This window comes from Mesorhizobium sp. P2_B11 (assembly GCF_056404855.1).
The window spans coordinates 609837-667507 of sequence record NZ_JBFUDF010000006.1 but is presented as its reverse complement, the minus strand read 5'-3'; the positions used below and the strand labels follow the sequence as shown (position 1 = coordinate 667507).

The following is a 57671-nucleotide window of genomic DNA, read 5'->3' as shown; positions in this document are numbered from 1 at the left end:
ATGTCGAACATGATGAAGGCGCTGGTGAAGGCCAAGGCCGAGCCGGGCATCTGGATGGAAGAGGTGCCGGTGCCGGAGATCGGCCCCAACGATGTGCTGATCAAGGTCAAGAAGACCGCGATCTGCGGCACCGACGTGCACATCTACAATTGGGACCAGTGGGCGCAAAAGACCGTACCGGTGCCGATGGTGACCGGCCATGAATTCGTCGGCACGGTCGCCGATTTCGGCACGGCGGTGACCGAATACAAGGTCGGCCAGCGCGTTTCGGGTGAAGGTCACATCGTCTGCGGCCATTGCCGCAACTGCCGCGCGGGCAGGGGGCATCTCTGCCGCAACACGCTCGGCGTCGGCGTCAACCGCCCCGGCGCCTTCGGTGAATATCTGGCGATCCCGCAGCACAATGTCGTGCCGATCCCCGACGATGTGCCCGACGAGATCGCCGCCATCTTCGATCCCCTGGGCAATGCAGTGCACACCGCCCTGTCCTTCGATCTCGTCGGCGAGGACGTGCTGGTCACCGGTGCCGGCCCGATCGGCATCATGGGCGCACTCGTTGCCCAGTGTGTGGGGGCGCGAAAAGTCGTCATCACCGACATCAACCCGGTGCGGCTGGCGCTGGCCAAAAAACTCGGCGTCCAGCATGTCGTCGATGCCTCGAAGGAAAAGCTGCGCGACATCATGCCGGCCCTCGGCATGACCGAAGGCTTTGACGTCGGTCTCGAAATGTCGGGCGCGGCCCCCGCCTTCCGCGACATGATCGACACCATGAACAATGGCGGCAAGATCGCCATTCTGGGCATCGCGCCGACCGGTTTCGAGATCGACTGGAACAAGGTTATCTTCAAGATGCTGCATCTCAAGGGCATTTACGGCCGCGAAATGTTCGAGACCTGGTACAAGATGATCGCGCTGGTACAGGGACCGTTGGATGTATCGGGCCTGATCACGCACCGCATCGGGATCGATGATTTCCAGACCGGGTTCGATGCGATGCGCAGTGGCAGTTCCGGCAAGGTGGTGATGGACTGGTAGTTTGCCGATTGGAGAGGTTGGCGATCCTTCGCGCCCCCTCTGTCCTGCCGGACATCTCCCCCACGAGGGGGGAGATTAGCGGTTCCGGCGCACCGCTCGTCCTGCGACGTTGGCGATTGGCGAAAGCCTGCATGACATCTGATCTCCCCCCTCGTGGGGAGATGTCCGGCAGGACAGAGGGGGGCGCCTCGCGCCAGCCTCTCAGATCACCTTTCTTTCAACGCGCCCTCCAGTGCCGCCACCCCATTCACAATCGCCGCCCGCTCGTCCGCACCAAGCCTCGCCAGCAACTCCCGTTCAAACGCCTTCGCCAGCGGCACCATCTCGCGATAGGCGGCGAGCCCCGCTTTGGTCAGTGCCAGGTGTTCCACACGCCGGTCGTTGTCGTCGGGCGTGCGCGTCAGCCAGCGCCGCCGCTCAAGCTCCGCCACCGCCCGCGAAACCTTGGTCTTGTGCATGGCCGACTGCTCGCCGAGCGCCGTCGCGGTCATCGTGCCGCGCTGCCCGAGTCCTGAAAGCGTGCGCCATTCCGGCCGCGTCAGACCGTGACGGTCGCGGTAGATTTTTGAAAATTCTCGGCTGACAGCGTCGGCCAGCCGGTAAAGCCGGTAGGGCAGGAAGCTTTCGAGTTCCAGGATCTCAGGTTCCATCTGCGCACCGTGGATGCGTTCGCCGTTGATAGTTACATTTTCGATGGTTACAAATGAAACCAGTTTGGTCAACATCACCGGCAGGCCGCGCTTCGCGGGGTCGGGATCAGGGAGGATCGGATGGCCTTTTCCTACATGCCGGGCTTCGGCAATGATTTTGAGACCGAAACCTTGCCCGGCTCACTGCCGCAGGGCCGAAACTCGCCGCAGCGGCCGGCCTATGGTCTCTATGCCGAGCAGCTGTCCGGCTCGCCCTTCACCGCACCGCGCGGCACCAATGAGCGCTCCTGGCTTTATCGGATCCGGCCGAGCGTAAAACACACCGGCCGTTTCAAGGCGGTGAGCTATCCCCTGTGGAAGACCGCACCCAATGTCGGCGACCACGAACTGGCTCTCGGCCAATATCGCTGGAACCCGGTGCCGATGCCGAAGGAGCCGACCGATTTCATTCAGGGCATGCGCACCATCACCACCGCCGGCGACGTGCTGGGACAGAGCGGCATGGCGGCGCATGTCTATGTCGCCAACCGCTCTATGGTCGACGACCATTTCTTCAACGCCGACGGCGAGTTGCTTGTCGTGCCGCAGGTTGGCGCCTTGCGCTTCGTCACCGAGATGGGCGTCATCGAACTTCGGCCCGGCGAGATCGCCGTGCTGCCGCGCGGGCTGGTGTTCAAGGTCGAACTCGTCGATGCCGAAGTGCGCGGCTACGTCTGCGAAAACTATGGCGCCAAGCTCACCTTGCCGGACCGTGGCCCGATCGGCGCCAATTGCCTGGCCAATCCGCGCGACTTCAAGACGCCCTGCGCCTGGTTCGAGGAGAAGGAGACGCCGTGCCGGCTGACAGTAAAATGGTGCGGCAATTTCCATGTCACCGAGATCGGCCATTCGCCGCTCGACGTCGTTGCCTGGCACGGCAACTACGCCCCCTACAAATATGATCTGGCGACGTTTTCGCCGGTCGGCGCCATTCTGTTCGATCACCCGGATCCGTCGATCTTCACCGTGCTGACGGCGCCGAGCGGCGAGGAGGGCACGGCCAACATCGACTTCGTCATCTTCCCGCCGCGCTGGCTGGTGGCGGAGGACACGTTCCGGCCGCCCTGGTACCACCGCAACATCATGAGCGAGTTCATGGGCCTGATCCACGGCCAATACGACGCCAAGGAAGAGGGGTTCGTGCCCGGCGGCATCAGCCTGCACAATCTGATGCTGGCCCACGGCCCCGACGCGCCTGGCTTCGAAAAGGCCTCGCGTGTCGAACTGAAACCGGTCAAGCTCGACAACACGATGGCCTTCATGTTCGAGACCCGATTCCCGCAAATGCTGACCCGCTACGGCGCTGAGCTCGAAACCCGGCAGGACAATTACATCGACTGCTGGTCCGACCTGAAGAAGCGTTTCAACGGCACACCGGAGGGCGACTGGTCTTGAGGCTCGCCCTATGAGCGACCGGCTGGTGTGTCTCGGCTCCAAGGGCGGCCCGGCGCTGCGGCCGGGCGGGCCATGGCCGAGTTCGTCGCTGCTGGAACTCGTCGGGCGGACCATTGTCGTCGATTGCGGGCTGGGCGTCACGCGCGGCCTGGTCGATGCCGGCATCAGCCTGAAGGCGCTCGACCTGATCTTCATCACCCATCTGCATTCCGACCATGTGCTGGAACTGGGGCCGCTGTTGCACACCGCCTGGACGGCTGGTCTCGCCAACCCCGTGGCGCTGTTCGGACCGCCCGGCACCGGCCATTACTGGCGGCGTTTCTGCCAGGCAATGGAGTTCGACATCGAAATCCGCATTGTCGACGAGGGCCGGCCGGACATTCGCGAACTGGTTTCGATCGTCGAATTCGGCGAGGGCGAGATTCTTGCGCAGCGCGGTCTGAAAGTATCGGCGCTGCGCGTCCACCATCCGCCGGTGACCGACTGTTTCGCGCTGCGCTTCGAACATGCCGGCAAAAGCGTCGTTTTCTCCGCCGACACCGCCTTCTTTCCGCCGCTAGCCGGCTTCGCCAAAAATGCAGACATTCTCGTCCATGAAGCCATGCTGGAAGAAGGTATAGAGCGGCTGGTTGCCAGGACCGGCAATGGCGCGCGGCTGAAAGAACATCTGCTCGCCAGCCACAGCTTTGCCGAGGAGGCCGGCCGCATCGCAAGCGATGCCGGCGTCAAAAGATTGGTGCTCAACCACCTCATTCCAGCCGACGATCCGGAGATCGGCGAGGCCGATTGGGAGGCCGCCGTCAGGAAATCGTGGGCCGGTGACTTGACGATTGCCCGCGACGGCCTTGTTGTGGGGTTTCGGGAGTGACGATGGCCGACGACAAGCTTTGGGACGAGGTGGACAAATCCGAGGCCGCATCCTCGGCGCAGCTCACCTTGGCCCTCGATAGCGTGCAGGACTTGCCATCCTTCGTTCGGTTTATCGATGCGCTACGGAAGGACAGGGAGGATGCAGACCGCAAGGAGGCTGCTAGGCCCGGACCATCCGACCCCGGCTGGAATGGCTGGTACAACGGCTCCATAGCCACTTTTCTCGAATCGGCTGTTGCCTGGGCTGTCACCTGGACCGATGACAGTCGGGGCGCCGAAGCGGCGTTTCTAACGGATGAAAATCCCTGGAAAGCGGCAGCTAAAATTCTCTACGCCGGCAAATATTATGAATAACCGCAAAACTACGAATAATCATTGGGAGGACGCATGAAGCTTGCCACATTGAAGGACGGGACGCGCGATGGAAAACTCGTCGTCGTCTCGCGCGACCTGACGCGCTTCACCGACGCCTCGTTCCTGGCGCGAACGCTGCAGGCGGCACTCGACGACTGGCAGCGGGTTTCGCCGCATCTGGCGACGATCGCGGAATCGCTGGAGAACAACGCGGTGCCGTCGGCGCGCTTCCACGAGCATGACGCCCATTCGCCGCTGCCGCGGGCCTATCAATGGGCCGACGGGTCGGCCTATGTGAACCATGTCGAGCTGGTGCGAAAAGCGCGCGGGGTCGATATGCCGGCAAGTTTCTGGACCGATCCGCTGATCTATCAGGGCGGTTCGGATTCCTTCATCGCGCCGCGTGAGCCGATCCGCATGGCCGACGAAGCCTATGGCATCGACATGGAGGCCGAGGTCGCCGTCATCGTCGACGACGTGCCGATGGGCGCCAGCATCGAGGCGGCGCGCGCCGCGATCCGGCTGGTGATGCTGGTCAATGACGTGACGCTGCGCGCGCTGACCGGTCCCGAACTTGCCAAGGGGTTCGGCTTCTTCCAGTCAAAGCCGTCTTCGGCATTCTCGCCGGTGGCGGTGACGCCGGACGAACTCGGCGACGCCTGGGATGGCGGCAAGGTCAGCCTGCCGCTGCTCGCAGACCTCAACGGCAAGCCGTTCGGCCGCGCCAATGCCGGCGTCGACATGACCTTCGATTTCCCGGCGCTGATCGCGCATGCCGCCAAAACAAGGCCGTTGATCGCCGGCACCATCATCGGTTCCGGTACCGTCTCCAACAAGCTGGTTGGCGGGCCGGGCAAGCCAGTGTCGGCGGGCGGCGCAGGCTATTCCTGCATTGCCGAACTGCGCATGATTGAGACCATCGAATCAGGCGAACCCAAAACACCGTTCCTGCGCTTCGGCGACACGGTGCGCATCGAAATGAAGGACAAGACCGGCCATTCGATCTTCGGCGCCATCGAGCAGAAGGTCGAGAAATACCAGGCATAACAGGGGATCATGCAATGACGGGCGAGGCGTTCTATCTGCTGTGCGGCGTCTGGGCGCTTGGCATTCTGGTGGTGTTCATCCAGGCGATCCGGCTGAGCTACCGCATCGAGGCGCGCTCGCCCGATCTGACCAACCGCAGCGGCTACCCGCGAAAGGCGATGATGTTTCACACCATCACGAACATCAATGTCGCGCGCGATGAGGAGACGCAGGCGCTGCGGCGGCGCATGAACCGGCTTTTGCTGATCGTTGTCGCCGGCTTCGCGGTCATGGCGGCAGGCATTGGCCTGGTCAGGCGAATGAACTCGTGACCCTGCCGAACTCATGACCCTGCTCGACCATCTGCGCCGCATGGCCGGCAACAATCTCTGGTCGAACGACCGGCTCTACCGCGCCGTGCTGCAGCTCAAGCCCGGCGAATTCGAAGCCGAACGCACCAGCTTCTTCCCGTCGATCAAAGCGACGCTCAACCACATCCTTGCGGTCGACTACCTCTATCTTGATTTCCTGGAAGAGGGCGGCGTCGGTGCTGCCGCCCATGACGACTACGTGCCGTTCGATGACCCGCAGGCGTTGTTTGCTGCTCAGGTCGCGGCGGACCGGCGCCTGATCGCTTTTTGCGAAAAGCTGTCGGAGGCCGATCTCGACCGTCGCGTCATCACCGACCGCCGCGAGGACGGCATGATCCCTGAAAAGATCGGCGACATCCTCGCCCACGTCTTCCTGCACGACATCCACCATCGCGGCCAGGTGCACGCCATGTTGTCCGGCACCTCGGTCGCACCGCCGCAGCTGGACGAGTTTTTGCTCGATTACGATTTGAAGGTGAGGAAGGAAGAGGTCGAGCGGCTGGGATTGTGATCTGCCAATTCCCAATGTTGGCGCCGCCCCTCATTGCCCGGCCGGCAGGTGAGGGGCAACTCGACGTCGGCAATTCGGCCTACGCCGCCTTGCCGTCCACCTTGATCACGCCGCGCTTGATCTGGTCCTGTTCGATCGATTCGAACAAAGCGCGGAAATTGCCTTCGCCAAAACCTTCGTCGCCCTTCCTCTGGATGAATTCGAAGAAGATCGGGCCGATCACGGTCTTGGAGAAGATCTGCAGCAGGATCTTGGTCATGCCGCCATCGACCACGCCTTCGCCGTCGATCAGGATGCCATGCTTCTTCATCCGCTCGATCGGCTCGTCATGGCCGTTCACGCGGTCATACGACATGTCGTAATAGGTCTCCGGCGGGCCGGGCATGAATTTCAGCCCATTGTCGGCCAGTTTGTCGGTGGCGGCATAGATCTCGTCGGTGCCGACGGCAATGTGCTGGATGCCTTCGCCATTGTACTTCTTCAGATACTCGGCGATCTGACTGGTCTCGTCCTTGGACTCGTTCAGCGGAATGCGGATCTTGCCGCAGGGCGAGGTAATCGCCCGGCTGACCAGGCCGGTGATCTTGCCGTCAATGTCGAAGAAATGGATCTGCTTGAAGCCGAACAGCTCGCGATAAAAATCCCACCATTTGTCCATCTGGCCGCGATAGACATTGTGGGTGAGGTGGTCGAGGAAATAGAAGCCGACGCCTTGCGGCCGCGGGTCGCGCGCGCCCAGCCACTCGAACTCGGCATCATAGGCCGAGCCCTTCTTGCCATAGGCATCGATGAAATAGAGCAGCGAGCCGCCAATGCCGACGATGGCCGGCACATCGAGCGCCTTGTCGTCGCCTTCATAGGGCGTGGCGCCTTTCGACACGGCATGATCGAAGGCATGCTTTGCATCGACCACACGCCAGGCCATGGAGGCGGCGCAGGGGCCGTGCTTGTCGACAAACTTCATCGCATGCGAACCCGGCTCGGCATTGACGACATAGTTTATGTCGCCCTGGCGCCAGACGGTGATGTCCTTCGTGCGGTGCTTGGCCACCGCGACATAGCCCATGCGGGTGAACAGTTCGGCGAGCTTCTGCGGCTCCGCATGCGCGAATTCGACGAACTCGAAACCGTCGGTGCCGGCGGGGTTTTCCTTGCTGATCTTGGCGGGCGGGGCGTCGTGCGGGAAGGGACCCATGGCATTCCTCCAAACGGATGGTGGCCGCATCGGACCACGAGATGACAGATGATAGCGCGAAGCGGCCGCACGGTGCTTGCATTCAAACGCTTGAAATGATTACGTCGTGCGTAATTCATGCATGATTGGAGATAAATCCATGGATAGCACGCGCATCGATCGATTCGACCGCAAGATAATGGCTCTCTTGCAGGGCGACGCGCGGCTTACCAACAACGACCTCTCGGAGCGCGTAAACCTCTCGGCCTCGCAATGCTCGCGCCGCCGCCAGCGGCTGGAGGAAGACGGCTACATCAAGGGCTATCGCGCTGTGCTCGACCGCGACAAGCTCGGCTTCTCGCTGGTCAATGTCATCTCGGTGACATTGGCCACGCACAACCGCGACAACGCTAGGCGCTTCGGCGAACTTTTGGCACGGCTGCCCGAAGTGCAGGAGGCGCACGCACTGACCGGCGAGATGGATTATATATTGAAAGTGGTGACGCCCGATCTCAAATCACTATCGGAGTTCGTCAACGGCGTGCTGCTGCCACATGAATCCGTGCAGCATGTGAAGACGGCGATCGTGCTGGAGACGTTGAAGGAGACGGGTGCGCTGCCGATTTAAGGTGTGAGATGGTATCGGAGCTTCGATACCGTCCATGCGCGTTTGGAATGTTCAGGCTGTGGGGAAAATGGTCAGTTTTCAGCTCGTCGCTATCGTCCTCTTTGGTGTTGGATTGGTGCTGTACACGATAGGTAGTTTTATCTATTTCGCGCGCCACCCCAAGGGCTTCGACGCAATGTTCCAAGCATCCTTTTACATCAATCCCTTGCGTCCACTTCCAGCATCTCCATTTGGAGGTTTCGTACGCGGCATATTCACAGATCCGAAATCCCGCTGGTGGTGCATTATCGGCGTTCCGATCGGTCTTGTGGGCTTTGCCTTGCTCATTGTCAGCAGCGTCCCACTTGCTCAGATCGCCATGACCGCGGCTGTTTTTGCCATCTTCTTTGGCGTGCGCGAACTGATAAGACGCCGCTGATTTCTCAGGTCACCCCTTCGACTGCTGGATCAGCCCATACAGATTGGTGCAGCGCGCACCGGAACGGCAATAGGCGAAGACCGGACCTTCGAGCGCGTCGAGCGCCTCCGCCTGGTCCTCGACATTTTCGGCCGTGATCTGGCCGCTGATCACCGGGATGTAGCGGAAGGCCAGACCGGCGGCTTCGACCGCCGCCTTGACGCTGTCGGCCGAGGGTTGGCCGGGCTGCTCGTCATCCGGCCGGTTGCAGATCACGCTCTTGAAGCCGGCGGCCTTGATGGCGGCGGCATCTTCGGGCTGGATTTGGCCCGAGACCGAGTAGTCGTCGCTGATTTCGCGATATTCCATGGCTTTTGTCCTCGCAATTTGATTTGGCGCAAAGTCTTGCCACTCTCGCACGAGGTCGGCAATCCGCTCAGAAGGAAATCCTTTTGCGCAAATAGCCATTCCCTGAGCAAGATCCAGCTCAGCCCTGTGTCCAGGTCGGGAACGGGTCGGGCAATCCGCGCCATAGTTCGGGCCGGAAATCTTCCGTCTCGATCAGGCAATCGTCCAATTCGCTGCGGATTTTCGCTTCATCCATCGGTTCGCAGCCGATGAACACCATCTCCTGGCGCCGGTCGCCCCAGACCGGGTCGAGATAGGGCCGCATGCTTTCGCGCCATTCGGCATTGTCGGGCCAGCGCTCCTGCGGCACGGCCGCCCACCACAGGCCGCGCTTTTCGGTCCTGACCAGGGCGCCGGCATGGCTCATTTCGCCGACATGATGCGGCCGTGTCGCCAGCCAGAAGAAACCTTTGGCGCGGACCACGCCCGGCCAGGCGCGATCGATGAAGGCCTGGAATTTTGCCGGCTCGAACGGTTTTCGCGCCCGGTAGACGAAGGAGCGGATGCCGTACTCCTCGGTCTCCGGAACATGGTCGCGAAAACCGTTGAGCTCCTTGAACCAGAGCGGATTCTGCTGCGCCTTGTCGAAATCGAAGCGGCCGGTGGCGAGCACCTTGTCGAGCGGCACCTTGCCGAAATCGGCTTCGACGATCTCGGCATCGGGATTGAGCGCCCGCACGATCAGCCGCGCCATGTCGAGCTGATGCGGACTGGCGACGCCGACCTTGTTTAGCACCACAATGTCGGCGAATTCGATCTGCTCGACCAGAAGGTCAACCAGCGCTCGGCTGTCCTGCTCGCCAAGCGATTGGCCGCGCTGCTTCAGGAAATCGGACGATGAATAATCCTTGAGCAGATTGAGCGCATCGACCACCGTCACCATCGTGTCGAGGCGGGCGACGTCGGACAGGCTGGCGCCATGCTCGTCACGGAAATCGAAGGTCGCGGCGACGGGCAGGGGCTCGGAAATCCCGGTGGATTCGATCAGCAGATAATCGAAGCGGCCCTGTTCGGCCAGCGCACGAACCTCCTTCAACAGATCGTCGCGCAGCGTGCAGCAGATGCAGCCATTCGACATTTCCACCAGGCTTTCATCGGTACGCGACAGGTCGGCACCCTCGCGCACCAGTTCGGCATCGATGTTGATCTCGCTCATGTCGTTGACGATGACGGCGACGCGGCGGCCTTCGCGGTTCGACAATATGTGGTTCAAAAGCGTGGTCTTGCCGGCGCCAAGAAAGCCGGAGAGCACCGTGACGGGCAGGCGTTTGGTTGCGGAGGTTTGAAGCATGTCCGTATCCGAAGGTTTGGTGTGGATGCGCGGGATGGCGCGCCGATCCGCGCTTCTGGGGTAGGGGATCAATCTGATATGTTATACTATTACAAACGTCAACAGATTGGCCCACCGAAATAAAGCCGCACGGGTTCAATTCGCCGTGTGTTGGCTCAAGCGGTTTCGGTCAGCCGGCCTTGCCCGAAGCCGGCAGCGCCACTAAACAGGCGCCACCGACCAACCAAGGAACAATCCCATGAGCATTCGTCGCATCGATGTTGGCCCGCGCATGAGCCAGATCGTCATCCACGGCAACACCGTCTACCTCGCCGGACAGGTCGGGACGCCCGGCGCCAGCGTCGGCGAACAGACCAAGTCGATCCTCGCCACCATCGACGAATTGCTGGCCAAGGCCGGCACCGACAAGACCAAGATTCTGCAGGCGATCATCTGGCTGGCCGACATGGGCACCTTCGCCGAGATGAACAAGGAATGGGACAAGTGGGTCCCTCAAGGCAACACGCCCGCCCGCGCGACGGGTGAGGCCAAGCTTGCCGGGCCGGAATATGTGGTCGAGATCATTATTACGGCTGCGATTTAAGGCGGGGCCTTCGACCTCCCCCTTATGGGGAGGTCGGACCGAAGGTCCGGGTGGGGGGCTTGGCGCTGACCCCCACCCCGCTGCTTCGCAGCGACCCTCCCCACAAGGGGGAGGGTAAAAGCGCTATCCCTGCGAAGGCCGGAACCTCGCCACCAGCGTGTGGCTCTCCGCGGCATAGGTGAAGCGCACTTGCGTCACCGGGTGTTCGGCGCTCCAGGTGCGGCGCTCGACCACCAGGCATGGCGCACCGGGGGCAATATCAAGCGCTTCGGCAATGTGCTTGTCCGCCGCCACGGCGCGGATGCGGTGCTCGGCCTCGCTCCACGGCACGCGGCCGATCAGCCAGGGGCCGGGCGCTATGTCGAGAAACTCTTCCTCGCCGGCTTCCCCGACAGCGGCGAGATTGATCAGCCGCTGCTCATGCGCGAATGGCCGCTTGCCGGCGAAATGCCGGCATTCCAGCGCCAGCACCTGTCCGGCGGCGTCCAGTTCGAGCAAGCCACGATCCTCGGCGCTGCTGCGCCTTTTCTGGCGCGCGACGCGCTCGTAGCGATAGGGCAGGCCAAGCGCCTCGACCTCGATCCTGATGTCGTGAATTTCCAGCACCGCCGCCTGCGATTGCGGCTGGCGTACGAAACTTCCCGAACGGCGGCGGCGCTCGATCAGCCCGGCCTTGGCCAGCTGCGACAGCGCCTTGTTCACCGTCATGCGCGAGCAATTGTATTCGGCCGTCAGCTCGTGCTCGAACGGGATGCGAAAGCCCGGCGCCCAGACGCCGGACAGGATCTTTTCGCTGATGTCGGACAGGATGCGCTGGTGCAGCGAACCGCCACCTTCCACCGCCCCTGTCTCCGTCATGCTCATGCCGAAAGCGCCGTCATCACCTGGCGAAAGCGTTCGGCGATCGCCTCGCGCCTGGCATGCCGCCCGCCGCTGACCTGCTTTTTGCCATGCACCCAGACGCAATCGACCCGGCTGCCATTGGCAAAGATCCAGGCGTCGAGAATGGCGTCGCCCTTCTTGCCGGTCAGTGAGGGATGGTTCTGATCGAGCGAGACGAAATCGGCCGCAGCACCTGCCGCGATCCGCGACGGACCGGCACCCAGCGCCACGCTACCGCCGTCGAGCGCCGCATCGAACAGAGCGCGCCCGTTGGAGCCGCCGGCTATCGCCAGCACATTGCGGGCGCGGTGCGCCAGGCGCTGCGAATATTCGAGCTGCCTGAGCTCGTCCGGCAGGCCGATCAGCACATTGGAATCGGAGCCGACGCCAAAACGGCCGCCATGCTCGATGAACAGCGGCGCGGCAAAGGTGCCGTCGCCGAGATTGGCCTCGGTGATCGGGCACAGCCCTGCAATGGCGCCGCTCTTGGCGATGCCGATGGTTTCGGCTTCGGTCATGTGGGTGGCATGGATCAGGCACCAGCGCTTGTCGATCCCGGCATTGGCGAGCAGCCATTCCACCGGCCGCGCGCCCGACCAGGCCAGGCAATCCTCGACCTCTTTCACCTGCTCGGCGACGTGGATGTGGATCGGCCCGTCCGGCGCCATGGCGGCAACGGCGGTGAGTTCCTCAGGCGTCGCGGCGCGCAGGCTGTGCGGGGCGACGCCGACGACAGCCTGATTCAAAGCGCGAACGGATTCGCGGCTTTTCTCAAGCAAGCGTCGGAAGCGATTCACATCGTTGATGAAACGCCGCTGGCCTTCATTGGGGGCAGCGCCGCCGAAGGAGGAATGCGCATAAAACACCGGCAGCAGCGTCAGACCGATGCCGGTCTCGGCGGATGCGGCGGCAATGCGCTCGGCCATCTCGGCGAGGTTGGCATAGGGTTTTCCATCGCGGTCGTGATGGAGATAGTGGAACTCGCCGACGCGCGAAAAACCGGCCTCCAGCATTTCGACATAAAGTTGCGCGGCGACCGCCTCGACCTGGTCCGGCGTCATCGACAGCGCGAAGCGGTACATCACCTCGCGCCAGCTCCAGAAACTGTCGGCGGAGGGGCCGCGCAGTTCGGCAAGGCCAGCCATGCCGCGCTGGAAGGCATGGCTGTGCAGGTTCGGCATGCCGGGCAGCAGAATGGCGTGGCGTTCGTCGCCGGCCTGTGGCGAAGAGCCCGGCTCTACCGTGGCGATCTGACCGCCACTCAGCGAGATCCGCACCTTGTCATGCCAGCCATCGGCCAGCAGCGCCTGTTCCGCAAAGATCGCCGTCACGTTTTTCTCCGCATTCCATGAACAATGCAGTTGCAGTGCGTTTTAATATGTATATACATAATCGCCATCCAATCAACGGAAAAAGATGATGGCGGCACAGAACAAAAGCCGGGCAGGGGGCCTTCACCTTTGGCGCAATGCGCGGCTAGTCACCATGGCCGAGAGCGAAGCCGGACTGGGCATCGTCGAGAAGGGCGCGATCGCCGCCCGCGACGGCGTCATCGTCTATGCCGGGCCGGAAGCGGACATGCCGTCAGCCTTGGCTCAGGGCGGCGGGATCACCAATTGCGAAGGCCGCTGGATCACGTCTGGCCTCATCGACTGCCACACCCATCTCGTCCATGCCGGCAACCGCGCCAATGAATTCGAAATGCGGCTCGCCGGCGCCACATATGAAGAAGTCGCTCGCGCCGGCGGCGGCATCGTTTCCTCCGTCAAATCCTTGCGCGCCGCCAGCGAAGATGAACTGGTTGCGCAGACGCTGCCGCGCCTCGATGCGCTGATGGCCGAGGGCGTCACCACGGTGGAAGTAAAGTCGGGCTACGGGCTCGATCTCGAAAACGAAGGCAAGTCGCTGCGCGCAGCCCGCCGCCTGGACAAAGAGCGTCCGGTGACGGTCCGCACCACCTTCCTCGGCGCGCATGCGCTGCCGCCGGAAGCCAAGGGCGACAAGGACGCTTTCGTCGATCTGGTCGCCAACACGATCCTGCCGGCCATCGCCGCCGAAGGTCTTGCCGATGCTGTCGACGGTTTTTGCGAAGGCATCGCCTTTTCGCCGGACCAGATTGCCCGCGTCTTCGATAAGGCCAAGGCACTTGGCCTGCCTGTCAAACTCCATGCCGACCAGCTGTCCAACCTGAATGGCGCAGCTCTTGCCGCCGGCTATGGCGCGCTGTCGGCCGACCATCTCGAATACACCGACGAGGCCGGCGCCGTGGCGATGGCCAAGGCCGGCACCGTGGCGACGATCCTGCCTGGCGCCTATTACTTCATCCGCGAAACCAAGAAGCCGCCGATCGGCCTGTTTCGCCAGCATGGCGTGAAAATGGCGGTCGCCACCGACAACAATCCCGGGACATCACCGCTGACCTCGCTGCTTTTGACCATGAACATGGCCGCGACGCTGTTCGGCCTGACAGTCGAGGAATGCCTGGCCGGCACCACCCGTGAGGCCGCCCGCGCGCTCGGCCTGCTCGGCCAGACCGGCACGCTGGAAGCAGGTAAATCCGCCGACCTGGCGATCTGGGACATCGAGCGCCCGGCCGAACTCGTCTACCGCATGGGCTTCAACCCGCTTCATGCCCGCATCTGGAGAGGACAATGACCGAACTCAACCTGAAGCCCGGCAACGCAACGCTGGCCGACTGGCGCGCCATCTACCGTGGCGCGGTGCCGAAGCTGGACGCCGCCTGCCGTCCAAAAATCAAGGCCAGCGCCGAGGCGGTCGCCCGCATCGTCGCCAAGGGTGAGCCGGTCTATGGCATCAACACCGGCTTCGGAAAGCTGGCCAGCGTCCGCATCCCAGCGGCCGACCTCGAGACACTCCAGCGCAACATCGTCTTGTCGCACGCCGCCGGTGTCGGCGAGCCGATGCCGGTTGCGGTGGTGCGGCTGATGATGGCGCTCAAGCTTGCCAGCCTGGCGCAGGGCGCCTCCGGCGTGCGGCCGCAAACCATCGAACTGCTGGAAGCCATGCTTGCCAATGACGTCATTCCCGTCGTGCCGGCGCAAGGCTCGGTCGGCGCCTCCGGTGACCTCGCGCCGCTGTCGCATATGACGGCGGTGATGATCGGCGTCGGCGAATGCTTTACCCCGCATGGCCGCTTCCCGGCCAAGGTCGCCTTCGTCTCGCACGGCCTGGAGCCGGTGACGCTCGGTGCCAAGGAAGGCCTTGCGCTGCTCAACGGCACGCAGTTCTCCACCGCCTACGCGCTGGCCGCCCTGTTCGAGGCCGAAGTGCTTTATCAGTCGGCACTGGTTGCCGGCGCGCTGTCGACCGATGCCGCCAAGGGTTCGGATGCCCCGTTCGATCCGCGCATTCATCTCCTGAGAAAGCACCCCGGCCAGATTGAGACGGCGGCAGCTTTGCGCAATCTGATGGCCGGCAGCGCCATCCGTGAATCGCACCGCGTCGGTGACGAACGCGTGCAGGACCCGTACTGCCTGCGCTGCCAGCCGCAGGTGATGGGCGCCGCACTCAGCGTGTTGCGCCAGGCCGCCGACACGCTCGGCACCGAGGCCAATGGCGTCACCGACAATCCGCTGATCTTCGCCGAGGACGATACCGCGCTCTCCGGCGGCAATTTCCACGCCGAGCCGGTGGCCTTCGCCGCCGACATGATCGCGCTTGCCGTCTGCGAGATCGGCTCGCTGTCGGAACGCCGCATCGCCATGCTGGTCGATCCCGCGCTCTCAGGCATGCCGGCCTTCCTGACGCCGAAGCCCGGCCTCAACTCCGGCTTTATGATCCCGCAGGTGACGGCGGCAGCGCTCGTTTCCGAAAACAAGCAAAAGGCCTATCCGGCATCAGTCGATTCCATCCCGACCTCGGCCAACCAGGAAGACCATGTCTCGATGGCCGCGCACGGCGCCCGCCGGCTGATCGGCATGGTGGAAAATGCCACCGCCGTCATCGGCATCGAACTGTTGGCTGCCGCGCAAGGCTGCGATTTCCATGCGCCGCTGGCATCGAGCGCTGCACTTGAAGCTGTGCGCAAGCTGGTCCGGGCCGAGGTGCCGCATCTCGACACCGACCGGCATTTCCATCCCGACATGGAAAAGGCCATCGCCATGGTGCGCAGCGGCGCCACCATCAAGGCTGCCGGCGCGGTGACACTGCCTTCGATCTCGGGAGCCTGAGATGACCGATTGGCTGACAGTAACCGAAGGCACCGCACCGCTTTTGGTGTCGATCCCGCATTGCGGCACCGATCTCGCTGGCATTGACGGCCGTCTGGTTTCGCCCTGGCTCGGCCGCCGCGATTGCGACTGGTGGATCGACAATCTCTATGATTTTGCCGCCGATCTTGGCGCGACTGTCGTGCATACGTCGATCTCTCGCACCGTCATCGACGTCAACCGCGATCCCTCGGGGGCTTCACTCTATCCCGGGCAGACGACGACCACACTTTGCCCGACCGAAACATTCGACGGCGATCCGCTTTATTTGCCCGGCGCGGAACCGATGCCGTCGGAGATCGATCAGCGCCGCATATCCTATTTCGTGCCCTACCATGAAATGCTGGCGGCCCAGGCCATCAGGCTGCGCGGCCTGCACGAAAAGGTGGTCATCTACGATTGCCACTCGATCCGTTCGGTGTTGCCGCGCCTGTTCTATGGCACGCTGCCGGTGTTCAATCTCGGCACCAATGACGGCCAGACTTGCGACCCGACGCTGCAGGCACTGGTCGGCCAGATCATGGTCGAAAGCGGTGAAAGCAATGTCATCAACGGCCGTTTCAAGGGTGGCTGGATCACCCGCTACTTCGGCAACCCGCAAGGCGGCTACCATGCCTTGCAGATGGAACTTGCCGATCGCGGCTATCTGCGCGAGCCCGAAGGCAAGGGTGAACCGGACAATTGGCCGGTGCCTTACGATGCCGCGTTCGCCGCGCCGATGCGCGCCACACTGACGAAAATCCTCCAATCCGCCATTGACTGGGCCGGGCGCTGAGCCGCCGCCTTACTCGAAAGGGACAATGATGAACAATCCTCGCCACAACATCCGCGAAGTGCGTGCGCCCCGCGGCGACAAGCTCAACGCCAAATACTGGACGACCGAAGCGCCGCTGCGCATGCTGATGAACAACCTCGATCCGGACGTCGCCGAAAACCCCAACGAGCTCGTCGTCTATGGCGGCATCGGCCGGGCCGCGCGCACCTGGAACGATTTCGACAGCATCGTCGCCTCATTGAAGTCCCTCAACGAGGACGAAACGCTGCTGGTGCAGTCCGGCAAGCCGGTCGGCGTCTTCCGGACGCACGCCGATGCGCCGCGCGTGCTGATCGCTAACTCCAACATCGTGCCGCACTGGGCGACCTGGGACAAATTCAACGAGCTCGATAAGAAGGGCCTGATGATGTACGGCCAGATGACGGCCGGCTCGTGGATCTATATCGGCACGCAAGGCATCGTGCAGGGTACCTACGAGACCTTCGTCGAGGCAGGCCGCCAGCACTACAACGGCAATCTCAAGGGCAAATGGATCCTGACCGGCGGTCTCGGTGGCATGGGCGGCGCCCAGCCTCTGGCGGCTGTCATGGCCGGCGCCTGCTGCCTTGCCATCGAGTGCAACCCCGACTCCATCGATTTTCGCCTGCGCACCCGCTATGTCGACGAGAAGGCCGAGACGCTCGACGAAGCGATGGAAATGATCGAGCGCTGGACCAAGGCCGGCGAGGCGAAATCGGTCGGCCTGCTCGGCAATGCGGCCGAGATCGTGCCGGAAATGTTCAGGCGCGGCATTCGCCCCGACATGGTCACCGACCAGACCTCGGCGCATGACCCGATCAACGGCTATCTGCCCAAGGGCTGGACGATGGCCGAATGGCGCGAGAAGCGCGTCAGCGACCCCAAGGCGGTCGAGAAGGCGGCCCGCGCGTCGATGCGCGAGCATGTCGAGGCGATGGTGGACTTCTGGAATGCCGGCGTGCCGACGCTCGATTACGGCAACAACATCCGCCAGGTCGCCAAGGAGGAGGGTTTCGAGAACGCCTTCGCGTTCCCGGGCTTCGTGCCGGCCTATATCCGCCCGCTGTTCTGCCGCGGCATAGGTCCGTTCCGCTGGGCAGCGCTCTCGGGCGATCCCGAGGATATCTACAAGACCGACGCCAAGGTGCGCGAACTGACCCCAGGCAACACCCATCTGCACAACTGGCTGGACATGGCGCGCGAACGCATTGCGTTCCAGGGCCTGCCGGCGCGCATCTGCTGGGTCGGTCTCGGCGACCGCCACAGGCTCGGCCTCGCCTTCAACGAGATGGTGGCCAAGGGCGAATTGAAGGCGCCCGTCGTCATCGGCCGCGACCACCTCGATTCCGGCTCGGTCGCTTCGCCGAACCGCGAGACGGAAGCGATGAAGGACGGTTCCGATGCGGTTTCCGATTGGCCGCTGCTCAATGCGCTGCTCAACACCGCGTCGGGCGCCACCTGGGTGTCGCTGCACCATGGCGGCGGCGTCGGCATTGGCTTTTCCCAGCATTCCGGCATGGTCATCGTTGCCGACGGCACGCCGGACGCCGCAAGGCGCCTGGAGCGCGTGTTGTGGAACGATCCGGCGACCGGCGTCATGCGCCACGCCGATGCCGGCTACGACATCGCGATTGCCTGCGCCAAGGAGCACCAGCTCAATCTGCCCGGCATTCTCGGCTGATTGGCTGAAACGATGCGCATCCTTCGTGCCGCCGACTACCGCAGCATGCCGTGGAAGAATGGCGGCGGCACGACGACCGAAATCACAGTCTCACCTGAAGGCGCCGGGCTCGACGATTTCGACTGGCGCGTCTCGATGGCGCGCGTCGAGGGCGGCGGCCCGTTCTCCGGCTTTGCCGGCGTCGACCGCACGCTGGCCGTGCTGGAAGGCGAGGGCATCGTGCTTGATATTGCCGGCCGGCCGCCGGCCGAAGTGACGGCGGCGTCCGCCCCGCTTGCCTTCCCGGCCGATGTGCCGACCACGGCCGCGCTGATTTCCGGCCCGATCACCGACCTCAACGTCATGACCCGCCGTGGGCGAGCCACACACACGGTCGAGCGCCTGCTGGTTTCGGCCCCGATTGATGTCAGGCCAACGACCGGAACGACCCTCATCCTGCCGCTAGACGGCGAGGTCGGCGTGACCGGCCCGGCAACTGCCAGCCTTGGACCTCGTGACACGCTCCTGATCAGCCCGGACGTCGCGGAACTGCACCTGGAACCGGCGCGGCCGACGACCGTGTTCGTGATCCGGATCGCCAGCCTGGCCTAGCCTCGCCACCGACAACGATTAACGCCTGTTGCCAAACATGATCGCACGCCGGAGAAATCTGGCGTAAGCTGTTGCCTGGATCACGAAAAAGCCTGAATCCTTCCGTCGTTCCAAGGCGGACGGGAGGGCAGGGGTGCTCGTCCTTGAGTTGTCGAAAGCCCCTCCTTGAAATGTCGAAGGGATAACGCCCCTGGCGTGGTGCGAAGCAAAACTTTCGGCCAGTGTAATTATGCAACCAATTGCATTTGAATCGGTTTTAGGGACATTGCCGTGGCGGTGACGCCGCATCGCGTCCCCCATGCGGAATTTTCAATGAATATCCAGACAAATCCTGCCCATATCGAAAAGACCAGCGCCAGCTTCCCGGTGATCACCGAAGAGCCGATACGCTCCAATTTCCTGCCCGAAGAGCGGCTGCGCGCGCTGGGCGACAGCCTCGCCAAGGGGGACGTCAAGGACCTGTTCGGCCTGACGCCATTCGAGTTCCAGGCCCGCATCCGCGACAGCGCCAAGAAAATCCTCGAAGTCTACCGCTCGACCAATGCCGCCCAGGCCAGGGGCGAAACCATTACGCCCGCCGCGCAATGGCTGCTCGACAACAATTATCTGGTCGAGGAGACCATTTTTCAGGTCAAGCGCGACCTGCCGCGCCGTTTCTACCGGCAATTGCCGACCCTGAAACTGTCCGACGGCGCCGCCGTGCCGCGCGCGCTGGCCTTGGCCTGGAGCTATGTCGCCCATTCCGACAGTTCCGTCTCGGCGACCATGTTCAAATCCATCGTCGAGGGTTTTCAGTCGATCGAGCCGCTGAAGATCGGCGAACTCTGGGCGCTGCCGTCGCTGCTGCGCTTCGTTTTGATCGAGAACCTGCGCCGCATCGCCGTGCGCGTCGACCGCACCAGGCAGATGCGTCATATCGCCAACGAAGTCGCCGATCGCGTGCTGGCGACCGACGACAATGCCGACCGCCAGAAAATCCTGTCGAGCTACGGCGCGCATGCCCAGGACACGACCTTTGCCACCCAGCTCCTCTACCGCCTGCGCGACGGTTCGCAGAATGCCGGCAGGGCGCTGGAATGGCTGGAGGTCGAGCTCGAGAAGACCGGCTCGGACGCCGAGGAAATCATCATTTCCGAGCATCGCACGCTGTCCAGCGGCAATGTCACCACCGGCAACATCATCCGTGGCCTGCGCCTCATCAACGACGTCGACTGGACGGTGTGGTTTGAAGGCGTCAGCCGCATCGACACGCTGCTGCGCGAGCGCACCGATTTCGCCGCGCTCGATTTCTTTTCGCGCGACCAGTACCGCACCTCGATCGAGCAACTGGCGCGCCGCTCCGACCTTTCCGAATTCCGCGTCGCCGAAAAGGCGATCGAACTGGCTGGTCATGTGCCGGGCGTCACCGATGCCTCCGGCGTGCCGGATGCAGCAGCGGATCCGGCCATGCATACCGATGTCGGCTTCTTCCTGGTCGGACCGCGCCGGCCGGAGCTGGAAAAGGCGATCGGCTACCGGCCGCCTTTCTATGTGACCTTCAAGCGCGCCTTCACCGCCACCGGCTGGCTCGGCATCGTCGTGCCGGTCTTCCTGTTGACGGTTCTGCTACTCGTTCTCTCCGGCAACGCACTGGCCCATCTCGGCCTGTCTGTGGCATCGATCACGCTGATGCTGGCGCTGTTTGCGGTGCCGGCCAGCGAAGGCGCGCTCGCTTTCTTCAACACCGTCGTCTCGCTGTTCCTGAAGCCAACCCGGCTTGTCGGCTATGATTACAAGCACGGCATCCCGGCCGCCTCACGCACGCTGGTCGTGGTTCCCTCGCTGATCGGTTCGCGCGACGATGTCGAGGAAAACATCCGTAACATCGAGGTCCATCATCTCGCCAATACGGCCGAAGAGATCCATTTCGCGCTGCTCTCGGACTGGCCGGATTCCAAGACCGAGATCGATGCCGCCGACATCGAAATCCTGCAATACGCCCGGGACGAGATCGCCAGGCTCAATGCGCGCTACCCCTCGGAAGGCGCGCCGCGTTTTTACATCCTGCATCGCCGCCGGCTCTACAACCAGGCGCAGGGCGCGTGGATGGGCTGGGAGCGCAAGCGCGGCAAGCTGCACGAGCTGAACCTTCTCCTGCGCGGCGACAGCGACACCACCTTCCTGCCGCTCGAAGTGCCGCTGCCGGAAAAGGTCGTCTATGTGATGACGCTCGACGCCGACACGCGCACCACGCGTGACGCGGTATCGTCGCTGGTCGGCAAGCTCTCCCATCCGCTCAACCGTCCGCATTTCGATGTGGCAAAGCGTGTCGTCACCGCCGGCTACACCATTCTGCAGCCGCGCATCACGGCCTCGCTCACCAGCGGCGACGATGCCTCGTTCTTCCAGCGCGTCTTCTCGGCCAACAGCGGTCTTGATCCGTATGTCTTTGCCGTGTCGGATCTCTACCAGGACGTGTTCAGCGACGGTTCCTTCACCGGCAAGGGCCTCTATCACGTCGACGCCTTCGAGGCGGCGCTGAAGGGCCGCATCGAGGAAAACACCATCCTCAGCCACGATCTGCTCGAAGGCGCGCTGGCGCGCGCCGCACTCGTCACCGATGTCGAACTGGTCGAGGACTATCCGACCCGCTATTCGGTTGACGCTTCCCGCCACCATCGCTGGGCGCGCGGCGACTGGCAGCTGCTGCGCTTCATCTTCTCCCCGCGTTCCGGCGTGCCGGCGCTGTCGCGCTGGAAGATGGTCGACAATCTGCGCCGTTCGCTGACCCCGATCTTCTGGGTGATGGCGGCGATCGCCGGCTGGACGCTGCTGCCCTTCACGCAGGCCGCTCAGTGGCAGGCGCTGCTGATCCTCAGCCTGTTCATGGCGCCGACCTTCGATGTGATCAACGCCATCCTGCCCAAGAGCGGCGACCAGACGCCGCGCGGCCATTTCTCCGCTCTGGCGCGCGACACGGTCTTTGGCACGGCGCTGGTGGCGCTGAAAGTGCTGCTGATGGCGCACAATGCCTGGATGATGGGCGACGCCATCGTGCGCACGCTCTACCGCCTGTTCGTCAGCCGCCAGAACCTTTTGGAATGGCGCACCGCCTCGCAGGCGCACAAGGGCGGCGACAACGATCTCGGCTCCTACTACAGCATGATGTATGGCGCCGTGATCATCGGCGTCGTCGGTCTTGCCATTCCTGTGTTGGCCGATTCCACCGGCGCCTTCGTCGCCTTCTTCTTCGCCCTGTTCTGGATCGGTTCGCCGGCCGTCGCCTGCTGGATCAGCCGTTCGGCCGAGACCGAGGATCGCCTGCGCATATCGCAGGCCGACATCCATGCGCTGCGTACCGTGGCACGGCGTACCTGGCACTATTTCGAAACCTTCGTCACGGCCGAACACCACAATCTGCCGCCCGACAATTTCCAGGAAAGCCCGGCGCCGGTGGTGGCGCCGCGGACATCGCCGACCAATATCGGCGTCTACCTCCTGTCGGTGGTTTCGGCGCGCGATTTCGGCTGGATTGCGCTCTCCGACGCCATCACCCGCATCGACGCGACGATGACGACCATCGAGAGCATGCCGCGCAACCGCGGCCACCTCTTCAACTGGTACGACACCACGACGCTGAAGCCGCTCTATCCGCTCTATATCTCGGCGGTCGACAGCGGCAACCTCGCCGGACATCTGGTCGCGGTCGCGGCGGCCTGCGCCGAATGGGCCGAAGCGCCGTCCGTCCACCTGCAGGGCGATTTCGAAGGCGTCCTCGACACGGTGACCATCCTTGACGAGAGCCTCGAGGAATTGCCTGACGACCGCCGGCAGTTGAGACCGCTGCGCCAGCGGCTCGCCGACCGTCTCGACGGCATGCGGCGGGCCGTGATGACCATCAAGGCGCAGCCGGAGATGGCCTCGATCCGCACTATCAATCTGGCCGTGCTTGCCGGCGAGATCCGCAAGCTCGCCACCGCCATCCACACCGAAGCGGCATCGCAGCGCAGCGACGTCATTGCCGATTGGGCAGCGCGGCTGGAAGCGACCTGCGAGGCGCATGTGCACGACTCGCACAGCGACGAGAATGCTATCGAAGCCTTGCGCGCCAAGCTGCTGGCGCTGCGCGAGCGCTGTCGCCGCTATGCCTTCGAAATGGATTTCTCCTTCCTGATGCGCCAGGAGCGCAAGCTGCTGTCGATCGGCTACCGGGTCGAGGAACACCAGCTCGACGAGAGCTGCTACGATCTGCTCGCCTCCGAAGCACGGTTGACCAGCCTGTTTGCCATCGCCAAGGGCGACCTGCCGACCGAGCATTGGTTCCGGCTCGGACGTCCCATCGTCGAGATCGGCTTCCAGGGCGCGCTGATGTCCTGGTCGGGCTCGATGTTCGAGTATCTGATGCCGCCGCTGGTGATGAAGGAGCCGCAGGGCTCGATCCTCAACCAGACCAGCAAGCTGATCATCAAGCGCCAGATCCAGTATGCCCGCTCGAAGAACGTGCCGTGGGGTATTTCGGAAGCGGCCTACAATGCCCGCGACCGCGAACTGACTTACCAGTACACCAATTTCGGTGTGCCCGGCCTTGGCCTGAAGCGCGGCCTTGGCCAGAACACGGTGATCGCACCTTACGCCACGATCCTCGCCGCGCAGTTCACACCGCGCGAATCCGTGCAGAATCTGGTCAGGCTGCGTTCGATCGGCGCGCTGGGACGGCACGGCTTTTATGACGCCGTCGATTTCACGCCGCAGCGCGTGCCGGAAGGCACCGACCATGCAGTGGTGCTGAACTATATGGCCCACCACTCCGGCATGTCGATCGCCGCTGTTGCCGACGCCATCTTCGAAGGCCGGCTGCGCGACCGTTTCCACAGCGATCCGGTGATCGAGTCTGCCGAACTCCTGCTGCAGGAGAGGGCGCCGCGAGACATCCCGACCGCCACCGTCAGGACCGAAGCCGACGAGCGCTCGAAGGACGAGACCGAGGTCGAAAGCCCGGACTCGCGCATCATCCTCGATCCGCTGAAGGCGCTGCGCGCTACCAGCGTCATGTCCAACGGCCGCTACTCCGTCATGGTCTCGGCGACCGGCTCCGGCTACAGCCGCTGGGGCGAACTCGCCGTCACCCGCTGGCAGCCGGACCCGACCGAGGATCGGCTCGGGTCCTATATCTTCCTTAGGGATGCCGGCAGCGGCGACTGGTGGTCGGCCACCGCGGAGCCGAGGCAGGCGACCGGCGAGCGCGTGCAGACGCTGTTTTCCGATGACAAGGCGAGCTTCGTCAAAACGGTGGGCTCGCTGCGTTCCGAAGTCGAGTGCATCGTCATCTCGGAAGGCAATGGCGAGGGACGGCGTGTCACGCTCTACAATGACGGCGCCACTGACCGGCACATCGAGGTGACCTCCTTTGCCGAGCTGGTGCTGGGCAACGAGGCCTCGGACAACGCCCATCCGGCTTTCTCGAAAATGTTCATCGAGACCGAGATATCAGCCAACAACGGCGCCATCTTCGCCACCAGGCGCAAGCGCGACAAGAACGAGCCAGACCTCACCATGGTGCATTTCGTCACCGATCCGTCGGGATCGGCGCGCGATGCCGAGGCCGAAACCGACCGCCGCGCTTTCATCGGCCGTGGCCGCACCATCGCCGAGGCCGCCGCCTTCGATCCCGGCGCCAAGCTTGGCGGCCATCACGGCTTCACGCTCGACCCGGTCGCGGCCCTGCGCCGCCAGGTGCGGGTGCCGGCCAACAAGAAGATATCGCTGACCTTCTGGACCGCTGTCGGCGCCAACCGCACCGAGCTGGACGAAGCCATTGCCAGGCTCGACCATCCCGAAAGCTTCGCCCGCCAGGCAATGCTCGCCTGGACCCGCAGCCAGGTGCAGACCCGCCATCTCGGCCTCAGCCTGACCGATGCCGCCAATGTGCAGAAGCTGGCGCGCTATCTGATCTATCCCGATCCGTTCCTGCGCCTGCCGGCCGAATCCATCGCCTCGGGGCTGGGCAAGCAGTCCAGCCTGTGGCCGACCAGCATTTCGGGCGATTTCCCGATCTTCCTGGTCAGGATCGGCGACGTCGCCGATCTCGAAATCGTCGCCCAAGCGCTGCGCTTCCAGGAGTATATGCGCGCCCGCGGCATGATGATCGACTTCGTCGTCGTCAACGAGCAGGCCTCGTCCTATGTGCAGGACCTGCAGCGCGCGGTTGAGACTTTGTGCGAAAACAGCCGCTTGCGCGGCAAGGAACTCGGGCCGCGCCAGCACATCTTCGCCGTGCGCCGCGATCTGATGGACGAGGCGACCTACAAGACGCTGCTGGCCGTCGCTCGCGTCGTGCTGCACACCCGCAATGGCACCATCTTCGACCAGATCGAGCGCGCTGAGGCGGCAGCCTTGCAGGCCCGCGACGCCTTGCAGCCGGCGGGTGCTGCGACCCTTCGCGAAACGGCTCTGCCAGTGCCAATGGCGCCAGCATACCATGCAGGGTCTGACACCAGTGCCGACGGCAGCGGGCTCAACCAATGGAACGGCTTCGGCGGTTTCGAAGGCGATGGCCGCCACTACGTCACCCGCCTTGCCGGCCGGCGCACGACGCCGCAGCCTTGGATCAACGTCGTCTCCAATGCCTCGTTCGGCTTCCATGTTTCGGCCGAGGGGGCTGCCTTCACCTGGAGCCGCAACAGCCGCGACTACCAGCTGACGCCATGGTCCAACGATCCGGTCACCAACCGGCCAGGCGAGGGCGTCTATATCTACGACCACGCCAGCGGCAAGGCGTTCTCGCCGCTCGCCGCCGTGGTCCGCGACCCCTCGATGACTTACGAGACATGGCACGGTCAGGGCTTTTCGACCTTCCGGTCGAAGCGCGGTCCGCTGTCGATGGATCTGACGCATGTGGTCGATCCGACCGATCCGGTGAAGATCACGCGGCTGCGCATCCAAAATTCGGGCTCGGCGCCGGCGCGGCTGCGCGTCTATGCCTATGCCGAATGGGTTCTCGGCAGCCATCGCTCGAGCACGGCGGCGACCATCATCCCGTCGAGGGACTCAGCAACCGGCGCGCTTCTGGCGCAAAACCCCTACGGGCTCGATTTCGGGGACCGGGTCGCCTTCCTGGCCGCCACCGGTCCGGTGCATTCGGTGACGGCCGATCGCGGCGAGTTCATCGGCAGGCAAGGCACCAGCGCCTTCCCGCACGCCGTCGTCAGCGGCGCCGGCCTGTCGGGCCGCGTCGAAGCCGGCGACGATCCATGCGCCGCTGTCGCCAGCGACATCGACATCCCCGCCGGAGGCGACGTCACGCTCGTCTGGCTGCTCGGCGACGCGGCCACGCCCGCCGAGGCGAGCGCGCTGGTGCAGACCCATTCGGGCAAGGATTTCGACCAGCGGCTGGCCGACAATGAACGCGTCTGGCGCGGCTTCCTCGACACCATTCAGGTCGAGACGCCGGACAAGGCACTCGACGCCATGGTCAACCACTGGCTGCCCTATCAGAGCCTGGCATGCCGCATCCGTGCCCGCTCGGCCTTCTATCAGGCCAGCGGCGCCTTCGGCTTCCGCGACCAGTTGCAGGACACGCTGGCCCTGCTGGCGCATGATCCGAAGCTGGCGCGCGACCAGATCCTCAACGCGGCGCGCCGGCAATTCCCTGAAGGCGACGTCCAGCATTGGTGGCTGCCGCGCACCGACGCCGGCGTCCGTACCTTGATATCGGACGACGTGGTTTGGCTGGCGCACGCCACGAACCGCTACATCGAGGTCACCGGCGACAACTCTATCCTCAAGGAGCAACTGCCTTTCATCGACGGGCAGGTGCTCGAAGAAGGCCAGCACGACGCCTTCTTCACGCCGGAAATCTCCAAGACGCACGCCTCGCTTTACGACCATTGCGCGCGGGCGCTTGACCTCGCCGTCAAGCGCAGCAGCCCGGCCGGGCTGCCGCTGATCCTCGGCGGCGACTGGAACGACGGCATGAACCGCGTCGGCGAAGCCGGCAAGGGCGAGAGCGTATGGCTCGGCTGGTTCCTGCTGAAGACGCTGGGCGACTTTGCTGCTGTCGCCAAGGGGCAAAGCGACACCAAGCGGGCGCAGGCCTGGCTGAAGCACGCCGACGTGCTGAAGCGGGCGCTGGAAAGCACCGCCTGGGACGGCCAGTGGTACCGGCGCGGCAGCTATGATGACGGCACGCCGCTCGGCTCGCACAATTCGGACGAGTGCAAGATCGACTCCATCGCCCAGTCGTGGAGCGTGCTCTCCGGCGAGGGCGACCCGGCGCGCTCGACCACGGCGATGCAGCAGGCGACGAACCTGCTCGTCGACGACAAGCTCAAGATCGTCAAGCTTTTCACCCCGGCCTTCCAGAACACGGAAAAGGACCCCGGATACATCAAGAGTTACCCGCCGGGTGTGCGCGAGAACGGTGGCCAGTACACCCACGCGGCGACCTGGTTCGTCATCGCGCTCGCCGAAATGGGCCGCACCGACGATGCCTATCGCTGCTTCTCGATGCTGAACCCGGTCAACCATGCGCTCGACGATGCGTCGGCCGAGCACTACCGGGTCGAGCCTTACGTCGTCGCCGCCGACATCTATTCAGGTGAAGGCAAGGGCGGTCGCGGCGGCTGGACCTGGTACACGGGCTCGGCCGGATGGCTTTACCGCGCAGCTGTTGAAGGCATTCTGGGCATCGAGCGGCGCGGCAAGCAGATCACGTTCCGGCCGAAACTGCCCAGCCACTGGGACGGTTACTCCGCCACGCTCAAGATGCTGGGGGCCGAGGTCAGGGTTCGCGTCATCCGCGACAAAAAGGCCAAGACCATCTCGCTCGAAGTCAATGGAACCAAGACAAAGTCTTCCGGCTTTGAGCCGAAAGCCGGTGACAAGACCGAGGTGGTCGTCAAGATACCCGCGTAAAATCAAAGGCTTGAACCAATTTGCGCGCGCCTTTCAGGGCGCGCGTTTCTATTTGGTCATGCGCATGGCGCAAAGCAGCCCTGCTTCTTATGTATTGGCGCTGTCGGCTGTGGGTGATTAAAAATGTGGCAGCCTTGGGCACATGCCATGATTTTGCCGCAAGACTGACATTTCACCTTTTATCTCAAACCGTTAGGTGATCACGACAGATTTCGCAACGTCGTCATCTTTTGTTCGCAGAATGGGAACGGAAGAGCTAGACGGGCATTGTTTTGCGACCCGTTAACCGGTACGTGTCAAGAAATGGTGCAGTGCACAATGAATGTTTGGGCGGAGTAGCTGAAGTGTCACTTCTGCAAATCTACTGGAGAGCGCTGGGTTATCTCGCAGCCGACAGGAAACGCGTTGCGTTGATCTGCGGTGCGAATGTCACGCTCGCCATCATCGCCATCCTCGAGCCGATCATGTTCGGCCGGGTGATCGACGCCATCTCCGATAAGGGTTCGGTGTTTTCGACGCTGGCCCTCTGGGCCGGCCTCGGCGCCTTCAACATCGTCGCCTTCGTGCTGGTGGCGCGTGGCGCAGACCGTTTTGCCCACAAGCGCCGCAGCGAAGTGCTGTGCCAGTCGTTCGAACGCGTGATCACCATGCCGCTTGCCTGGCACCATCAGCGCGGCACCTCCAACGCGCTGCACACGCTGCTGCGCGCTGTCGAGACCCTGTTCAGCCTGTGGCTTGAATTCATGCGCCAGCATCTGTCGACGGCCGTTGCGCTGGCGCTGCTTATCCCGACCGCGATCAGCATGGATCTGCGCATGTCGCTGGTGCTGATGGGCCTTGGCGTTCTCTATGTCGGCATCGGCCGCCTGGTGATGAAGCGCACCAAGGCAGGCCAGGCCGCCGTCGAGCGCCACTATCACAAGGTGTTCGCGCATGTGACCGATTCGGTCAGCAACGTCGCCGTGCTGCAGAGCTACAACCGTCTCGGCCACGAAGCCGATACGCTGCGCCGCTACGTCAAGAACCTGCTCGATGCGCAGAACCCTGTGCTCGACTGGTGGGCGATGGCCAATGCGCTGCACCGCCTGTCGTCGACCATTTCGATGATGGTCGTGCTGCTGATCGGCGCCTATCTCGTCACCCATGGCCAGCTCAAGATCGGCGACGTCATTGCCTTCACCGGCTTTGCCACGCTGCTGATCGCTCGCCTCGACCAGATGTCGGCTTTTGCCAACCAGATTTCGGAAGCCCGCGCCAAGCTCGAGGACTTCTATCATCTCGAGGATTCGGCCGCCGACGCTGCCGAGCCGGATGGCTTGCGCGATCTCACCAACGTCACCGGCCATGTCCGCTTCGAGAATGTCGGCTTCGAGTTCGGCAATTCGGGGCAGGGAATCGACGACGTGTCGTTCGAGGTCCAGGCCGGCCAGACCGTTGCCATCGTCGGCCCGACCGGCGCCGGCAAGACGACGCTGATCAATCTTCTGCAGCGCGTCTTCTCGCCGTCCCACGGCCGTATCCTGATTGACGGCCTCGACACCCGCACCGTGACCCGCAAGTCGCTGCGCCACTCGATCGCCACCGTCTTCCAGGATGCCGGCCTGCTCAACCGCTCGATCGAGGACAACATCCGCGTTGGCCGCGCCGAGGCGACCTATGACGAAGTCCATGCCGCAGCCGACGCTGCCGCTGCCCAGGATTTCATCCTGGCCAAGAGCGAAGGCTACGACACGGTCGTTGGCGAGCGGGGCGGCCAGCTTTCGGGCGGCGAGCGTCAGCGTATCGCCATTGCCCGCGCCGTACTCAAGGACGCGCCGATCCTGGTGCTCGACGAAGCGACCAGCGCGCTCGACGTCGAGACCGAGGACCGCGTCAAGGAAGCCATCGACGAATTGAGGCGCAACCGCACCACCTTCATCATCGCCCACCGCCTGACCACCGTTCGCGACGCCGATCTGGTCGTGTTCATGGACAAGGGCAAGGTGATCGAGATGGGCGGCTTTGCCGAACTGTCGCTGCGCAACGGCCGTTTCGCCAGCCTGCTGCGCGCCGGCGGCCTGCTCAACGACGAGGAAGTCCGCCGCCTCAGCCGCACGGTGAATATCGAAGCGGCGTAAGCGCGACGCTTTCCCTTCTCCCCCTGTGGGGTGAGCAGCCGGTTCGCGAAGCGAATTCATCGTGCCGGTGGCACGATGAAAGGCCGGCGAACGCCGGGACGCTGCGAAGCAGCGGGGACCCGGCAGGGGTGGATCGGCCGGCACCCGGCCCTTCGCATGGCTCAGGGCGTTCGAAGCTTGAAAAGCCAAGCAATTGGCTTTTCGTCCGCTACGCGGACCGCTTCTCACCCTGCGACATCCGCTCGATTGCCCCAAAGCCGCCGGCGGTCTATTTAGGTCGGCATGAGCGACACCTCTTCACGCCTCACCGGCTGGACCGACCTCGCCAACCCGACACGCTTTGTCGGGCTGGCCGACAGGCTGGTGCCTTGGCTGGCGTCGATTGCGGCGATCCTGCTCGCCGTCGGCCTCTATATGAGCTTTGCCGCGCCTGAGGATTTCCAGCAGGGCATGACGGTACGCATCATGTACATCCACGTGCCTTTCGCCTGGCTCGCCATGATGTGCTACACGGTGATGGCGGTCGCCGCGCTCGGCACCCTGGTCTGGCGGCATCCGCTGGCGGACGTTGCGCTCAAATCGGCCGCCCCGATCGGCGCCACTTTCACCGCGCTTGCATTGGTCACCGGCTCCATCTGGGGCAAGCCGATGTGGGGCACCTGGTGGGTGTGGGATGCGCGCCTGACCTCCGTCTTCGTGCTCTTCCTGATGTATCTCGGCATCATCGCGCTGACGCGTGCGCTGGATGATGCCAGCCGCGCCGCCTTGGCTGCCGCCATCATCACGCTGGTCGGCTTCATCAACATCCCGATCATCAAATTCTCGGTCGACTGGTGGAACACGCTGCACCAGCCGGCTTCGGTGTTCCGGCTCGGTGGGCCGACCATCGATCCCAGCTTGCTCTGGCCGCTGCTGGTTATGGCGCTCGGCTTCACCGTGCTGTTCTTCGCCCTGCATTTGACGGCGATGCGCACGGAGATCTATCGCCGCCGGGTGATCGCCATGCGCAGGGTAGCGGCACGGCAGGCTAACTGACGGCCCAAGGCCTCACCCCATCCGCCCGCGCGCTACCACCGGCAGCGTCTCCAACACCTTGTCGCCATCGATCAGATGCACCTGGTCGAACAGGTTCGTCACCACACAGCAATGATCCGGCACCACGCGCACGCGCTCGCCGATGCGCAGGCTCGCGCCGTCCGACAGTGTCACCGTGCCGTGCTCTTCGCTCAAGCCGGTGACGCGGGCGCCGGGCATACCGAGCAACTCGCCAAACTCGGGCAATCCCAGCGTGTCGCTGGACAGCGCCTTGCTGCCGCTGTCCAGAATGGCGCGGGCCGGCGTCGGGTGGCTCACCACGGTTGCGAGCACCGTCAGCGCGCAATCGTCGAGCGTGCCGACGCCTTTGGCGACCTGGTAGCGGTCGAGATAGATGTAGGTGCCGGGGCGGTATTCGGTAACGACGCTGTCCTCGCCGGAGCGCCACATGTCCGGTGTGCCGCCGCTGGAGATGCGTTCACAGGCGAGACCCGACGCGGCAAGCGTGTGCTTGGCGCCGGCCAGCCAGGATTCGGCCTCGGCGGCGCGGCCTGCCGCGGGGTAGGTCATCAGCCCGCCGAAGGTGAGCCCCTTGGCCTGATCGATTACTTTTGCCAGCGCCAAAGCCTCGGCGACGCTCTGCACACCGCAACGGCCCATGCCGGTGTCGCACTCGACCAGAACGGGCAGGGGATGGCCGGCATCGGTGAAAGTAGCGGCGAGCCCCTCCAGCGTCTCGTGGCTGTCGGCCGTCACCGACAGGGTGACGCGGCCGTGCAGCGCCTTGAGGCGCTCCAGCTTGGCGCGGCCAAGAATGTTGTAGGGTAGAAAAATGTCGGAGAGCCCGGCATCGGCCATCACTTCGGCTTCGCCGATCTTCTGGCAGGTGATTCCGACAGCACCAGCCGCCACCTGTTTCTTCGCCCAGTACGGCAGCTTGTGCGTCTTGATATGCGGTCTGAGTTTTAACCCGTGGCGGTCGGCATGCGCCTGCGCTTTGAGGATGTTGGCTTCGGCGCGGGCCGCATCGATCAGGATCGCCGGCGTATCGAGGTCGTCTATGCCTTGCATGAATGTCACCTTGGGAAATTTGGCTGGACTTATGGCCCCGATCGGACCGGATGTCATGGGGCCAGCGTGCAGTTTGCGTCGACACCGCAACGCTGTTCGGCTATGCGCTTTAGGCAGGAACGCGACGCCAAGGGATCACGACCATGAAACGCTCCACCGTCAACGACATCATTCGCGATGCCGACGCCTTCATCCGCTCGTTCGGCTACATCATGCCGCCTTTCGCCTACTGGTCACCGGAGGAGATGAAGGCGCGCAAGGTCGATTCCTCGGCTATTTTCACCTCGCGGCTCGGCTGGGACATCACCGATTACGGCCAGGAGAAATTCGACGAACTCGGCCTGTTCCTGTTCACCGTGCGCAACGGCGTCTATGCCGACATGAAGAAGGGCATGGGCATGCTCTATGCCGAGAAGATCATGATCTCGCGCAAGGACCAGCTGTCGCCGATGCATCGCCACAACATCAAGGCCGAGGACATCATCAACCGCGGCGGCGGCAAGCTGGTGCTCGAACTGTTCATGCACGATCGCGACGGCGGCATCGATCCCAAGGCTGAGGTGTCGGTGCCGGTCGACGGCACCATCCACAGGCTGCCGGCGGGCGGGCTCTTGAAGCTCGACCCGGGCCAGAGCGTGACCCTGATGCCCGGCGTCTGGCACGCCTTCTGGGCCGAGGGCAAGGACGTGCTGATCGGCGAGGTCTCGACCGTCAATGACGACCTCACCGACAATGTCTTCCGCGAACCGATCGGCCGCTTCTCCAACATCGACGAGGACGTCGCGCCGGTGCATCTGCTGGTGTCCGACTATGAGAAGTGGGTGGGGTAGCGAGAGGTACCCCATTTCATCGGCTGGTGCTGCCCCTCATTGTCCTGCCGGACATTTCTCCCCGTATAGTGACGGGGAGAAAGATGCTATCGCGGATGGTTTCGCCAATACCCAGCGTTGCAGAATAAGCGCCGCGTTGCAGCCAGCCTTCTTCTCCCCGTCTCTATACGGGGAGAAGGTGCCGGCAGGCGGATGAGGGGCGGCGCTGGCGTTCCATGATTGCTACCACGCGCTTATATGATCCCCATCATTTCTACCGCTGATACTTGTCCGCCTTGCGGGTGCCCAGCAGAAGCTTGCGTTCGAGCTGTGCCCGCAGCTCGCCGTAATAAGCAGTGAGGAAGGCCCTGGAATCGACCGGCTCGATCGTCATGCCGATCTTGCGCCCGATCGTCTCGGCCACGGCTTTCAGCGCGAAATAGTCGTCGCGGCGCAGCACCTCTTCCAGCTTGTGCAGCTCAGCGATGCCATAGGCGTCGAGCTGGGCCTGGGTGAAGCGGAAGGCGCGGGCGGTGGTGTTTTGCCGTTGCGACAGGTCCTCGACCAGCGCCAGTTTCGGCGCTTCGACCACCCAGGTTCCGGCCAGCAGGTCGCCGATGCGCATGCGGTCGCGGTTGAACAGCGGGAAGAGCGCAAACAGGAGCGTCCAGACCAGTCCGAAGATCGTCGACAGCGTGTCGGCGAGCCCCATCTCGCTGCGGCCGAGAATGATCGACAGCGGCAGGAAGATCTCGATCTCGCGCATCAGATTGCGGGCGATGACCTGGTCGACCGACAGGCCGGCGCCGCTGCGCGACGCCACTCGGATGCCGAGCATCCGCTTGCCGGGCGTGGCGGCACGGCGGCCGGCCTCGAAGACGATGAAATAGGCGTTGCGCAGGAAGAAGATCAGGATGATCCAGACGATGAACAGCGGCTGCGCCCCTTCGCCCTGGAGGCCGGCCAGCCCGAATAGCGCGACGACCGTGATCACGATGGCGGTGACGATGATGATCACGAAGTCGAGCAGGAAGGCGGCGGCGCGGGTGCCGGCATCGGCGAGCTTGATCCGGAGATCGACGCCTTCCGGCGTGATCAGCGGCCGTATCGTCGAGACGGCAGCGCGCCTAGCGGTCGCCACGGCGAACCACCCTGAACAAATAGAAATAGCAAAGCCATAGCGTCAGCATGCCACCGCCAATGGCGTAGCGTGTACCGTCGCTGGTGATGACCTGCCTGCCGATGCCTTCGAGCAGGCCGGCACACAAAAGCATGATCGTCACCCCGACCATCGTGGTGGCCGCCACGCGCCCGGCATCGGCCGCCGCCGTCATCCGGGTCAATTCGCCGGGGAAGGCGATGCGCGTGCCGATGCGCATGCCGGCAGCGCCGGCAAGCGCGATCGCGAACATCTCGGTGGTGCCGTGGATGGACAGCCATCCGCCGAGCTCCAGCCCGAGCCCCTTGGCGACGTAGATCTGGAACATCGCGCCGAGCAGGCAGCCATTCATCAGGATCAGGAGCACGCTCGGCACCGCGAAGGCAAAGCCGAGCGCGAAGGCCAGGATCGCCACCTGGACATTGTGTGTGAACAGAAAGGCTGCGAAGCCCGACAGGAAGTTGCTGTCGGCGCCATCGTAGAGCACCTGCCGCAGCACTTCGGCCGATGCGTCCGGGTTGCGCCCGCCGGCGAGGCTCGGCGGAATGATGGCGTCGTACCAGCCCTTGTCTTTCGTCACCAGCCAGTAGCCGGCGCCGAAGCCGACGAAGGTCAGGACGACCGACAGCACCGTTTCGCGCCACAAATCGCGGATGGCGTTCGGCCAGTCATGCAGGAAGAAATCGCCGATGCGCTGGCGCAAGCTGCGGCGTGCGCCATAGAGATAGAAATAGCCGCGCAGGCATAGCGCTTCGAGATAGCCGACCAGCGCATTGTCGAGCGAGGTCGCCCGCGCCACCGAGAGCGAGGACAGCGCCGAGCGGTAGAGCAGGGGCAGCGACAGCAACTCGTCTTCCGAGAGCGTGCGCGGCGCCCGTTTCTCGACCCGGGCGAGCAGCGCCTCGAACGCCTTCCAGTCGGCCTCGCGCTCCGAACGGAAGCTCGCCAGCGACTGGCGCACGGCGTCCTTGCCGACCAGCGCGTTCACAACAGATCCTCCCGCTTGAGCTCGAGATAGCGCTCGACCAGCGCCGGCCCCAGCCTCTGGTGGTAGGCTTCGATGACATGGGCGCCGAGCAGCCGCAGCCGCCCGATGACGACCTGCCTTTCGCGCAGCAGCCCGCCGGCGACGACCGAGCGCGCAACGTCCTCCGGCGTGTCCGGCGGCATGTCGGCCAGCGTCTCCAGCTCGACATCCTTCATCATCATGAACAGCACCAGATGCCGTTCGGTGAGCCGCCCGACCGTGCGCAGCATCAGTTCGGCGCTGATCGGATCGACGAAGTCGGTGAAGATGATCACCAGCGAGCGCCGGTCGAGCCGCGCCGCAAGCGTCGTCAGCGCCAGGGTGAAATTGGTCTCTTCGGTCGAATAGTCGATCTCGGCCGCCCGCTTCTGGATCATGGCGAAGCTGGCCGAGCCGCGCACGGCGCCGCTGGAAACGCGCGGCCGCGCATCGAAGCCGAACAGGCTGACCATGTCGCCGCCCTTCAGCGCAATGAAGGCCGACAGCAGTGCAGCGGTGACGGCGCGGTCGACCTTCGGCACACCATCGACGGGCTCGCACATCAGCCGGCCGCTATCGATGGCCAGCACGATGTTGTTGTTCTCCTCGATGCGGAACTCGCGCGCCAGAAGCCTGCCGTGGCGGGCGCTGCGCTTCCAGTCGATCATGCGCCGGCCCATGCCGGGCTGGTAGTCCTTCAGCGCCTCGAATTCGCGGCCCTGGCCGGCACGGCGCTGCGCATGGCCGTCGGGCAGCGCCTGGCGCTGCAGAAGCGTGATCGCCTCGTCGCGGGCGCTGCTGACATTGGGCAGCACCGCGACCTTGCTGTCCATCGGCAGCACGACCTGGTTCCAGACCAGCCCGAACGGCCCGCGCCAGCGCACCCACAAGCGGTCGAACCTGGCCATGCCGCGCCGCAGCGCCTGAAATTTGAGGTCGAGCGATGCGCTGCCGGCCTCGGCAGCCAAAGCGCCGCCGGTGCCGCCCAGCGGCGCCAGCCGCTCATCATGGCCGAGACGCGCCTGCACCGCGCGCGGGCGTCCGCTGAGCCTGGCGGTGACATTGACGGTAAACTGGCCGCCGACGCTGACCTGCGGCGGGGCATGGATGGTGGCGTTCAGAGAAGCGCGCCCGCGCCCGGCGGCCGCGTCCACAGCCAGGAAAGCCAGCAGCACGCAGATCCACAGCAGGCCGAGATACCACAGCGACGGCAGCGCGAGCGCGATCAGGAAGGCCGGTATTGCCCCTGCCGCACCTGCCCAGACTGCCCGGCCGCTTGGATAGATCAACGTGGCGCTTCCGTCTGGTCGACAAGGTCGGTGACGATCTGCTCGACCAGGCGGCCGTCGATCTGCGCCGCCGGTGACAGGATCACCCGGTGGCGCAGCGCCGGCACCGCAAGCGCCTTGACGTCGTCGGGGATGACATAGGCGCGCCCGTCGAGTGCTGCCCGGGCGCGCGCGGCCCTCGCCAGCATGGCGCCCGCGCGCGGGCTGGCGCCAACCTCGAGGTCCGGGCTGGCGCGCGTGGCCCGCACCAGCCTTGCGATATAGTCGACGACATCGTCGACAAGCGTGACCTCGCCGACCGTCGCCAACGCCTTTTCCAGCGTCTTGCGGTCGGCCTGGGCGGTGATGCCGTATTGCTTGATATCGTGCGAGGCGGTGCCGCCGCCATGGTGGATGATGATCGCCTTTTCCTCTTGCGCGTCGGGGTAGCTCACCCGGTGCTTGAACAGGAAGCGGTCGAGCTGGGCCTCGGGCAGGGGATAGACGCCCTGGTGTTCGATCGGGTTCTGCGTCGCCACAACCATAAAGTTCTGGCCAAGCGAATGGGTGGTGCCGTCGAAGGTGACGGCATGCTCCTGCATCGCCTCAAGGAGGGCGGCCTGGGTCTTGGGTGGTGTGCGGTTGATTTCGTCTGCCAGCAGCAGGTCGCAGAAGATCGGACCGTGCGTCAGCGTGAATTGCCCGGTCTGGAAATTGTAGATGTTGGAGCCGACGATGTCGCCGGGCATCAGGTCTGGCGTGAACTGGATGCGGCCATAGGCGACGCCCAGCGCCTGGGCGAAGCAGCGCGCCGTCATCGTCTTGGCCGTGCCCGGTGGTCCCTCGAGCAATATATGCCCGCCGGCGAACAATGCCGTCAGCATCAGATCGACCGTATCGTGTTGCCCGGTGATGGCCTTGGCCACCTCTTCCCTGATCTGTGTCGCCAGGGCCTTCACATCATCGACGTTCACCGAGCCTCCTTGCCGTCCAGTCGTGCAGCTTTTCGGCTGCCGCATGCATTTGTGTCAGGGTCTTTGCCGCGTCGGCGGCCTGCAGGCGGGTCGTGAATCCGCCGGCCTCGTCCTTATCGCGGGAATCGAGCCAGCGGTCGAGCGCTTCGCCCTGCAAACCATGCGGCGCGCCGAGCAGCGCGCCGGCGCGCACCCGCGCCAGCGCGCCGTAGCGGTCGCCCAGTTCCTCGAGCCGGCCGGCGCGGCGCAACAGCATCGCCGTAGTGTCGACCAGCGCGCGCTTGCCGAAGGCGATGGCGCGCTGATCGGCCCGCGGCGGCCCGAACCGGCCAAGGCCATGCAGGAACGCCAGCGCCGCCGCCGCCAGGATTGTCAGTGTCAGCGCCAGGAATGGCGGCTCGACCAGAAGCTTGGCGAGATCGTATTTTCGTCCCACGCCATGCAGCGTCAGGTCGAACATGACGGGACCCTCTTCGGGCTGCAGGAACTCGATCAGCTTCAGTGCCGCCGCTGCCTTGTCGGGATCCTTGAGCGCCGCATTGTTGATCAGGTCGGGGTCGGTCAGGATGTAGAACCGCTCGTCTTCCACCTCGGTCAGCACCGCCTTGCCATTTCCGGCGGCAATCAGCGGGTGTTCGTCGGCCACCCACTGCAACTGGTCGGGAACGTTGACCGTCTGCCCAGCGACGTCGATTTGTTTGACCGTGACCTCGCCCCCGCCGACCTTGGCCTTGGCGATGCGGCCGAGCCAATCGTTCACCACGACGTCTGGGAGCCGCTCGATCTTCATCTCCCAGCCCTCGTGCTGGAACAGCGGCAGCGTCGCCCATTTGGGCAGCACGAACAGCGTATCCATGCCCTTGCGAAGCTTGATGATGTTGGCGAGCGCATCCGGGTCGCTGTCGGGCGAAATGGTGACGATGAGCAGCATTTCGGTCTCGAGATCGCTGTCGGACCGCGCCATATCGGGGGCTTCGCCGGTCARCTCCAGCCATTCCGCCAGGCCGGCATAGCCGATGCCGCTCTTCGACAGCGGCGTCGCGCCGCCGACATGCGGCTGGCGGAAGTCGGGGGCATAGGTGGACAGCAGGAAGAAGCCCGCCGCCGCGAGCAGGCTGGCAAAAATCCCCCAGAACAGCGTCCTTCGGCTGAACGGTTCCTGCTGGGCGATGTCGGCGGTCGAAGCACTCACACCCAGGCATCCCTGAAGACGAATCGCTCATAGGCGCCGCGCGCCTCCTGCCAGCCCTCGGGGCCGACCGGCCGGCGCGCGAACAGCGCCGCCTCGACGATGCGCGCGATCTGGGTGAAGGCGCTGCGCGCTCGGGTCGGGATCGACGCCGCGCTGGCGATGTCGCGCGCGGTCAGCGACGGGCGCAGGAAGTCGGGCAGGCGCCCGGCGATATCGGCGACGCTGCGGCGAAGCAGGAGATGCACCGCCTCGTCATACTCGCCGCGGGCAGCCAGCGCATCGGCTTCCGACAACAGGATCTGCGCCGCACCGACGTCGGGACGCCATGTCGCTTCCGCCTCGGCCACGCTCTTCTTGCGCCGCCAGGGCAGGCGCCAGGCAACGCCTTGCACCTCAAGGAAAATCAGCAGCAGGATGATCGCGGCACCTGTGATCACCGCGCCCCAGAACAGGTAGATCATGTAGGGGCCAAGCCAGTTCAGGAACTCGCCGAACGGCTTCAGCCACTCGGGCGGTTCGGGTTGCTTAAAGGCCGGCAGGTCGAACTGGATCGAATCGTCCGACAGCAACTGCTTGTGCAGCTTGGCCAGCCATTCGGCTTGCGCAGCATCCGGCTGTGCAGCAGTCACCTTTTCGCCCCCATGCAACCCGCGGTTCGCGGGCCGACACTGACAATGCAGCGCAACATTTGCAAGTGGGCTAGACGCCGCTCGCCAATCTTGGCAAATTTACTACTGCGGTCGCCGGACAATATTCGGCGGTGAAACAGGGGGCGCATCATGACTTCGGCAACATTTGCACGGCCTGAGAAATTTCAGATCGGCAGGGTCTTCAATAACAGCTTCGCCGTCATCGGCCGAAATGTCGTGCTTTGCGTCGGACTGGCTTTTCTGTTCGCAGGCCTGCCGACCATCTTGATCCAGCTGTGGACCAACTCGCGCATGGAAGCGCTGCTGCAGGCCGATCCTGGCGCCGCGGCCGATCCCACCTTCGCGCTGCGCAATTCCTGGGTCACGTTTGTCGCCTTTTTCGTAAGCGCCATTTTCGGACTGCTGCTTCAGTCGGCACTTGTTCGCGCCTCCATCGAGGATCTTAATGGCAAGCGGCCGAATATTGGCGACTGCCTTCAGATCGCCATTCGCTTCCTGCTGCCCACGCTGGCCATAGGCTTCCTTGTCTCGCTTGCATCCGGCCTGGCCATGATCGCGCTGATCGTGCCCGGCGTGATCCTTTGGCTCGGCTGGTCGGTTTCGGTGCCGGTTCTGATCCAGGAACGGCTCGGCGTGTTCGGCTCAATGTCGCGCAGCCGCACGCTGACCAAGGGCAGCCGCTGGTCGCTGTTCGGACTGTTCCTGGTCCTGATCATCATCGCCATGGTCATTCAGGGGGCGGTAGGCGTGGTTGTCTACCTGTTTCACGGCATCGTCGCGGCCATCGTGGCCGGGCTGGTGCAGAGCGTGACGTCGATGCTGCTGTCGGTCGCCGCCGCGGTCAGCTATGTCGAGCTGCGCCAGGTCAAGGAAGGCACCAGCGTCGACGAACTGGCGGAGATATTCTCGTAAGCCGGAAGATTCGCGCGGCCTTGGCCCTCCCGGGCCAAGGCATGTGCCAGGGCAGGGGGACACAATGACGTCACTGGCGCAGCAACGACCGGAAAAATTCCGCATCGGCAGGGTTTTCAGCAACAGCTTTGGGGTCATCGGCCGCAATCTCGGTTTCCTTGCTGTGGTTGTCGGACTTTTTTCGACCCTGCCCGCACTGTTGTACAATCTCTGGAACCTGTCCCGGGTTGCCACGATGGTCGGCGCTGGCGGCGCCGGCAACGCCGCCGCTTTCGAAACGTCAGCCATGGAAGACTACTCGGCCCTATCGCTCGTCGCTTCTCTGATCATCTTTGGGCTGGCCTTGCTGGTGCAGGCTGCACTGGTGAGAGCGGCAATCGAGGATTTGAACGGCAAGCGGCCCGTCATCGGCGACTGCATCCAGAGTGCATTGCGCAGCTTCTTCCCCACACTCGGCATAGGCATCCTGGTCATCCTCGTCCTGGTGGTGGGTGTTTTTGTGATGGTTTTCATGACCTGGGCCATTCCCCTTCTCGGGTGGCTGATCGGGCTCGGCCTGGCGTTGATCCCCGCTTTCATGTGGCTGATTTCCGTATCGGTTTCCGTGCCCATTGCGGTTCAGGAGAGGCTTGGCGTATTCGGCTCGATATCGCGCAGCCGAGCCCTGACCAAGGGCAGCCGCTGGTCGATATTCTGGCTGTTGCTGATCATTGGCGTGGCGGCGATGCTCATCCAGGCGGTGTTCTCTGTGTTTTTTGGACTGGCTATCGCCACCACCGGCGGCATCACCGGTGTCGGGGTGCTGGTCGGAGCGATTGGCAGCAGTCTGGTGTCGACGATCTTTTCAACGGTGCTGTCGGTGACGATTGCCGTCGCCTATGTCGAACTGCGCCAGGTCAAGGAAGGCACCAGCGTCGACGAACTGGCGGAGATATTCTCGTAAAATCGCGACATTGCATCTTCGGACGGATCGCGACGGTTCGCGATTTCGGCGCGGCGGGCTGTTCCCTCGCTCTGCCGGGCGTCGGCCACAAGCGGATAAGGACTTAGCGCTTCCATGGTGCTTGCAGACAAATTCCGCCTCGGCAGCGTTCTCGGCGACACGTTCGCCGTCATCCGGCGCAATCCGATGCTTTGCATCGGGCTGGCATTGATCATTTATGCATTGCCGAGATTCGGGCTGTCGCTCTGGTACTGGAAAACCATGACCGCGGTCGCATCGGGCACCCCGGAATTTTCGGCGCAACGGATCACGATCACTGTCATCGAACTGTTTGGCAATATTGTTCTCGGCGCCATCCTTCAGGCGGCATTGACGCGGGCAACCATCGAGGATTTGAACGGCAAACGGCCTTCGTTCCGGGACTGCATCAAGACAGCTTTCGCGGTCCTTTTGCCGACAATCGTCATTTCGTTGCTGGTCGCGCTGGGCGTTTGGATAGGTCTCATATTCCTGATCGTTCCAGGGCTGTTCTTGCTGGCTCGCTGGTCGGTCGCAATACCGGTTCTGGTCCAGGAGAGACTGGGTGTATTCGCCGCCATGAGGCGCAGCCGCGACCTTGCCAAAGGCAGCCTCTGGCCTTTGATGGCGTTCTGGCTGGTCATCCTCGTCGCTTCAATCGCAATAGGCCTCGCGTTGGACCAATTCGCATCCTTGTCCGACACAACGCTGGGCTTCTTCCTTAATGCGCTGGCCGACACGGCTTCGGGCATAGTGCAGTCGATCGCACCTGTGGCCATGTACATCGAATTGCGGCGGGTCAAGGAAGGCACCAGCATCGACGACCTGGCGGAGATTTTCTCTTGAGCGAACGGCGATAGATTCCATGGCGGTGGTAACCCAGGGGGAGCCGGAGAAATTGCGGCTTGGCAAGGTGATCAACACAGCCGTGTCTTTCATGGGACGAAATCTGATCCTCTCGCTTGTTGTTGGCGCGCTTTTCTTCGTCTTGCCTTTGATACTGGTCGATCTGTGGACGTTCTGGTTTTGGTCAAAACTGCCTTTTTTGGGGAAAGCTTATTTTGGTGGCCGCTGGGACACGCTAGCCAGAGCCGGAGTGGCGCTGGCTTCGGGACTCTTGTCCTTCGTACCAAAGGTCTTGGGGTTTGCAGTACTGTCGAGGGCAGCTATAGACGACATCAGGGGCGACCGCCCGTCGGTTGGAGGTTGTATCCAGCAGGCAATGCGACACGATCTTCCGATCGTGGGTACGGGGTTCGCAATTTATCTTGGATTCTTTTTCCTCAGCTATGCGGTGTCTCGCACTGGGTTGCTCACTCCCTCTGAAGGTGTCGCTGTCTTCGCCGTTCTAGCTACGCTCTGTATATTCTGGGGACTTGGAATCTCTGCTGCCCTTCCTGTCGCTGTACACGAAGGGCTTGGGCTGAGAGCTTCGATGTCACGTAGCCGCGTGCTAACGAAGGGGCATCGCTGGCCGATATTCGGCCTTTTTTTGATCGTCATCGTCTTCTTGTTAGCGAGGCAAGTGGGCTTGGCTTTGGCATTTGTGTTTGCCATGACCGTCGTCGGGTCAGTGTCTTCCTACATGGTTATCACCATTCCGGTTGCAATTGTCTCGGCAATCATCTGGGTCGCGACATCAGTTGTTATCACGGCCACCTACACCGAGTTGCGTCATATCAAGGAAGGCAGCAGCGTCGAGGATCTGGCGGAGATATTCTCCTGAAGGCGAAGCCGCCACGGTGGTCAGGCGGCCACATCTCAGTGACAGCAGCTATGCCCTGACTGCACGCTCGTCCGGCAGAGGCACGATGAGGTGATCGCCACATCCGCCTTCGCCAGCGCGGCGGTAAGCTTCGCCTGCAAACCCGGCAGTTCCACGCTCTCGCCGCGCCGTCTCAGGCACTCCACCAGCCCGTGCAGCGACCAGACATTGTCGGGATGCTGGGCGCAGCGTTGCACCTTGCCGCTCAAGCCGAGATCGTCTCGATAGACCTGCTCGGCCTCGTCGGCATGGCCCTGGTCGAGCAGCAGCGCTGCCAGCGCATGGCGGGGCGGATGCATCCAGGCCCATGGCTCGGTGTAGGACAGATTGTCGTCGAGCTCGACCGCGTGGCGCAGATGCGTATAGGCCTCGTCATGGCGGCCCTGGTGGTAGGCGAGCTCGCCGTCGAGCAGGGCGGCACCGACGGACAGCGAGGCCCGCGTCGGATTGCTGAGGAAGCGCCGTTCCGGTGGGATGCTCTCGACATGCCTGCGGAAAGTTTCGCGCTCGCGGTCGGCCGCCGAAAACTGTTTGAGCGTGGCATGGGCGACGCCCTTGGCGTAGTGCTGCATGGCCGATGTCAGCACATAGAGTTCCGGCTCCGCCACCATCGGCTCGTCGATGATCTCCTGCCAGCGGCCGAAGCGCACCTGCACATGCGATTTCATCGCGTGATAGCCTTCGACCGTCTGGGTGAGCTTCGGCCGGTCGGGGATGCTGACGACATCGCGCGTGACCAGGCTGCGCACCTTGTCCGCCGCCCACAGCGCCGGCTGGTACTGGCCAAGGAACATGCAGGTGAACATCATCAGATGCAGGTCGTGGCAGCAGCCAAGCAGATAGTAGGTCGTCTCACTGGCATAGGCGAGGTAGAGGTCGTTGGCCCGCACCGCCTTTTCGCTGGCGAGCTTCGCCTTTTCGTAGTCACCGCACAGCACATGGATATGCCCCGGCATGTGGTTCATGTGGCCGGCATCGGGACACATGGTGCCGAGCAGGTTCGCCGAGCGTATGCCGCGCTCCGGCTGCGTCGACATTTCGAGCAGATGGATATGCAGATGCAGGATCGCCGGATGCGGTGCTGTGCCGGCTTCGTCCGACAGCCGGATCGAGCGCTCGCAAACCTCCAGCGCCTCCAGCACGTCCGAGTTCGGCGCCGGCCGGCCGGTCTTCAAATCCCACAGCCGCCGCACGGTGCGCATCATCAGCGCCTCGACGGTCAGCGCCATCACGTCATGGTCGTCGGGGAAGTCGCGAAAAACCTGCCGCATCGCGGCAGCATAGGCATTGTCCCATTGCTCGAATTCCGCGGGCTCGACACCATGCGGCTCTTGAAAGCGGGCGGCCAGCGCCTCGATCAGCCGTTGCTCGATGGGGCTGGCGCTCGCAGAACCTGCCCGCGCGAGCTGGACGTGGTCGAAGCAGCGCTTGGTCGCGCGGTCGGCCTCGTCCTTGCCGTGCTCCTTCCAGGTCAGGTTGTAAAAAGGCCCGGCGGCATAGGCGATGCCCCAATGCACGAAGGCGCAATCCGGGTCGGTCTCCAGCGCCTTCTCGAAGCACTTTATGCCTTCCTCGTGATTGAAGCCGTAGCACCAGTTCAGTCCGATATCGAACCAGCGCTGCGTCTCGGTCGAGGAGGTGGAAATAGGGCGGCGATAGGTGCCGAGGTTGAAATGGTCCATGCCTGATTCGCTCTGAGCCGAAAGTCGGTCAGGCGCAATCTGTGCCGAGATTCGTGGCGATGGCAAATGGCATTCGGCCGGCGCGGCTCATTCGAACCGCGCCGGCCCAACGTCCCGGGAGGCATCAGCTCTCCAACCACACCTTCTCAAAATGCTGCTCCAGTGACTGGTGCTGTTCGCAGCCTTGCACGCCCTTGCGGTAGGTGCGGTAGACCGAGCGCCAGTAGGGCTGGATGATGATGCCGGCATCGCGCAAATTCTGCTCGATCTTGGCCATGATCTCCTTGCGCTGAGCGGCATCCGGCGTTGCCAGCGCCTTGTCGAGAAGCTCGTCGAACTCTTTGTTGGCGTAAGCACTTTCGTTCCAGGCGGCGCCCGATTTATAGGCGAGCGCCAGCACCTGGACGCCGAGCGGCCGGCCCAGCCATTCGGTGGTGGAGAAGGGGTATTTGCTCCAGTCGTTCCAGAAGGTCGCTGCCGGCAGCACGGTGCGCTTGATCTTCAGGCCGGCCTCCCGCATCTGCGCGGCGATCGCATCGCCGGTGCTTTTTTGCCACTCGACATCGACGGAGATCAGATCGAATTCGTGATCGGCCTTGCCGGCCTCGGCGAACAGTTTCTTCGCCTGGTCCATGTCGCGCTTGGCCGGACCGATATCGGCGAATTCTGGGTGCATCGGGCCGACATGGTGGTTGTCGGCCGGCTTGCCGCGACCGCCGAGACCAAGCGTCAGCACGGCCGAGTTGTCGACGGCAAGCTGGGCTGCGCGGCGCACCTTGACGTCGTCATAGGGCGCATTGCCGACATTGAAGCGGGCAACGATGGTCGAGCCGGTGGCGATCTCGGAATTTTGCAGGCCCATCTGCTCTGTCTGCGAGACGGCGTCGGACGCGGTTTCGTGGTCGGTGTCGATCTCGCCGGATTCGAACGCCGACAGCATGGCGTTAGGGTCGGAGCCATAATCGACCCATTTGATGCCATCGAGATAGAAGTCGCCCTTCCACCACGGCTTGTCCTTGCGCTTCACCTCGGCGCTGGTCTCGGCACTCCAGCTGACCAGTTCGCAGGGACCGGTGGTGATCGCCAGCGCCTTCATCGGGTCGTCGCCGCCTTCATAGGAGCGGTGCATGATCAGCGCCGGATAGTCGGCCATGCCGGCAATCAGCGAAATATCGGGCTTCGGCAGATTGAGCTTTACGGTGAAGTCATCGACCTTCTCGATGCCGCCATCGACCGGCTTCTTGGTGTCGGCATTGACCAGCGCGCCCATGCGCGCGGCGACCGAATTGCCGGCCACACCGGCATCGCACCAGCGGTTGAGATTGTGGATGACATCGTCGGCGTTGAAGGTGTCGCCGTTCGACCAGGCGATGCCCTTGCGCACATGCAGCGTGATGGCTTTGGCGTCATCACTGGTTTCCCAGCTTTCGAGCAGCCACGGTTCGAAGGCGAAGTCGCGGTTCCAGCGCACCAGATATTCGTTGCAGTGGCGCGCGACATTGGACATTTCCACGCCGTCGAACGTGCGCGGATCCTTGAAACCCTTGACGTTCATGGCGACGCGCAAGGTGCCGCCGCGCTTCGGCTCCTCGGCTGAGGCGGGCGACGCGCTGAGACCGCCCAGCGCCAGCGCGCCGGCGGCGCTGACGCCAAAGCCGGCCATGATGGCGAGATATTCGCGACGGTTTATCCCGCCTTTCCTGAAATCGTCGGCAACGGGTTTCGCCTTCGGATGCAATCTTCTGTCGGTCAGCATGAATTTCATCGTCGTTCCCTCTTTTGTTGAGCGCCCCGACGGATCGCCTCCGCTTGGGGGCGGATGCGACCGCCGGGGCGCCGCTGCCTGAGCGCGCGATGATAGGGCGGGCTGACGCAGGGAAGTGTTCGAATTTCCGCAGTTCTTGTGCGCTGCTCCGCAGTGGGAGGATAGCTAATCTCCCCCCAAGTGGGGGAGATGTCCGGCAGGACAGAGGGGGGCGCTGTCCCGCCGACGCTTCTGTCGACTGGGGGTGTCCTCTCAGGCAATCGCTACATTAGTTCAGGGTGCTTATAGGCCGCGATCCTTCGCGCCCCCCTCTGGCCTGCCGGCCATCTCCCCCACGAGGGGGGAGATCAGCTACCCGCAGGCTCAATACGGCCAGTCGTTCTTGCCGAGCACGGCGACGGCGGCGATGGCCGCAAGCGTGCACAAGAATGCCTCGCCGGCGCGCGGAACGCTTTTGCGGGCGCGCAAGAAACTGTGCACCAGCCGCGGCTCCTCATACCACCAGGCGCGGCCGCCGGCGGCAACGATGCGGTCGCGATAGGTCTCGCCGTCCGATGACAGCGGATCGCACTGGGCAGTGATGATGACCGTCGGCGGCAGGCCCGAGAAATCGCTGTCGCTTAGCGGCGAAAATGTCGGGTCGTCGCGCGATTGCTCCGGGCCGCAGCGGATGGTGCGATAGGTTTCGATGTCGCGCAACGTCAGCAGCGGCGCCTGCGCGTGCTCGACATAGGAGCCGGCGTTCTCATCGCCGCCGAGGCCGGGATAGATCAGCACCTGGCCGACGGCGCGGCGTGGGTGGCGGCGCGACGCATGCGCAACTGTCGCCGCAAGGTTGCCGCCGGCACTTTCGCCGACGAGCACGATCGGCAGGTTGGTCGTCTGTGCCGCCCATTCGAAGGCGGCAAGCGCATCGTCGAAGGCAGCTGGGTGCGGATGTTCGGGCGCCAGCCGGTAGTCGGCGGAGACGACGTCGAAGCCGGTGCCGGCGCAAATCTCGGCGCAGATGTCGTCATGACTGTCGAGCCCGCCCAGCACAAAGCCGCCGCCATGATAGTAGACGACGATTGCGCGCACCGGCTTGCCCGCCATGCGATAGTAGCGGGTGGGTATGGGGTGCCCTTTATCGCCGGCAATGATGCCGTCGCTCGCCGAGACCCCCTTGGGATAACCCTGATGGAAGGCGCGGCACATCGCGTCATAGACCGACCTTTGCTCGGCGATCGGCAGTTCTGCGATTTCGGGCGGGAACCAGTCGTTGACGCGGTCGATGTAATTCCACAGCGCCGGGTCGAGCAGGGTGGCGTATTTTCCCCGCCTGGCTGTCTTGAGCTTGTGGACCGTGCCCATTGTCTCTTGCCCGCTCAGAGTTCGCCGTAGAGCCGGCTGGCGTTCTCGAAGGTGAAGCGCAGCGGCACCGAACCCTCGACCTGCCATACGCTGACGGTGTCGCCCGCCATCAGCCGGCAGGCGTCGATTGTGTTGGTGACCGCGCCGCCATAGAGCCGGTTGGCGAGGTTGAGGATGGCGGTCTGGTGCATGGCGGCGCTGCCGCTGCCGCAGGCATCCTTGACCAGCAGCACGCGAAAGCCGGATGCCACTGCGTCCTTCACGGTGGCATCGACGCAGGCCTCGGTCCACACGCCGGCAATGATCAGCCATTCGATGCCGCCGGATTTGAGGTCGCGCGCCGCCGGACCCGAGCGGAAGGCGCTGGCCTCCGCCTTGATCAGCAACGCCTCGCCATTGGCCGGCGCCACCTCATGGCAAATTTCCGTCAGCGGATCGCTCTTGTCGGAAAAGGCCGACTTGCCGTCGGCATCGAGCGGATGGAACGGCCGCGCCTTGGCGGTATCGACGATATAGGCCCAGTGGTAGAGCGGCACGAAATTGCGCCGCGCCGCCGCCTGCAGGCGCTGGACGTTGGCCAGCACCTCGCCATAGCCTTCGACCAGGTAGCGCTTGTCCTGCCGATGCTCTTCCTGGAGGTCGATGAAGACGGCGGCGACAGTGCCGCGTTTGATAGAGATAGGGCTTTTCATGCGGCGCCTCGGTTGGCGGTCGACACCATCCCGTTCGCCAAGCTGGCACAAGCGGTGGTGACTGGTCGGTGCCTCCCCACCTTCGTCATCCACGGGCGAAGCAGGAGCGAAGCTCCGTCGCGGAGACCCGAGGATCCATGCCGTGACGTTGGCCGGAGAGTGTGGCGGTCCAGAATTCGCACCGTTGCGGCGCCCGGGAGTCCCGGCATGGATCCTAGGGTCTGCGCCGCGTCGCTGCGCTCCTTGCTTCGCCCTAGGATGACGAAGGCATGGGTGCTGCGGCTATTCCCGAAGGTTTGCGATATCGCATAGAGGTCGATGGGGGACGTCGGCTTCAAACCTGTTTCTCCAGAAACTCATCCTCATAGGGAAAGCGCGACAGCAATTCGGTGCCGGTGTCGGTGATCAGGATTTCGTCCTCCAGCTTGACACCCTCGCGGCCGCCTTTCTCGCCGATATAGCTTTCCACGCTGACCACCATGCCGGGCACGATGACGCCGTCGCGGCCATAGGTCTCGTAGTCCATGGCGTGCGCAATGAATGGCGTTTCGCCATGCATGCCGACGCCGTGCATGACTGAGGTATAGCGCTGATCGACGAAACGGTCGGGGATTTTCCACGCTTTTTCGGCGATCTCGCGAAACGCCATGCCCGGCTTGACGATCGAAATATTGTGCTGAACCTGGTCGTGCGCCATGCGGTAGAGCGATTTCTGGTAGTCGGTCGGCTTGCCCGGCCCGCAGCGGAATGTGCGCGAGAAATCGGAATAGTAGCCGTAGCAGCCGATCGTGTCGGTATCGAGCGCCAGAAGCTCGCCCGGTCGGATCTTGCGGCCGCTGGCCTCGTTGAACCACGGATTGGTGCGCTGGCCCGAGGTGAGCAACCGTGTCTCGATGAACTCGCCACCTTGCCTGATGACCTCGCCATACATGATGGCGAACAGTTCGTTTTCGGAAACGCCGGGCTTGATCGCCTCGCGCACGGCATAGACGGCCGCCTCGGCGCCGGCCATCGACACCTGCAGGCATTTCACCTCCTCTGATGTCTTGACCGCGCGCACTGCCAGGATCTCGCCCTGGCAATCCCTGACCTCGCAGCCGCGCTTTTCCAGCGCTAGCGCCTGCAAATGGCTGCAGCGGTCGAGCCCGAGCTTCATCGAGCCGCCGCCATGCTTCTTCAAAAGCTCGGCGATCTCGTCGGCGAAGGGGCCGGCGGTCTCGTCGTCGCGGCCCGACACCGACGACCAGACGAGCTTTGAAGGCCGCGCCTCGTCGATCGTGTCGAGCACCATCGAGACATGGTAGCTCTGCGGGTATTCGAACAGCACGATCGGCCCTTCGGTCGGGACAAAGAAATAGCGCGTCGAATTGCGCAGGAAATAGCCGAACATGTTGCGCGAGCCGGTGGCGTAGCGCTGGTTGTAAGGGTCGAACAAAACCACGCCGCCATAGCCCGCCTCGCGCATCCAGGCGCGCAGCTTGGCAAGCCGCCCCTTGCGCAGCGCATCGGCATCGATGAAGGACGGCTCGGTGTCCGACAGCCACATGCCGCCGGCAGAGTCAGCCGCCGCCGGGTGGCGCATGCGATCTTTGAAGTCGACGTCTTCGGTGCTGTCTGGGTCGAATACGACGATGCTCATGGGTGCGCCTCCTGAAGGCTTGAACATAGCCGCGTGTCAGGTAAAGGCCGTGCGGAAATCCGCAGATGTCGTGCCAAATGCCGCAGGAAGGATTCGGATACACTGGACAGTGTTGCGATCCTTCGCGCCCCCCTCTGTCCTGCCGGACATCTCCCCCACAAGGAGGGAGATTAGCAGCTTTCGCGTCCCGCTCGCTCTGCAACGTTGGTGATTGGCGAAAGCCGAAGCGACATCTGATCTCCCCCCAAGTGGGGGAGATGTCCGGCAGGACAGAGGGGGGCGCTGTCCCGCCAGCGCTTCAATATTCGGCACACCGAAGAGCTAATGCCGCCGCATCGCCTTCGGTGCATGCCCATGCTCTTCGCGAAACGCCCGCGCAAAGCTCGACATCGACGCAAACCCGCAGGCCAGCGCCACATCCCGCACCATCAGCGTCGAATGCGCGAGCAGATCCGCGGCGCGCCGCAGCCTGAGCCTGCGGTAATAGCCATTGGGCGAAATGCTGAGCTCGGCGCGGAAATTGCGCTCGAGCTTGTCGGAGGAGACGCCGAGCCGGGCCGCCAGCTCCGTCATGCCGAGCCGCTCTTCCACCGCATCCTCCATGATGGCGATCGCCGACAGCACCAGTTCGTTCTGGACGCCGGTGCGCAAGCGCAGCGGCATCAGCTTGCGGTCGACGCTCGAGCGCAAGGGGCTGTGCACGAACCATTCGGCGACGCCTGCCGCGAGCTCGCCGCCATAGTCGCTGGTGATGATCTCCAGCATCATGTCGAGGCTGCCGACGCCGCCCGCCGAGGTGAAGCGCTTGCGATCGATCACATAGAGATCGCGCCGAAGCTCAATATCCGGAAAGGCCTCGGTGAAGGCGGCCTGGCTGGTCCAGTGCAAGGTGCAGGCATGGCCGTCGAGCAGGCCGGCCCTGGCCAGGAAGAACGCCGCATCGGCCACCGCGCCGATATGAGCGCCGGCGCGCACGCTTTTGCGCATCCAGGCAACCGCATCGTCGGCGACAAGCAAATCGGCATTGCCGCCCGAGCAGACGACAATGCGATCGACCTTCGGCGCGCCAGAGGCTGAGAATACCGGTTGTATGACAACCCCATTGGACGCCTCGACCGTGCCTTCAGCAGCGCCGACGATCACCCAGCGGTAGCACTCCCGTTTGGCCAGAACATTGGCTGCGCGCAACGGCTCGATGACCGAGCTGAACGCCATCATCGGAAAGCCGGGAAAGACCAGCACGGCGAAGGTGAGGGGGCCTTCATGCGCCGCTGGCGACATGCGGTCGTGCTTGCGGCTGGCAACAGGGCTGGCATGGACGGTATTCACAATTGTGTATTTCCCGGGAGCCTCATTGGTGGCAGACAGGGATATAGCGGGCATCCTGGCTCGCCGGCAACGGAGACGAACCATGTTTGCGGCTCAGACCATCGACAGCACCGACAAGCCAGCCTTCTACCGCGAACTGGCAACCCAGTTGAAGGCGCTGCTGGACGGCGAGAGCGATTCGGTCGCCAATGCCGCCAACACGTCGGCGCTGATTTTTCAGATGGTGCCTGACCTCAACTGGGCCGGCTTCTATTTCCTCGCCTCCGACGAGGAACTGGTGCTCGGACCGTTCCAGGGCAAGCCGGCCTGCGTGCGTATTGCGGTCGGCAAGGGCGTGTGCGGCACCGCGATCGACCTCGAAATGTCGATGCTGGTCAACGACGTGCACGAGTTCGCCGGCCACATCGCCTGCGATGCCGCCTCGCGCTCGGAGCTGGTCGTGCTGCTCCGGGACAATGACGGCGTCTTCGGCCTGATCGACCTCGACAGCCCGACACCTGGCCGCTTCGACAAGGACGACCAGGCCGGCATCGAAGCACTGGCCGCGATCTATGTCGCGGCAAGCTCGTTCGAGGACTAAGCTAGCCACTCGTCCTACGGATTGGTTTTCAGCGCGTGATTGAAGGCGGCGACCGTCATGTCGATCAGTTGCGCATGAATCTCACCGCGCGGTCGGCCTGCGCCATCATCGCATAGCGGGTCGCCGATCTGTTCGGACACAATAATCGCGGCCGCACCAGGTTTGCACTCCGCGAACATGCTGTAGTGGCTGGCATCCGCGATCGTCGCGTAGCGCGCATTTGCAATCGCTTTCGCGATACCGGAGGCGTCGGTGGTCAGGGGGATTTTTCCAGGCCGGCCGAGGTTGACGATATCGACCGGAATCGTGATCCCGGCGAAACTCCTGGTGTCGAATACATCGGATGGGGCGGGATCTATCGCCATGGCGAAGCCAATGCGCTTATCCCTGTTGTCGCGGCCAGCGAGCCGCAGATCCATGGCGTGGAGATCGACTCCGCTTTGCCTGACCCACCCGCACAGCGAGGCATTGAGACGATCCGTATCGCAGTAGGCGGCCAGCAGCTTCGGGTCGATGCGGGCGCCGGCTATGGCAAGCGCGGTGTTGCCGCCCATGGAAAGACCGAGAACGCCCACTTTGCCTTGCTCGAGGTGACCCCTGAAAAAGGCGTCCGTCCCTATCGCGTCCAGTGTCGCCGTGAGATCTGCTGGCCGCAGCCACAGTTTCATCGTCTCGGCGGCGGACCTTTTTGGTCCCGCATTTCCCGGATGGGTCGGAGCGGCGACGACGAAACCCTGGCTGGCCAGTGGCGTTGCAATCCAGCTGAGCGCCTGCGGATTTCCCGCCAGGCCAGCGCCGTGCGACAGCAGGATGAGCGGGTATTTTTCACCTGATATCGGCGCATCGCGCATGGCTGACGTGCCGACGAAAAGTTTGCTGTCGCCCAGGCTGACTGCCTCGCCACCTTGCTGTGCGGGGTACCAGACCGTCACGTCGAGATCGCTACCGCGCTCTATGGATGGCGCGGGAAACTGACGAACGCCGACGGCGTCGCTGGCGCTGGCCCTCTGCTGCACCAACATGATCGAAACGAGGCCGGCGCAAAGCGCGATCCAGAACTTCATTGAATTCTCCATTGTCGACCGCGCGCCGTGGGCCGGAGACCAAAGGTCCTCGGCTTGCAGCCATCGGTTCGGTTGCTGTGTTCATGCCGAGACATCAGCGCATCCGAACGCGGCCGGAGACCTCGATCATGATCGAGAACGTGCTTTATCGCGATTGAGTACTTCGCGTTGAATGGCGCAGCCGGGTTTCAGCCGCTCGGTTGGCTGGCAAGCGAAGGCGATTGCGCGTTCCGTTCCCGCCAGGCGAGCGGCGTCATGTCGGTGACGCGGCGAAATTCCCGGTTGAAATTCGACTTGGTCTGGAAGCCGACGGTGAGCATGATTTCGGTCACCGACTGGTCGGTCCCGGTCAACAGCCGGCAGGCCTCGGCGATGCGGTGCTCGTTGACATATTGCGAGACGTTCTTGCCCGTCGCCCGGTTGATTGCCGTCGAAATCTGCCGCGCCGGAATGCCGGCACGCCGGGCTAGGCGGTTGAGGTTGAGATTGGCGTCGCGGTAGAGCTGCCTGCCCTGCATCAGTTCGGTGATCTTGGCGATCGTGTCGGCGTCTTCGCCGGCGTCGGATGGCGACGATGCCTCGATAGGTTCGGCCGCGTTGAGCGGAACATGGCTCTGGCTGGCCGCTGCCGCCGCCACGCCGACTAAGACCAGGATGAACAGATTGGCGATGCCGATCACGGTCGCCGCGCGGTTCGTATGTCCGAACGCCAGGTCGAAGGACACCAGCATGTCGACCAGTCCCGATACGCACAGCATCACTGCCGCGGCAATGATGGCGCGATAGGCAGGCACAGCGCCGTCGAAAGGGGCGAGGCGCAGCCCGTCCGCGCCGGCGCGCAGCAGCCATAAAATGGCGGCGGCATAGATGAAGTCGATGGCGATAAGCGCGACGTCGATTGCCTCGTGCCAGGCGATCAACAACGCGATGATGACGATGGCAGGCGTTGCGTGGATCGCCAGAAGCGCCGGCCATCCGCGCTTGCTGGTTCGCACCAGGCTGGAAACGCCGGCATAGAGCAGCGATGGCAGGATCGAGGCGGTTATGGGCGCGATGAAGCCCGCTTCGCTCACGCCGTAGCCCCAGCGCAGTCCGGTCAGCACCGACTGCAGTGCGCTGAGCAGGATCAGACCAAGAAACGGCAGGTTCGGCGCGGCCTCATCCTGGCGCCTGGCAACCACCCAAAGCAGGATGAACAGCAGCAGGGCGACGACGAAGGGCAGGGGTACAAACGGCATGGATGGCGGGCTCGCGGGCGGATGCGCGAAACCCTAGCCGATATGGTTTGATTCCCAAACTTGCCTGATGTGGCCGATGCGACCTGCGTGGGTCATCCCTTCATCCCGGTGAAGAAGCCGACGAGCCCGTACGGTGCGTTCTCGTCGAGCAAGAGCTGCAGCATTTGCTGTGCGTCGGCCGCGGCCGCTTGGCTGCGCGGAAACAGCGCCTGTTCGTAAATGGCGAGCGCCGTTTCGATGTCGTCGGGATGTGCAGCAATCGCCTTGCCGAGCGCGCCGCCATCGAACATCGCCAGGTTCGCGCCTTCGCCGGCCGGTGGCGCGAGATGCGCGGCGTCGCCCAGCAGTGTTACCCCCGGCACGCGCTTCCATTGGTGATCGGGTCGGGAGTGTGTTGATCGTGCGCAAGGTGGGCAGGGTTTCGCCGTCTGTTATCAGCGCAGTGAGCGCCGGCGTCCAGCCCTCGAACTCGGCGGCGACGCGTGCCTTCGTGGCCGCAGCGTCGGTGAAGTCGATGCCGGCGAACCATTCGGCAGGGCGGGTGAGTGCCACATAGGTGTGGAGCACGGCGCCCGCCTCGCGATGCCCGAAAATGCCTTGGCCAGGGGCAAGCGCAAACAATGTGCCGCCGCCCATCGCTTCGGCCGCCGCTGGGTGCCGCTCGTCAGCGTCATAGAGATAGGTCTCGACAAACGACGTGCCGGTATAGGTAGGCGTGGCGTCCGACAGCAGCGGCCGGACCTTCGACCATGCACCGTCCGCGCCGACGAGAAGGTCGGTGGCGACGCTCGACCCGTCAGCGAATGTCAGTTCGTGCCGGCCGGCGCCAAGCGACACGGCACTGGTGAGCTTCTTCCCCCATTGGATGGTCTGCGCCGGCAAGGCCCCGATGAGAATGCGCCTGAGATCGCCGCGCAGCACTTCGGGACGCCCGCCGGTACCGTCATCCGGCTCCGCAAGCAGCACCGTGCCGTGCTTGTCGAGCACGCGCGACGCCTGGCCGCCTTCGTGAATGATGGCGCGGAATGCGTCGGTGAGGCCGGCCGCCGCAAGCGCAAGCTGTCCGCTGTCCGCGTGGATATCGAGCTGTCCGCCTTGCGTGCGGGCCTCGGCCGAGGGCTCGGCTTCGTAGATCGTCGCCGTTATGCCGTGGACGTGGAGGACGCGGGCGAGGGTTAGGCCGCCCAGACCCGCACCGATGATGGTGACTGGTGACATTGTCGTCTTTCTCTGGAATACTGATTGGAACGATGTTCCATTCATGCTAAATGGAACGCCGTTCCACTGATGTCAAGATGGTGCGCATGGCAAAAACGACTCAACGGTCAGAACGACGCACGGATGCGCTCTCGAAAGAACGGATCGTCGAGGCTGCGATCGAGATCCTCGACAAGGACGGCGAGGGCGCGCTGACCTTCCGCGCGCTAGCGGCGCGCCTGGCAACCGGGGCCGGGGCAATCTACTGGCACGTCACCGACAAGAACGAGCTGCTCGCGGTCGCCACCGACCATGTCATCGCTCGTGTCATGCGGGTTGGCGAGGCGAAGCCGCGGGAGGCGATCCGGGTCATTGCGCTGGGGTTGTTCGACGCGATCGACGCGCACCCTTGGGCAGGCGCGCATCTGTCACGTGAGCCCTGGCAATCCTGCGTGGGGGAGATCTTTGAAAGCATCGGCGGCCAGCTCGATGCGCTCGGCGTGGCCGACCAGGCGCAGCTCGACGTCGCGTCCGCTCTGGTGCATTACATCCTGGGTTGCGCCGGGCAGAACGCCGCCAACGCCGCCAGCGCCCGCCTCCTGCCGCCCAATACGGACCGCTCGGCGTTCCTGGCAACGATCATTGCACGATGGACGCAGCGCGACCCCGCCGGCTTTCCGTTCCTGAACCGGATGGCGGCGCGGTTTCGCGATCACGACGATCGCGAGCAATTCCTCGCCGGCATCGACCTCATCCTGGCCGGCGCCGAGACTTCCGGAAGGAACTAGGCGAACTTCACCAGCATCAGGCTGAAGCAGCCGATGAACAGGAAGGCCGAGAAGGCAAGCGCCAGCGGGCGCAGGCCGCGCGAGCGCAGCTGCGAAATGTTGGCCTGCAGGCCCATGGCCGCGAGCCCCATGGTCAGCATCATGGTGGTGCCGAGCGCCATGGCCGACTTCACTTCGGCCGGCACGGTAACCAGGCTGTTCAGCGCCACGACGGCGACGAAAGCGGCAACGAACCATGGCATGGGCGGCCGCGCCGCCGATTGGTCACTCGACCGCTCGCTGCTCGTCTTGCGGCGTGCCATCAGGCCGAGCGCGATGACCATCGGCGCCAGCATGGCAACGCGCGTCAGCTTGGCAACGGTGGCGATCTCGCCGGACTGGGCGCTATTCTGGAAGCCGGCGCCGATGACCTGCGCCACCTCATGGATCGAGGCCCCGGCCCACAGACCGAACGCGTGCTGGTCGAGGCCGAGCACGGGCGCCAGAAGCGGGAAGCCGAGCATGGCGACGGTGCCGAACAGCGTGATCGAGGCGACGGCGTAGGTGACGTCCTCGTCGCGCGCATCGGTGACGATGTTCGTGGCAACGATCGCCGAGGCGCCGCAGATCGAGGTGCCGGCGGCAATCAACTGCGCCAGCTTGGCGTCGACGCCGAGCAGCCGGCCAAGCGTAATCGTGAAGACGAAGGTGGCGCCAAGCGTCAATGCCACGATGCCGACGCCGCTGGCGCCGATGGAGACGACCTGGCCGAGCGTCAGCTGGAAGCCGAGCAGCACGATGGCAAAGCGCAGCAGGCGTTTTTGCGAGAACGCGATGCCGGCCTTGGCATGCGCCGGCGTGCCGAGCACGTTGGAATAAATCATGCCGGCAACGACGGCGAGGATCATCGGGCTGAACAGGGCGAAGCCGGAGACATTATGGGCCGAAAAAGCCACGGCGGTGATCATCGCCACCAGCACGACGCCGGGGATGACGCCGTTCCACACCGAATCGAGCCGCTTGCGGCCCGCCGCCAGATCGGCAGAAATCAGGCTTTTCGGAATATCGTTCGCGATGTGGGTGGCGGAAGACAATGCAATTCTCCAGGCGACTACGCCGGAGGAATGCCATTCCTGAACCAATCTTTCCAACGAATTGTTTTGGTTAGAATGATCGATTTTTACGAACGGTTACAGCTTGCGGTTGGGCTGGCGGAGAATCTACCCGTCAATCCCCGGGATCAGCAGACAGACATAGCGCCAGCAGATCCGCCGCGCGCGTTCCAGATCCTCTTCGAGATATTCTCCCGCATTCTGCCAGAAGAAACCGTCGATCAGCGCGGCGATGCCGTCGACGATGTCGTCGACCTCGCCGGCCGGGACCAGTTGCTTGACGGCATAGCGGATGTTGGAGACGAAACGCGCGCCGGTCAGATGGTAGAGATGCTTGATGCGCGGTTCGGTCTGCGCGGCGATCATGAACTGCATCCAGGTCACCGCGCGTTTGGGCGAACCCAGATGCTGCGGCGCGAACGAGCCGTCGACGATCGCCTTCAGCCGCTGCGCCGGCGTCGGGTTGGCGGGTGCGAGCTTGAGTATGTCCTGGCGAAACAGGTTCGACAAATTGCGCATGGCCAGCGCCAGCAGCTC

General features: G+C 63.7%; 49 protein-coding genes (1 of these 49 only partly in view). 25 read left to right on the top strand and 24 right to left on the bottom strand.

The genetic code is table 11. The features are described 5' to 3' along the window. A complete protein-coding gene (gene tdh, locus AC1DYJ_RS22720) occupies positions 1 to 1035 on the top strand; it encodes an L-threonine 3-dehydrogenase (RefSeq protein WP_477282459.1) in 1035 nt (344 codons plus the stop codon). Between the two features lie 206 nt (positions 1036 to 1241). Here the strand turns inward: tdh and AC1DYJ_RS22715 are convergent, their stop codons facing one another. Then, complete coding sequence (locus AC1DYJ_RS22715; protein WP_477282649.1) at positions 1242 to 1685, bottom strand: MarR family winged helix-turn-helix transcriptional regulator; 444 nt, start codon at positions 1683 to 1685, stop codon at positions 1242 to 1244. Positions 1686 to 1805: 120 nt separating this feature from the next. Between AC1DYJ_RS22715 and hmgA the strand changes: the two genes are divergently transcribed. From hmgA to AC1DYJ_RS22685, 6 genes are read left to right on the top strand one after another with little or no spacing between them, the layout of a single operon-like run. Beyond that, entirely contained in the window at positions 1806 to 3119 is a 1314-nt protein-coding gene (gene hmgA, locus AC1DYJ_RS22710) for a homogentisate 1,2-dioxygenase (RefSeq protein ID WP_477282461.1), read from the top strand. Between the two features lie 10 nt (positions 3120 to 3129). Beyond that, entirely contained in the window at positions 3130 to 3987 is an 858-nt protein-coding gene (locus tag AC1DYJ_RS22705) for an MBL fold metallo-hydrolase (protein ID WP_477282463.1), read from the top strand. 2 nt (positions 3988 to 3989) lie between these two features. Then, positions 3990 to 4343, top strand: a complete 354-nt coding sequence (locus tag AC1DYJ_RS22700; protein WP_477282465.1) for a DUF7660 family protein — start codon at positions 3990 to 3992, stop codon at positions 4341 to 4343. 33 nt (positions 4344 to 4376) lie between these two features. Further along, positions 4377 to 5390 (top strand): fumarylacetoacetate hydrolase family protein, encoded by a 1014-nt coding sequence (locus AC1DYJ_RS22695; protein ID WP_477282467.1) that lies wholly within the window; start codon positions 4377 to 4379, stop codon positions 5388 to 5390. A gap of 14 nt (positions 5391 to 5404) precedes the next feature. Next, a complete protein-coding gene (locus tag AC1DYJ_RS22690) occupies positions 5405 to 5701 on the top strand; it encodes a hypothetical protein (RefSeq protein WP_477282469.1) in 297 nt (98 codons plus the stop codon). Positions 5702 to 5714: 13 nt separating this feature from the next. Continuing rightward, positions 5715 to 6251, top strand: a complete 537-nt coding sequence (locus tag AC1DYJ_RS22685) for a DinB family protein (RefSeq protein WP_477282471.1) — start codon at positions 5715 to 5717, stop codon at positions 6249 to 6251. A gap of 79 nt (positions 6252 to 6330) precedes the next feature. Here the strand turns inward: AC1DYJ_RS22685 and hppD are convergent, their stop codons facing one another. Next, on the bottom strand, positions 6331 to 7446 hold the full coding sequence (gene hppD / locus AC1DYJ_RS22680) for a 4-hydroxyphenylpyruvate dioxygenase (RefSeq protein WP_477282473.1): 1116 nt from the start codon (positions 7444 to 7446) through the stop codon (positions 6331 to 6333). A 139-nt stretch (positions 7447 to 7585) separates the two neighbouring features. On the opposite strand from hppD, the gene AC1DYJ_RS22675 reads away from it, so the two are divergent. Then, positions 7586 to 8053 carry an Lrp/AsnC family transcriptional regulator gene (locus tag AC1DYJ_RS22675; protein ID WP_477282475.1) on the top strand — a complete coding sequence of 156 codons (468 nt, stop codon included), beginning with the start codon at positions 7586 to 7588 and terminating at the stop codon, positions 8051 to 8053. A 34-nt stretch (positions 8054 to 8087) separates the two neighbouring features. Beyond that, positions 8088 to 8471 (top strand): hypothetical protein, encoded by a 384-nt coding sequence (locus AC1DYJ_RS22670; protein WP_477282476.1) that lies wholly within the window; start codon positions 8088 to 8090, stop codon positions 8469 to 8471. Positions 8472 to 8480: 9 nt separating this feature from the next. Here the strand turns inward: AC1DYJ_RS22670 and AC1DYJ_RS22665 are convergent, their stop codons facing one another. Both AC1DYJ_RS22665 and zigA read right to left on the bottom strand, forming a co-directional pair. Continuing rightward, positions 8481 to 8819: a protein tyrosine phosphatase family protein gene (locus AC1DYJ_RS22665; RefSeq protein WP_477282478.1), complete on the bottom strand. Its 339-nt coding sequence runs from the start codon at positions 8817 to 8819 to the stop codon at positions 8481 to 8483. A 118-nt stretch (positions 8820 to 8937) separates the two neighbouring features. Further along, complete coding sequence (gene zigA / locus AC1DYJ_RS22660; RefSeq protein WP_477282480.1) at positions 8938 to 10149, bottom strand: zinc metallochaperone GTPase ZigA; 1212 nt, start codon at positions 10147 to 10149, stop codon at positions 8938 to 8940. A gap of 238 nt (positions 10150 to 10387) precedes the next feature. On the opposite strand from zigA, the gene AC1DYJ_RS22655 reads away from it, so the two are divergent. Continuing rightward, the gene (locus tag AC1DYJ_RS22655) at positions 10388 to 10732 is read left to right on the top strand and encodes a RidA family protein (RefSeq protein ID WP_142869644.1); all 345 of its coding nucleotides are present in this window, start codon (positions 10388 to 10390) and stop codon (positions 10730 to 10732) included. 123 nt (positions 10733 to 10855) lie between these two features. On the opposite strand, the gene hutC is transcribed toward AC1DYJ_RS22655, so the two are convergent. Both hutC and AC1DYJ_RS22645 read right to left on the bottom strand, forming a co-directional pair. Then, the gene (gene hutC / locus AC1DYJ_RS22650; RefSeq protein WP_477282482.1) at positions 10856 to 11596 is read right to left on the bottom strand and encodes a histidine utilization repressor; all 741 of its coding nucleotides are present in this window, start codon (positions 11594 to 11596) and stop codon (positions 10856 to 10858) included. Further along, entirely contained in the window at positions 11593 to 12945 is a 1353-nt protein-coding gene (locus AC1DYJ_RS22645; protein ID WP_477282484.1) for a formimidoylglutamate deiminase, read from the bottom strand. The genes hutC and AC1DYJ_RS22645 overlap by 4 nt, the downstream gene beginning before the upstream one ends. A gap of 88 nt (positions 12946 to 13033) precedes the next feature. Between AC1DYJ_RS22645 and hutI the strand changes: the two genes are divergently transcribed. The 8 genes from hutI to AC1DYJ_RS22605 all read left to right on the top strand — a co-directional run bounded on the left by hutI (position 13034) and on the right by AC1DYJ_RS22605 (position 30952). Beyond that, positions 13034 to 14269 (top strand): imidazolonepropionase, encoded by a 1236-nt coding sequence (hutI, locus tag AC1DYJ_RS22640; protein ID WP_477282486.1) that lies wholly within the window; start codon positions 13034 to 13036, stop codon positions 14267 to 14269. Continuing rightward, a complete protein-coding gene (gene hutH, locus AC1DYJ_RS22635; protein ID WP_477282488.1) occupies positions 14266 to 15804 on the top strand; it encodes a histidine ammonia-lyase in 1539 nt (512 codons plus the stop codon). The genes hutI and hutH overlap by 4 nt, the downstream gene beginning before the upstream one ends. 1 nt (position 15805) lies before the next feature. Beyond that, a complete protein-coding gene (gene hutG, locus AC1DYJ_RS22630) occupies positions 15806 to 16618 on the top strand; it encodes an N-formylglutamate deformylase (protein ID WP_477282490.1) in 813 nt (270 codons plus the stop codon). A gap of 28 nt (positions 16619 to 16646) precedes the next feature. Then, positions 16647 to 18317, top strand: a complete 1671-nt coding sequence (gene hutU, locus AC1DYJ_RS22625) for a urocanate hydratase (protein ID WP_477282651.1) — start codon at positions 16647 to 16649, stop codon at positions 18315 to 18317. 12 nt (positions 18318 to 18329) lie between these two features. Beyond that, positions 18330 to 18908, top strand: coding sequence for a HutD/Ves family protein (locus AC1DYJ_RS22620; protein ID WP_477282492.1), 579 nt, complete (start codon positions 18330 to 18332; stop codon positions 18906 to 18908). Positions 18909 to 19220: 312 nt separating this feature from the next. Next, positions 19221 to 27800 carry a glycoside hydrolase family 94 protein gene (locus tag AC1DYJ_RS22615; protein WP_477282494.1) on the top strand — a complete coding sequence of 2860 codons (8580 nt, stop codon included), beginning with the start codon at positions 19221 to 19223 and terminating at the stop codon, positions 27798 to 27800. A gap of 344 nt (positions 27801 to 28144) precedes the next feature. Next, positions 28145 to 29917 (top strand): glucan ABC transporter ATP-binding protein/ permease, encoded by a 1773-nt coding sequence (locus AC1DYJ_RS22610; RefSeq protein WP_477282496.1) that lies wholly within the window; start codon positions 28145 to 28147, stop codon positions 29915 to 29917. Positions 29918 to 30199: 282 nt separating this feature from the next. Beyond that, on the top strand, positions 30200 to 30952 hold the full coding sequence (locus AC1DYJ_RS22605; RefSeq protein WP_477282498.1) for a heme ABC transporter permease: 753 nt from the start codon (positions 30200 to 30202) through the stop codon (positions 30950 to 30952). Positions 30953 to 30964: 12 nt separating this feature from the next. Here the strand turns inward: AC1DYJ_RS22605 and AC1DYJ_RS22600 are convergent, their stop codons facing one another. After that, on the bottom strand, positions 30965 to 32023 hold the full coding sequence (locus tag AC1DYJ_RS22600) for a D-TA family PLP-dependent enzyme (protein ID WP_477282500.1): 1059 nt from the start codon (positions 32021 to 32023) through the stop codon (positions 30965 to 30967). A 143-nt stretch (positions 32024 to 32166) separates the two neighbouring features. Between AC1DYJ_RS22600 and AC1DYJ_RS22595 the strand changes: the two genes are divergently transcribed. Next, positions 32167 to 32853, top strand: coding sequence for a D-lyxose/D-mannose family sugar isomerase (locus AC1DYJ_RS22595; RefSeq protein WP_477282501.1), 687 nt, complete (start codon positions 32167 to 32169; stop codon positions 32851 to 32853). 253 nt (positions 32854 to 33106) lie between these two features. Here AC1DYJ_RS22595 and AC1DYJ_RS22590 read toward each other — a convergent pair whose 3' ends face one another. From AC1DYJ_RS22590 to AC1DYJ_RS22565, 6 genes are read right to left on the bottom strand one after another with little or no spacing between them, the layout of a single operon-like run. Continuing rightward, positions 33107 to 33973 (bottom strand): RDD family protein, encoded by an 867-nt coding sequence (locus AC1DYJ_RS22590; RefSeq protein ID WP_477282503.1) that lies wholly within the window; start codon positions 33971 to 33973, stop codon positions 33107 to 33109. Continuing rightward, complete coding sequence (locus AC1DYJ_RS22585; protein ID WP_477282505.1) at positions 33960 to 34979, bottom strand: stage II sporulation protein M; 1020 nt, start codon at positions 34977 to 34979, stop codon at positions 33960 to 33962. Before AC1DYJ_RS22585 ends, AC1DYJ_RS22590 begins: the two co-directional genes overlap by 14 nt. Then, positions 34976 to 36286 (bottom strand): DUF58 domain-containing protein, encoded by a 1311-nt coding sequence (locus AC1DYJ_RS22580; protein ID WP_477282507.1) that lies wholly within the window; start codon positions 36284 to 36286, stop codon positions 34976 to 34978. Before AC1DYJ_RS22580 ends, AC1DYJ_RS22585 begins: the two co-directional genes overlap by 4 nt. Continuing rightward, positions 36283 to 37239 carry an AAA family ATPase gene (locus AC1DYJ_RS22575; RefSeq protein ID WP_112563586.1) on the bottom strand — a complete coding sequence of 319 codons (957 nt, stop codon included), beginning with the start codon at positions 37237 to 37239 and terminating at the stop codon, positions 36283 to 36285. The genes AC1DYJ_RS22580 and AC1DYJ_RS22575 overlap by 4 nt, the downstream gene beginning before the upstream one ends. Next, entirely contained in the window at positions 37226 to 38431 is a 1206-nt protein-coding gene (locus AC1DYJ_RS22570; protein WP_477282509.1) for a DUF4350 domain-containing protein, read from the bottom strand. The genes AC1DYJ_RS22575 and AC1DYJ_RS22570 overlap by 14 nt, the downstream gene beginning before the upstream one ends. After that, complete coding sequence (locus tag AC1DYJ_RS22565; protein ID WP_477282511.1) at positions 38428 to 39060, bottom strand: DUF4129 domain-containing protein; 633 nt, start codon at positions 39058 to 39060, stop codon at positions 38428 to 38430. The genes AC1DYJ_RS22570 and AC1DYJ_RS22565 overlap by 4 nt, the downstream gene beginning before the upstream one ends. 150 nt (positions 39061 to 39210) lie before the next feature. Here AC1DYJ_RS22565 and AC1DYJ_RS22560 point away from each other — a divergent pair, with 150 nt between their 5' ends. From AC1DYJ_RS22560 to AC1DYJ_RS22545, 4 genes are all read left to right on the top strand, one after another. Further along, positions 39211 to 39993 carry a YciC family protein gene (locus AC1DYJ_RS22560; protein WP_477282513.1) on the top strand — a complete coding sequence of 261 codons (783 nt, stop codon included), beginning with the start codon at positions 39211 to 39213 and terminating at the stop codon, positions 39991 to 39993. 64 nt (positions 39994 to 40057) lie between these two features. Continuing rightward, positions 40058 to 40936 carry a hypothetical protein gene (locus AC1DYJ_RS22555; protein ID WP_477282515.1) on the top strand — a complete coding sequence of 293 codons (879 nt, stop codon included), beginning with the start codon at positions 40058 to 40060 and terminating at the stop codon, positions 40934 to 40936. 114 nt (positions 40937 to 41050) lie between these two features. Further along, on the top strand, positions 41051 to 41800 hold the full coding sequence (locus tag AC1DYJ_RS22550; RefSeq protein ID WP_477282517.1) for a YciC family protein: 750 nt from the start codon (positions 41051 to 41053) through the stop codon (positions 41798 to 41800). A gap of 19 nt (positions 41801 to 41819) precedes the next feature. Continuing rightward, a complete protein-coding gene (locus AC1DYJ_RS22545; protein WP_477282519.1) occupies positions 41820 to 42680 on the top strand; it encodes a hypothetical protein in 861 nt (286 codons plus the stop codon). 35 nt (positions 42681 to 42715) lie between these two features. Here AC1DYJ_RS22545 and AC1DYJ_RS22540 read toward each other — a convergent pair whose 3' ends face one another. The 6 genes from AC1DYJ_RS22540 to AC1DYJ_RS22515 form a co-directional block, all read right to left on the bottom strand. Beyond that, complete coding sequence (locus AC1DYJ_RS22540; RefSeq protein WP_477282521.1) at positions 42716 to 44401, bottom strand: tetratricopeptide repeat protein; 1686 nt, start codon at positions 44399 to 44401, stop codon at positions 42716 to 42718. Between the two features lie 124 nt (positions 44402 to 44525). Then, complete coding sequence (locus tag AC1DYJ_RS22535; protein WP_477282523.1) at positions 44526 to 46166, bottom strand: ABC transporter substrate-binding protein; 1641 nt, start codon at positions 46164 to 46166, stop codon at positions 44526 to 44528. Between the two features lie 363 nt (positions 46167 to 46529). Beyond that, positions 46530 to 47516, bottom strand: coding sequence for an alpha/beta hydrolase (locus AC1DYJ_RS22530; RefSeq protein WP_477282525.1), 987 nt, complete (start codon positions 47514 to 47516; stop codon positions 46530 to 46532). A gap of 14 nt (positions 47517 to 47530) precedes the next feature. After that, positions 47531 to 48208 carry an isochorismatase family protein gene (locus AC1DYJ_RS22525; protein ID WP_477426256.1) on the bottom strand — a complete coding sequence of 226 codons (678 nt, stop codon included), beginning with the start codon at positions 48206 to 48208 and terminating at the stop codon, positions 47531 to 47533. Positions 48209 to 48542: 334 nt separating this feature from the next. Beyond that, positions 48543 to 49847, bottom strand: a complete 1305-nt coding sequence (locus AC1DYJ_RS22520) for a M24 family metallopeptidase (protein ID WP_477282528.1) — start codon at positions 49845 to 49847, stop codon at positions 48543 to 48545. Positions 49848 to 50168: 321 nt separating this feature from the next. Then, complete coding sequence (locus AC1DYJ_RS22515) at positions 50169 to 51128, bottom strand: GlxA family transcriptional regulator (protein ID WP_477282653.1); 960 nt, start codon at positions 51126 to 51128, stop codon at positions 50169 to 50171. Positions 51129 to 51258: 130 nt separating this feature from the next. On the opposite strand from AC1DYJ_RS22515, the gene AC1DYJ_RS22510 reads away from it, so the two are divergent. After that, complete coding sequence (locus tag AC1DYJ_RS22510; protein WP_477282530.1) at positions 51259 to 51756, top strand: GAF domain-containing protein; 498 nt, start codon at positions 51259 to 51261, stop codon at positions 51754 to 51756. A gap of 14 nt (positions 51757 to 51770) precedes the next feature. On the opposite strand, the gene AC1DYJ_RS22505 is transcribed toward AC1DYJ_RS22510, so the two are convergent. The 3 genes from AC1DYJ_RS22505 to AC1DYJ_RS22495 form a co-directional block, all read right to left on the bottom strand. After that, on the bottom strand, positions 51771 to 52820 hold the full coding sequence (locus AC1DYJ_RS22505) for an alpha/beta hydrolase family protein (RefSeq protein ID WP_477282532.1): 1050 nt from the start codon (positions 52818 to 52820) through the stop codon (positions 51771 to 51773). Between the two features lie 188 nt (positions 52821 to 53008). Next, on the bottom strand, positions 53009 to 54058 hold the full coding sequence (locus AC1DYJ_RS22500) for a helix-turn-helix domain-containing protein (protein ID WP_477282534.1): 1050 nt from the start codon (positions 54056 to 54058) through the stop codon (positions 53009 to 53011). 33 nt (positions 54059 to 54091) lie between these two features. After that, positions 54092 to 55276: an FAD-dependent oxidoreductase gene (locus AC1DYJ_RS22495; protein WP_477282536.1), complete on the bottom strand. Its 1185-nt coding sequence runs from the start codon at positions 55274 to 55276 to the stop codon at positions 54092 to 54094. 86 nt (positions 55277 to 55362) lie between these two features. Between AC1DYJ_RS22495 and AC1DYJ_RS22490 the strand changes: the two genes are divergently transcribed. Beyond that, positions 55363 to 56043, top strand: coding sequence for a TetR family transcriptional regulator (locus AC1DYJ_RS22490; RefSeq protein ID WP_477282538.1), 681 nt, complete (start codon positions 55363 to 55365; stop codon positions 56041 to 56043). Here AC1DYJ_RS22490 and AC1DYJ_RS22485 read toward each other — a convergent pair. Next, positions 56040 to 57116, bottom strand: coding sequence for a YeiH family protein (locus tag AC1DYJ_RS22485; RefSeq protein WP_477282540.1), 1077 nt, complete (start codon positions 57114 to 57116; stop codon positions 56040 to 56042). The two genes, AC1DYJ_RS22490 and AC1DYJ_RS22485, sit on opposite strands and share 4 nt — an antisense overlap. A gap of 126 nt (positions 57117 to 57242) precedes the next feature. After that, positions 57243 to 57671, bottom strand: the 3' portion of a protein-coding gene (gene betI, locus AC1DYJ_RS22480) for a transcriptional regulator BetI (RefSeq protein WP_477282542.1). It continues 162 nt past the right edge of the window; the window shows 429 of its 591 coding nt (coding positions 163–591); the start codon falls outside the window, past its right edge — the gene reads right to left on this strand; its stop codon occupies positions 57243 to 57245.

Coding starts and splice junctions, on each gene's coding strand:
- hutG (WP_477282490.1), top strand. CDS start 15,806: ATGACCGATTGGCTGACAGTAACCGAAGGCACCGCACCGCTTTTGGTG.
- AC1DYJ_RS22555 (WP_477282515.1), top strand. CDS start 40,058: ATGACGTCACTGGCGCAGCAACGACCGGAAAAATTCCGCATCGGCAGG.
- AC1DYJ_RS22515 (WP_477282653.1), bottom strand. CDS start 51,128: ATGTCGCCAGCGGCGCATGAAGGCCCCCTCACCTTCGCCGTGCTGGTC.
- AC1DYJ_RS22540 (WP_477282521.1), bottom strand. CDS start 44,401: ATGGACCATTTCAACCTCGGCACCTATCGCCGCCCTATTTCCACCTCC.
- AC1DYJ_RS22670 (WP_477282476.1), top strand. CDS start 8,088: ATGCGCGTTTGGAATGTTCAGGCTGTGGGGAAAATGGTCAGTTTTCAG.
- AC1DYJ_RS22715 (WP_477282649.1), bottom strand. CDS start 1,685: ATGGAACCTGAGATCCTGGAACTCGAAAGCTTCCTGCCCTACCGGCTT.
- hmgA (WP_477282461.1), top strand. CDS start 1,806: ATGGCCTTTTCCTACATGCCGGGCTTCGGCAATGATTTTGAGACCGAA.
- AC1DYJ_RS22520 (WP_477282528.1), bottom strand. CDS start 49,847: ATGAGCATCGTCGTATTCGACCCAGACAGCACCGAAGACGTCGACTTC.
- AC1DYJ_RS22500 (WP_477282534.1), bottom strand. CDS start 54,058: ATGCCGTTTGTACCCCTGCCCTTCGTCGTCGCCCTGCTGCTGTTCATC.
- AC1DYJ_RS22605 (WP_477282498.1), top strand. CDS start 30,200: ATGAGCGACACCTCTTCACGCCTCACCGGCTGGACCGACCTCGCCAAC.
- AC1DYJ_RS22510 (WP_477282530.1), top strand. CDS start 51,259: ATGTTTGCGGCTCAGACCATCGACAGCACCGACAAGCCAGCCTTCTAC.
- hutH (WP_477282488.1), top strand. CDS start 14,266: ATGACCGAACTCAACCTGAAGCCCGGCAACGCAACGCTGGCCGACTGG.
- hutI (WP_477282486.1), top strand. CDS start 13,034: ATGGCGGCACAGAACAAAAGCCGGGCAGGGGGCCTTCACCTTTGGCGC.
- AC1DYJ_RS22505 (WP_477282532.1), bottom strand. CDS start 52,820: ATGAAGTTCTGGATCGCGCTTTGCGCCGGCCTCGTTTCGATCATGTTG.
- hppD (WP_477282473.1), bottom strand. CDS start 7,446: ATGGGTCCCTTCCCGCACGACGCCCCGCCCGCCAAGATCAGCAAGGAA.
- AC1DYJ_RS22535 (WP_477282523.1), bottom strand. CDS start 46,166: ATGAAATTCATGCTGACCGACAGAAGATTGCATCCGAAGGCGAAACCC.
- AC1DYJ_RS22700 (WP_477282465.1), top strand. CDS start 3,990: ATGGCCGACGACAAGCTTTGGGACGAGGTGGACAAATCCGAGGCCGCA.
- AC1DYJ_RS22685 (WP_477282471.1), top strand. CDS start 5,715: ATGACCCTGCTCGACCATCTGCGCCGCATGGCCGGCAACAATCTCTGG.
- AC1DYJ_RS22560 (WP_477282513.1), top strand. CDS start 39,211: ATGACTTCGGCAACATTTGCACGGCCTGAGAAATTTCAGATCGGCAGG.
- tdh (WP_477282459.1), top strand. CDS start 1: ATGTCGAACATGATGAAGGCGCTGGTGAAGGCCAAGGCCGAGCCGGGC.
- AC1DYJ_RS22615 (WP_477282494.1), top strand. CDS start 19,221: ATGAATATCCAGACAAATCCTGCCCATATCGAAAAGACCAGCGCCAGC.
- AC1DYJ_RS22525 (WP_477426256.1), bottom strand. CDS start 48,208: ATGAAAAGCCCTATCTCTATCAAACGCGGCACTGTCGCCGCCGTCTTC.
- AC1DYJ_RS22705 (WP_477282463.1), top strand. CDS start 3,130: ATGAGCGACCGGCTGGTGTGTCTCGGCTCCAAGGGCGGCCCGGCGCTG.
- AC1DYJ_RS22595 (WP_477282501.1), top strand. CDS start 32,167: ATGAAACGCTCCACCGTCAACGACATCATTCGCGATGCCGACGCCTTC.
- AC1DYJ_RS22695 (WP_477282467.1), top strand. CDS start 4,377: ATGAAGCTTGCCACATTGAAGGACGGGACGCGCGATGGAAAACTCGTC.
- AC1DYJ_RS22545 (WP_477282519.1), top strand. CDS start 41,820: ATGGCGGTGGTAACCCAGGGGGAGCCGGAGAAATTGCGGCTTGGCAAG.
- AC1DYJ_RS22600 (WP_477282500.1), bottom strand. CDS start 32,023: ATGCAAGGCATAGACGACCTCGATACGCCGGCGATCCTGATCGATGCG.
- hutU (WP_477282651.1), top strand. CDS start 16,647: ATGAACAATCCTCGCCACAACATCCGCGAAGTGCGTGCGCCCCGCGGC.
- AC1DYJ_RS22665 (WP_477282478.1), bottom strand. CDS start 8,819: ATGGAATATCGCGAAATCAGCGACGACTACTCGGTCTCGGGCCAAATC.
- zigA (WP_477282480.1), bottom strand. CDS start 10,149: ATGCTTCAAACCTCCGCAACCAAACGCCTGCCCGTCACGGTGCTCTCC.
- AC1DYJ_RS22550 (WP_477282517.1), top strand. CDS start 41,051: ATGGTGCTTGCAGACAAATTCCGCCTCGGCAGCGTTCTCGGCGACACG.
- AC1DYJ_RS22490 (WP_477282538.1), top strand. CDS start 55,363: ATGGCAAAAACGACTCAACGGTCAGAACGACGCACGGATGCGCTCTCG.
- AC1DYJ_RS22620 (WP_477282492.1), top strand. CDS start 18,330: ATGCGCATCCTTCGTGCCGCCGACTACCGCAGCATGCCGTGGAAGAAT.
- AC1DYJ_RS22495 (WP_477282536.1), bottom strand. CDS start 55,276: ATGTCACCAGTCACCATCATCGGTGCGGGTCTGGGCGGCCTAACCCTC.
- AC1DYJ_RS22530 (WP_477282525.1), bottom strand. CDS start 47,516: ATGGGCACGGTCCACAAGCTCAAGACAGCCAGGCGGGGAAAATACGCC.
- AC1DYJ_RS22690 (WP_477282469.1), top strand. CDS start 5,405: ATGACGGGCGAGGCGTTCTATCTGCTGTGCGGCGTCTGGGCGCTTGGC.
- AC1DYJ_RS22675 (WP_477282475.1), top strand. CDS start 7,586: ATGGATAGCACGCGCATCGATCGATTCGACCGCAAGATAATGGCTCTC.
- AC1DYJ_RS22655 (WP_142869644.1), top strand. CDS start 10,388: ATGAGCATTCGTCGCATCGATGTTGGCCCGCGCATGAGCCAGATCGTC.
- hutC (WP_477282482.1), bottom strand. CDS start 11,596: ATGAGCATGACGGAGACAGGGGCGGTGGAAGGTGGCGGTTCGCTGCAC.